Here is a 57,671-nt window from a genome sequence, read left to right as displayed (position 1 = left end):
ATAGTCGAGGATGCACTTGCAGATTCAGCGATAATTTTTATATGTGTTTTAGTTGAAAAAATACCCTTTTCATCATTGGAATGGGTGATTTGTACTTCAACATCATTTTGTAAACTATTAACTTGTTTTGTTAGATTTTTTAATGTGTTATCTAATTCAGCTTCAATTACATTGCCTGTATGCCAAGCTATACCAACATAACCAAGGCCTAATATTGCAATAACGCCAATAGCCAGTGTACTTTTCTTCATGTTTACTCTCTCAATTTTTCTACTTTTAATTATTTTTTAATATAACTTACTTTCATGATTTTTGATTAAAAAATGATGTATCGCCTTTTGTTGATTATTCGAAAAGATCTAAAACCTCACTTTTGTTATAAATTTGACCATTAATATTAGCCTCGTTACTGTCTTTAAGTATATCAATATCGATAAATAAACCTTGTTCTTCACCTTTGCTAAATTTAAATATCGCAGAATCATCGAACATATATACCAAGTTTTTTTGGACCGTTTTTTTCGATTCGTTAAACTGTTCCTCAGTGAGCTCACTATGGTGAGGATCATTATATTGGGCATAGCTGTAGGCAATTACATTAAGGGGGGCATTAACATGCAATGAAAGATTATTAATGCTATCTAAAGGATTATTTTGTTTATAAATATCTTCAAGCTTTGCGATATCAAGTGATCCTTTAATATTGACATCACCATTAACATTACGCCAGTTTAAATTTTTAAGCTCAAATTTACTGTTAATGGGTTGATCATAGTGAGTTTCTTCATCGATAAATTCTTCGCCAAATATCTCTTTATCTAAACCTTGATAATCAATATCTATTTCTGCTTTACCTAAATTTTGTTGTCCATATAAGATTGAATCAACACTGCTAATGAATGAGCCATTAAGAACTCGAGTATCACTTAAATCAGTTTTTTGTTTGATAGATAGTTTGTTTAATATGATGAAGGGGCGTTCATCATCTGATTCAGGAATTAAGGTAAATTTATCAAGATTAGCATTTAAGGTAATATTTTGATTGATGGAATCAATAGTTCCACTTGCCTTTAAATTCTCGATTGAAAAGGTGTCATTATCAGTTTCGGCATAGTCATAATCATCTAGATAATAAAGATAAATATCTCTTAAATTTGTTTTTAAAGAATCTAAATGCAAATTATAACCAATCATAGTTGACTGTTTTTCGCCATCAAGATCAATGTGAAGCTTATCTAACGTAAGATAGTAAACGGTTTTTTGAGTATGAAATTTATCTAAATCTAGTGTTATCGAAGGGATAGCTGAGTCCATATTACTAATAAATGTAAAACTACCTTTGCCTAATTGGTATTCAAATTTAACATTATCTTCAATTTCTCTATAATGACTGATTTCCTTGCTAAAAAGCTTTACAATCATATTTTCACTATAATCCAAACTAATATAGCCGGTAATAAAGGGTTGATTATCACTAGTCTTCCATGCGGAAGGATTGGATTCTTTGCTAGTTTCAAATTCCACCCAAGCCATTTGTGGTGAAAAAATACCTTGCTTTAAAGCGGCAAGTGGGAAAGGGCCATGATGAATAGTGAAATCCTTATCAGCTAGTGTAAATACCTCAGCAAAACTACCATCTTTAGAGGATAAGGTCATATTAATATGGGTTTTGGTTGAAAATAGCTGTTTTTTATCATTAGAATGGCTGATGTTAATTTTGAATATATTTTGGCTATTATTAAATTGCTCAGTAGCTAGTATTAACGATTTATCTAAATCATTTTCAATCACGTTACCAGTATGCCAGGCAATACCAACATAACTTAAACCTAATACAGCAATAACGCCTAAAGCCAGTGTCTTCTTTTTCATTTTTACTCTTTATATTCTGTTATATTTTTTAGCTAGTTTTCTTGATGCTCGGCAAAATCCGCTAATAAATTTTTAATATAATCAATACGATCTACTCGCTGTAAATCAGATTTAAGCAATTTTAATCGATTTGTACCTTCTAGGCGATAATTTTTTGGCGATTTTTGAATCGTTTCGATTAAATAATCTATTGAAATTTTGTTGTTAGAACCAAATTCTATAAAGCCGCCTTTTTCACCATATTCAATTTTTGTAATGCCCAATTTACTTGCTTGATAGCGGATTTTAGTTGTCTTTAATAAAAATAGCACCGGATCGGGTAATTGACCAAAACGATCGCGCATTTCAACTTGTATATCGGTGAGTTCATCTAGGTTTTCAATACTCGCAATTCGTTTATATAGTGATAATCGGGTATTAACGTCTGGGATAAAATCATCCGGAATTAGGGTTGGTAATCGTAATTCAACTTCAGTTTGTTGATTATTAAGTAGTGATTCGAGGGTAGGCTCTTTCCCCTCTTTAAGCGATTTAACCGCATCATCAAGTAATTCAATGTAAAGATTAAAACCTATTGTTTCAATTTGACCACTTTGATCACTACCGAGTAATTCACCGGCACCTCGTATTTCAAGATCATGGGTGGCTAAAGCAAACCCAGCACCTAAATCTTCTAAAGTAGCAATAGCATCAAGGCGTTTTTTAGCATCTTTAGTTAATAATTTTGGATGTGGCGTCAATAAATAAGCGTAAGCTTGGTGATATGAACGCCCAACTCGACCTCGTAATTGATGTAACTGAGCAAGACCAAATTTATCAGCACGATCGATAATAATGGTATTGGCATTGGGAATGTCAATTCCTGTTTCGACAATAGTGGTACACACTAATAAATTGAATCGTTGGTGATGAAAATCATTCATAACTCGCTCAAGATCACGTTCATGCATCTGACCATGACCTATAGCAACACGAGCTTCGGGTAAGAGTTCAGATAGTTTTTCGGCCACTTTTTCAATATCCGAGACATCATTGTGTAGATAATAAATCTGACCTCCACGCAAAATTTCTCGTAGAATTGCTTCACGAATGACTAAATCATCAGATTCTCGAACAAAGGTCTTTACAGCTAATCGACGCGCAGGCGGTGTGGCAATAATTGATAAATCACGCATACCACTCATTGCCATATTTAGGGTACGTGGAATAGGGGTGGCGGTCAAAGTGAGTATATCGATATTGGCTCGCATTGCTTTGATTCGTTCTTTTTGACGAACACCAAAGCGATGTTCTTCATCAACAATTAATAAGCCTAAATCTTTCCATTTTACATCTTCTTGTAATAATTTATGGGTACCGATGACGATATCGATTTTACCTTCAGCAAGTTCTTGAATAATGGCTTGCTGTTGTTTAGCGGTTTTGAATCGAGACAAACTTTCGATACGGATTGGCCAATTGGCAAATCTATCACAAAAACTTTCATAATGTTGCTGGGCCAGTAATGTAGTCGGTACTAATACGGCGGTCTGCTTATGATTGATCACAGCTAAGAATGCGGCACGAATAGCCACTTCAGTTTTACCAAAACCAACATCACCACAGACTAATCGATCCATTGCGTAAGGTGAGCACATATCGCCAATAACCGCACCAATGGCATTTTGTTGGTCGTCGGTTTCTTGATACGGGAAAGCTTGGCAAAACAGCTCATATTGTTCACGATCTTGTTTAAATTCAAAACCGGGTTTACTTTCTCGTTCAGCATAAATATCAAGTAATTCAGCGGCAACATCACGTACTTTTTCGGCTGCCTTTTGTCTTGCCTTACTCCAGGCATCAGTGCCTAACTTGTTTAGTGGGGCATTATCTTCATCACCGCCAGAATAACGGCTAATTAAATTTAGTGATGAAACAGGAATATAGAGCTTAGTATCATTTGCATAGAGCAGTATAAGGTATTCGGCAGTGATACCACCAGTTTCTAATGTCGTTAAACCCGCATAACGACCAACACCATGCTCTAAATGTACCACTGGTTTACCGGGTGTTAATTCGGCTAAGCTACGAATTAAACTATCGGTATTGATTGCCTGTTTGCTCTCTTTTTTTCGACGAATAACCCGACGACCTAATAGTTCGTTTTCAGTGATAAAGGCGAAATTTTGTTGCTCATCGATAAAACCTTGTTCGCTTGCACCTATCATTAAAAAGTAGCGATTTTCGGCATTGGCTAATTGATCCAGTTGTGAGATGGATGTCGGATGTATTCGCATTCGGCCTAAGATTTCTTGCAATGCATCTTTACGGCCTTCCGATTCAACAGAAAAGATAATTTTACCTTGGAAATCTTGAGTGAATTGCTCAAAATGTAAATAAGGTTGTTTTTGCTGAATTTGGATCGCAATCTCTGGCAATAAACTAAACGGTAAATTAATGCTTTTGTTCGAATCACTAATTTCAGAATGTGATACAGTGATTCGAGGGTATTGTTTAAAATGGGCAAAGATTTCATCGGTTTTTGACCAAATTACCGCTGGCGTTAACAATGGTCGCATCGGATCGACTTTGCGACTTTCATAACGTTGCGTAATATCTTGCCAATATTTATTAGCAAATTGTTCAATATTTGCTGTGTTAATGATCAACGTATTGGATAAAAAGTAAGAAAATAACGGAGTAAGTGGCTCGTTAAAAAATAGTGCCTGCCAATATTCGACACCTGTAGGTAAAATATTTTTACTGACTTGTTGATAGATACTTTCAGGATCAAGTCTTACTTCAAATTGCTCTCGCCATTGACTACGAAATAATTCGATGGATGTTTTATCAAATGGAAACTCATGGGCTGGAAGAAGTTGAATTTCATTAATTTCATCGAGTGTTCTCTGACTTTCAACATCAAAAGTGCGAATACTATCAATTTCGTCATCAAAAAAGTCGATACGATATGGCTTCTCACTGCCCATTGGGTAGATATCAAATAGCGCACCGCGAGTAGCATATTCGCCATGCTCCATAACTTGACTGACTGAACGATAACCGGCATTTTCAAGTTGTAACCGCAGATTTTCACGACTTATGGCTAAGCCTTTCTTCATCATAAATACATGCCCACCTAAGTAGTTTTGTGGACACACTTTTTGCATAAGGGTATTAATTGGTAGGATTAAGGCACCCTTAGTTAAATGGCCTAGCTGATAAAGACAAGATAGTCGCTCGGAAACAATATCTTGATGCGGCGAAAAACTATCATAAGGGAGTGTTTCCCAATCGGGAAAAAAAATCGATGGGAAAGTTGAAAATTGTTTCAACTCTTCATGAAGACGAGTTGTTTGTTGCATGTCATCTGTAACAATCACCACTAAACCATCGTGCGCAGCAATGGCCTGTGCACAAAATAGGGATAGGGAAGAACCAACAAGTTGACCGACTTGTTTTACTTCAGCTGATTTTTTAGGAATGATGTTAGAAATATTGTATGTTTTTGACATGTTAGAATAATAGATAATTGCGACAAAGTTAGCCTAAGATTATAACGTAATTATATGGTTGTTTTCTATAACTGTTTAATCCTGTATGATAAGCAGTTAAAATTTAACTGGTTAAACTTAATTGAAAACTTTAGGTACTTTATAACTATTATGTCAAAAATATTTCGTCCATTAGTATTTTATATAGGTTTACGCTATGTATACGGGCAAAAAACCGATGGGTTTGGTCGCTTTGTTTCTTGGCTATCTATGATTGGCATCATGCTCGGTTCTATCGGTTTGATTGTGGTTTTGTCGGTAATGAATGGATTGGAAGATCAGATGCAAAACAGTATCTTAAAGTTTTTCCCCCAAGCGCAAATTACTACAAAAACCGGAAGAATCAATACAACTGTTATTGATTCTAAACAATTTGAAAATATCCCTGGCGTTGAACGAATTACGCCAGTAATTACCAGTGATGTGGTATTACAAAGTCAGCAAAGTATTACGGTTAGTACCTTAATGGGTATCACCGCAGAGGATCATGATCCAATAGAAAATTATGTTTATACAGGTTCAATCGATTCATTACAAGCGGGTAGCTATAATGTGATACTGGGACAGACATTGGCTAATCAACTTGGTGTTTTGGTTGGTGACAAAATTCGCTTAATGGTCACCGATGCTAGCCAGATAACGCCAGTTGGACGCATTCCTTCACAACGTTTATTTACTATAAGTGGTTTATTTTCGGTCAATCATGATATTAACCAAGCGTTAATCTATATCAATCAATCTGATGCCAAAAATTTATTACGGTATCCAGCGAATAATATTAGTGGCTGGCGATTATTTTTAACACATCCACTGGAAATCGCATCAGTAACTAACCGTTCGTTACCCGATGATTTAGTTTTTACTGATTGGCGAGCTAAACGTGGTGAATTGTTTCAAGCAATCAAGATGGAAAAAAATGTAATGGGCTTATTAATTAGTTTGATTGTGATTGTGGCGGCTTTTAACATTATTACTTCATTAAGTTTGTTGGTTATGGAAAAACAAGGGGAAGTCGCGATTTTAAAAACGCAAGGCTTGTCACGTTTTAAAATTATGCTGATTTTTATTATTCAAGGTGCGAGTTCTGGTGTCATTGGTACCTTACTCGGTAGTGCCATAGGGCTGTTACTTGCTTCCTATCTCAATGAATTGATGTCAGTGCTTGGATTATCCTTTGCTGGTATTGAATTACCTAGTTTGGTTGAGCCTTCACAGATAGTATTTATTATTTTCGGATTACTTATGTTATCACTAATTTCCACACTTTATCCTGCGTATCGTGCAGCCAATATTCAACCAGCGGAGGCTTTACGTTATGAATAATTTACAGCCACTTCTTTCAGCTAAAAATCTTTATAAAACCTATAAAGAAGGCAAAATGGTTACTGAAGTACTAAAAAATGTTTCATTTGATATTTATCCGCAATCATTACTCGCTATTATTGGTAGCTCAGGATCAGGAAAAAGTACTTTATTGCATCTATTAGGTGGATTAGACAAACCAACTTCAGGTGAAATTATATTTAAATCACAACAGCTTAATCGGTTATCAGAACAAGAAAAAGCACATTTACGTAATCAAGAAATTGGTTTCGTATATCAGTTTCATCATCTTCTTCCTGACTTTACCGCATTGGAAAATGTGGCGATGCCGTTATTAATTGCCGGTACTTCACCAAATGAGGCTAAAAAACGGGCTATGGCAATGTTAGAGTCGGTGAATTTAGTTAAACGAGCTAATCACCGCCCAGCAGAGTTATCTGGTGGTGAACGTCAACGAGTGGCAATAGGCAGGGCTTTAATTAATAATCCTGCTTTAGTGATGGCCGATGAACCTACTGGTAACTTAGATAAATCGACCGCTGACGCCATTTTTGATCTGTTAATTAAACTTAATCGAGAACATGGCACGGCATTTTTAGTTGTTACCCATGATTTAGTTTTAGCGAATAAACTTGATCAACAATTGATTATGAGTGATGGCCAGTTGTCTACCAGTAATTCTGTGAAATAAAGCTGAACGGATAATTAAATATGAATTTATCATTAATTACAGCCATTAAATTTCGTAAAGGTCGCCGTAAAAGTGGCATGGTTTCGTTGATATCAATTATTTCAACCTTGAGCATTGCTATTGGTATTGCTGCATTGATTATTGGTTTAAGCGCTATGAATGGTTTTGAACGAGAACTCAACGATCGGGTGTTATCAGTAGTACCACATGGTCAAATTTATTCACAATATGGCAACTTAGATAATTGGCAGCATGTTCAAACCGAGTTACAAGAGAACAAAAATATCTTATCGGTGACGCCTTATGTTAGTTTTACCGGATTGATTGAAAATGGTAGTAAGCTTGGTGCTGTTGAAGTACAAGGATTTGATCCAGAACTAGAACAGAAAATCAGTTCATTACCCAACTATGTCCTTAATAATAGATGGCAAGATTTTAAGGCTGACAGCCAGCAAATCATTTTAGGAGCAGGATTAGCTAAATCATTAGCGGTTAATGAAGGGCAGTGGGTTACCTTACTTATTCCTGTATCAAACAATCCTGAGCAACTTAAGCCCCCTCGGCGTGTTCGTTTGCAAGTACACGGTATTTTAGATCTAAGTGGTACGTTAAGTAACAATGTTGCTTTATTGCCATTAGCTGATTCACAACAGTTACTTGCTATTGGTGACAGTGTCACGGGGTTGATGATTAATGTTGATAATGTCTATCAAGCTAGTGCTATTATTGGTCATGCAACATTAAATCTTGAAGAAGATCTTAGTTTTAATAGTTGGGAACATACCTTTGGCTTCATGTATCGTGATATTCAAATGATTAGACAAATTATGTATTTAGCGATGATTGTGGTTATTGGTGTGGCTTGCTTCAATATTGTGTCGACGTTGGTTATTGCGGTAAAAGATAAACAACGTGATATTGCTATCCTTAAAACACTTGGGGCGACTAATCGCTTAATAAAACGTATTTTTATTTGGTATGGTGTACTTTCAGGATTAATCGGTAGTGTGATTGGTGTATTGCTTGGATCTATATTGGCATGGCAGCTTTCTAATATTATGGCAGCGGTTGAATCAATGATGGGACATAAGTTTTTAAACAGTAATATCTATTTTGTTGATTTTTTACCATCAGAAATTCATCTTTTGGATGTCATCATGGTATTTATTACGGCCATGCTGCTAAGTTTGATTGCCAGTTATTATCCAGCGCAAAGAGCTTGTAAAATCGATCCGGCTCGCGTGCTAAGTAGCTATTAATGATAATGAAACATAAACAAGGCGCAATATCTGATTTGCGCCTTATTTTTAATAATATTGATAGCCACTTATCAATTGATAATGCTGATAACCCCAATATAAAAGTAAAGATGACATTATTAATATCGTGATAATTAATAGTGTGCAGATCTGTTTTTGATAGCGGAATTTTTCTAAACAAACACTAATTAGTCCGCCTAAAATAAGGCCAGTGATAGCTCCACCAATATGTGCCATATTATCAATAGAAGGTAGCAATCCTAACCCAAAGGTCAGTAATAAACTGACTACGATTGATTTGATTGGCATCTCTTGTAAGTCAGTACGATTAATTAAACAATACGCAAGTAATGCCGTAATAATTCCTAAAATTGCACCTGATGCGCCACAACTAATGACATTATGATTAATAGTGGCAACATCACTGGCTAAACTACCAAATAATCCTGATAATAGATAAATGCCAATAAAGGCTAATGGTGGTAGCAAGCGTTCTAGAATAATGCCAATACTCCACAATGCTAACATATTCATAGCAAGATGGGTTAAACTAACATGCATAAAAATATTAGTAAATAAGCGCCAATATTGACCTGAGAAAGTTAACTGAGCAACATCAGCCCCCCAATCAATCAGGAATCTATTTTGACTAAATGTTGAGAATCCTCGCTCATCGAGTAGTCGAGAAATAAAAAAACAAGCAATATTAATCAGTATTAAAATACTGGTAATTTTCGCTTGATTATAGAGCGGTTGAACATTTTTTAAGATAGACATATGCTAAGGTTTCCGTTGAAAAAATCACATTAAATTAGATGATTAGTTTAATCAAATCGTTTACCTAAAATAACTAAATCACGTTTGATACCATCAAGTTCAGCAATGTTGGGCAGTAATGCCCATTGTTGATAATGCATTTTTTCGAATAGCTTAATGCTTGGAACATTATGGCCAAAAACATAGCTCAATATAGCGTCAATACCCACTTGTTTGGCAAATGACTCAATTTCTCGTACAGCAGTTTGACCAATTTTTTTGCCTCTAAAATCTTGATGAATATATAAGCTTATCTCAACTGTTTTATCATAAGCTGGACGACCATAAAAAGATGACAAACTGACCCAACCACAAGGTTGATTTTGATATTTGATTAACCAAAGTGGACGTTTTTGCGAATTATGCTGTTCAAACCATGCAATTCGGCTTTCAACCGACACCGGCTGCAAATCGGCCGTTACCTGACGACTGGCAATAGTCGAATTATAAACCTCCACGATAAAAGGTAAATCATCTAAAGTCGCATTAACATAAGTAATCATAGGAATAAAAGAGTTATGGTTAATTGTTCCTCATTGTAATGGCTTTACTATTAGCAAGCAATATTTGTTAAAATAGATCGAAATATGAAAAATTTCAAAATTGTAACAATAAGTTACTCAAAAAAGCTTTTCTGTAATGTTTTTATTATTGCTTAATTTTTTCTTAACAAATGTTTACATAAAAAATTATTGCATATCATTAATTTTATATTAATATTCTATGTACACTTTTTGTGATTTTAGTTTAATGGATTATTAACTTAATAAATATAGTATTTAATACTTATCTTATTGTTTTTATTGTAAATTAAATGTAAATTTCAGCAAGGATTACTGAAAATATGTTAAAATGTAAACTTAATCGGGCATCGGGCATCGGGCATCGGGCATCGGGCATCGGGCATCGGGCATCGGGCATCGGGCATCGGGCATCGGGCATCGGGCATCGGGCATCGGGCATCGGGCATCGGGCATCGGGCATCGGGCATCGGGCATCGGGCATCTAACTTATTATCCTATTCTTTCCAGCATTTTTTAAAATCAAAGTTACTTATTATTTTCTTATATCCAACTATAGTACCTTGTACTTATGGCTTAAGTAGTTTCACTATCAATGTTATACAGGGAAATAGTCCCACGGTAGTTAATAAACAAATAGTCGCGGATAAGTATGGTTTTACTGTAAATAACGTATTTTATAGTGAAACAATTGGTAATATAAAAGAAAAAGAAATTAAAGAGTTTGATGGTGATTTAACATTTTCTCAATTTGTCGTAAAAAAATTTCATTATCAAGAATTAGACAATCAAATTAATTATCAAGATATAGATGGTGATGGTATCGATCCTTTCCAACCATTTTTAATAACTACAACTATTTGGCAATGGTTTGATGCTAATGGTAATAAAATAACGCCTAGTGATAATCAGATAATTGGCTGTGGTAGTGGTTATTCAATGCCATTAATGTTAGAGATCAGTAATCAAATACAGACTTTTTCACAATATGGTATTCCAAGACAAAGTGATTTGGTAACAATAAAAAAAGTATACAAAATCTCAGCAATATCAAAGTTATGCTATGTAAAACCTTATGCTATAGAAAAAAATCCAGAGTATCAATGGTTAAGTTTTGATAGCAATAATAGATTTATAAGATGGAATGATCCTAATTATACGGTTAGAACCCTAGCTGGTGGCGGTTATAATTCAGATTATGTACCTAATTGGGGATTTAAAACTGAGCCAACTTTATCCGGCGGTAAAAAATTTCCTACAACAGGATTTGATGGTGCCAAATTTCAGTTAGTACTAACAGGGGCTGCAAGTGATTATCATTTTACAATTCCAAATAACCCAGGAGGAAAAGTTGAAGTCGATGAGAACGGTTATGTCACTTTAAATGGTAAACCCAGTGGAAATGTAACTGTCCGTGCAACATTAAAGAGAGATTTAACTATAAAACATGATTATACCTTTAATCCTACTAGTGTATGGGCAAATCCAGTTAAAGGTTTTTTTGATTGGTGGGAGCCTGCAATCAAAAAATGTAGTGAGGATAGATTGTTTTCTTATAAAGAATTAACAAATGCACCTGAATACAAACTTAATGGGGGTTTTAATATCGTCAATGGTTATACTCGAGCAATTGGTGAGGGGCTTTTGCCTGAATGGGGGTATACCGTTCAGCAATCTTATCCGGGCTCTAATTGGGAGGATGATAGAGATAGATATTGGACTAAAGATCGTTATTATGGCAGTGATTATGGACAGCATGTCGATGTTAGTATCTCGTCAGGATTAGTTGGAGTAGATGCTGAAGATGTTCATGCACCTAATTTTCTAGTTTGCAAGTAGAGGCCAAAAGTAAGATGGAATCAATGCTTTTTATTATGGTGATTTTACTTAATTAGTCACTTCTTTTGATAGTTATAACGTTAATTATATAATGATAAATGGTATTGAATAAATCATTAAGGCTAAAGTATGAAAAAGAAAGTCACCAAGTCACCGGCGTGATGACGCGATTAGCGTTATCACGCCGAAAAAAACAGAATAAAAAATGAACATTAAAATTAATGACAAATTAGAAATTAGTCAAAGACAAGGTTTTTTAAGCCTAATTGATGAAGGTTCTTTTTTACGAATCTATAATCAATCGGCTTTTATTATTACCCAAATATTGCAACATAATTTTAAAATATCAGCACATACGATTGGAAAATTCCAACAATATCATTTTGTTTATTGTGCCTTTCCAAAACGGAATTTACATTTTCATTTTGAAAATATTCGCAAAACTGCTTGGGGGTATGAATTAACTGGTGAATATGACTTAGTTGATTATGATAATTGGTTTAAGCAGTTTTTTGTTCATACGCATAAAAATTTAAATAGAAATATCACTGCTCAACAATTAGATTCACATTTAACTTCTGGGCATTTGTTTTCAAATGAGCGAAGCGTAGAAATTGAAGGTAAGCCTATATACCTAAATCCTAAACAAATCATGTTTTTAAGAAATTGGCAACGTGGATATAATAACAATATTGTTATAGAAAACTTTATTGAAAGTTTGCAACGCAAATTACGATAAATACCAATTTATTAAAAAATGAAAATTTTGAGGAAAGGGGGTTTTTGCAATCCTAATGAAGCCATTCTATACATTAACCTCGCTTAAAATAATTTATTATCGCCTGATTAACTGCGGTGATTTTTAAATCTTTACGCCAAATCAGATAAATATTTATTTTTAATCTTTTATCTTGATTTGAGATCAATTTTTTATAGGTAACTCCTTCAACTTTAGCTTGTGCCATTGATTGTGGTAGAAGCATCATTGCTTTACCTAATGCAACCTCTAGCAGCATAGATAAATTATCTGCAAGTTCGGCTCGACGAGATAGTGGATGGGCGAGTTTATTGAATACTTGTTCACATTGATCGTAAAAAAAAGGATTTACTTGTTGTTTAAACCAAAATAATGGTAAATCAGTGACATCATCAAGATTTACTTTGTTTTGTTGACAACATGGATGACTTGCCGGTAATACTAATGTTACTGGTTCTTGATAAATGAGTAATGAGTTTTCGCTAAAATCTCTAGTTGGGTAATCGGAGACAATTGCAAAATCAATATTGCCTTTTTGTAGTTCAAGAAGTAGCTCTTTCGAAGTATAGTTATGCTTATATATTTTAGTCTCATCTCTAAATTCTGACAAAAATAATTTAAAGAAAGGAATATAATCAAAAGATAAGGTTTTTGTTGTCCCTACCGTGACCTTTTCAAGAATATTTATCTTAGCTGCTTTAGTGATAGAGCAAAGATCATTTAATAATTGTGTTACTTTTGATTTTAATATTTCCCCTTCTTTGGTTAATACAACGTTGTGTGAGTTTCGCAAAAATAATGTGCTTTGTAACTTGTCTTCTAAATTTCTAATTTGCATTGAAAGAGGGGGTTGACTAATGCCCAGTTTTTCAGCTGCACCAGTAAAACTGAGTTCTTCACAAACAGCAATAAAATATTGTAATTGTTTAATCGTTGGTAATCTTTTGCTATAGATGTCCATAAATTTTACTATCCCTAATAAACTATTTCGCTGAGTTGTAAGCGTTTATGTCATTTATCTATCTAAATTAGATTATTATTATGAATGAGAACTTTGTTTTTTGCATTTGTTTATATGATTTTTTCTGCGATACGAATTTCGTATAACAAAATATGTATTTCTATATTGCTGTATTGTTAGATAACCTCTCTCAAGTTTAATCAATTAGCAATTGGTATTTTGTTCATGGAATCCATCTCTACAGAAGAGCCAATACAGACAAAACCGCGTTTAGTGCTGTCAGCATTATTAATCGTGCTGTTAGTCGGATCGGTTTATATAAGTCAACTTATCTTTCAAGAGATCTCTCAAACTTATGATATCGATATTTTAGCCGCCAGAAATGTATTCAGCTTATCGTGTTTTTTTTATGCTATCTCGTTTTTTATTTATGGCCCTTTATCGGATAAAGTTTCAACCAAGTTGTTAGTTTTGGTTGGCAGTATTGGAACTGTTTGTTGCCTAGAGTTATCTGTGATTGTAGATAGTTTCAATTTATATTTGGTGGTTATGTCATTGATCGGATTTTTTGCTGCAGCGGTTCCGGCAGCATTGTTTGCTTATACAGCTAAAAATACGCCTAATCATAAGTTACCGCAAGCAATGGGTATTATGATTTCAGCTTCAATTATAGGTATTATTTTTAGTCGAAGTTTGGTTGCTATGTTAACTGACTTTTGGTCTTGGCAAGTTGCCTTTGCCATATATGCCGGTTTGATAACGATCGTATGTCTTTTTGTTCCTTTCGCGATAAAACAATCAAGCTATCAATCTTCAACCACCAGTGTACTTGGCACATATTTGACGGCAATTAAAATATTATTTGATAAAACAGTGATAATATTTCTATCTGTTGGTTTTCTACTTTTCTTTGTTTATTTAGGATTATCTTCACTACTCACTTTTTATCTAAAAAGTGCACCTTTTTCTTTATCTGCAACAGTTTTGGGATGGCTTAATTTTGCTGGGCTTAGTGCGATTATTGGCACCATAATTACGAGTAAATTATTACGGGTTATAAATGAACGCTATCTTTTAATCATTTATTTGTTAGTTGTATGTGTAACAGTTGTGACTATTGGCTATAGCTCAAGGTTATATGTTATTGGATTAGGGATTTTTAGTTTGTTTTTATTTGTATTTGGCATTCAACCATTAGTTATTGCCATACTTAATAAAAATGTACCCATTAATTCACGCGGAGCTATTTCATCTTTATATTTACTTTCTTGTTTGGCAGGAGGCAGTATTGGTACCTATTTATTAGGTATCGTTTATCAAAATATGGCTTGGAATGGCGTGATAGCTATTTGTGTCTTATTGACAATTGTTAATCTAGTTTTAGCGTTAGTTGGTATTCAACTTATCAAAAGTAATCATAGAAAATAAAATTGTAGGTATTAATTATTAAGGAGACTCATCATGAAAAAAAGATTGTTACAATTTTCACTATTTATATTTTGTTGTTTTTATGGAGCATTCTGTATGGCTGATTTAACTAAAATTTCTTCAAGCTTTAGTGCACCAACAGGCATTGCGTTTGATAGTAAGGGATTAATGTATGTAACCAATTGGTCAGGTAACTCAGTTACGAGAGTCAAATCAAATGGTGAAACAGAGACTTTTTATTCAGGTATATCTTCACCAGCTGGTATCGTTATTGATGCAGAAGATAATGTTTATGTTTCATCATATGGCGATGATTACATTGTAAAAATTGATAGTAATGGTAAATCAGAAAAAATATCTGATGGTTATCATACTCCTACTGGTATCGCTTTTTCTAATCAAGGTCAATTACTCATTACTAATCGTTCAACTGGTGAGATAGTTTCTCTTGATCTTAAAACTAAGAAAAAAAGCATTATTGCTCGTGGATTGACCACACCAGTTGGTGTAACTCAATTAGCTGATAACAGTTTAGTTGTTTCACAATACAGTGGTCGTTTAACCATGATCAGCCCAAATGGCACTAAAACTGAGCTAGGTTCGGATTTTAATCGCCCAGGTGTTGGTATTGTTACAGTTGCACCAAATGTTGCCGCCGTTATTGATAATGGTGCTGGAATGGTTCGACAAATTGATGTAAAAACTAAAAAAGTATCGACCTTAGTTGGCAATTTATCTGGAGCAGTAGCGTTAGCTTATCATAATGGTAGCTATTATATTGGTACTTGGGGTGACGGTACTGTATATGAATTGAAAGATAAATAAAATTATCTTCAATATTTTAATAAGTTTTACAAAGATATTAGCTAACAATAAATATTAATAGGAGAATTAACTACATAAAATTATAAGGGAATTTCTATATGCGATAGAAAAGTGAAAGAGGTAATTTACAACTAATCGTGATGTTCTATAATAATTCTGTTTATCATTAAAAGAAATCGTATTAGGAATATCAATGAAACAACGAGTAAAAGAACCTTATTATGCTTTCAATCCTAAAGAGGCGCATTTTTTGTTTGAGCGTACAATTAGATTTGAATCACGAGCAGAGCTTTTGGCAAAAATTTCCCGAATAATACATCGTATGTATTTTCCTAAAAAGGCAATAATCACTTTTTTTGCTTTGATTGTTGCCCTTATCCTCGCCATTATAGTAACTTATATAGTTAATTTATTCTCGCCTTCTTTTGCCAACAAAGTTGGAAAGTATTTGACTGTAATTCCATTAATTGACATAGGAATTTTAGTCTATCTTGTAGATCATTATTTAAAAATATATTTAGAAATACGTTCAGTTAAGAAGCTTTATAAAAAAAATCTTGAATGGCCTGTTGAATGTTATTGTGCTTATTTCCAAGAAGGTATCTACATAAAATCGATCGATATGGAAGGTATTTTTTATTGGGACGATTTTATGGCTATGGGGTGTAGCAAGGATGCACTTGTTTTCCATTTTTGTCCAGCAAGAACCCCAAGTGGAAAATTTTTCAAGCAATATTATCCTCGATTAGATAATGTTTATATTTTTATTGATGGTGATGAACAAGTTAGGTCGTTAATAGCTGCTGTAAATAAACATTATAAAGATTTAGTAACGTTTAAATAATCAAAGCGAAGATTTAACTCTCTTTTAGCAAGTTTTTGACCAGTAATATTGAGTTTTGCTGGTCAAAAATAGATGAATTTTACGCGAAAACAAACCAAAAATAATTCCAGCGCTTCCTATCATATTTATCTATTTTAAATCTATCTTTATATTGGTAGGGAACACGATGCAATATCTGATAGGTCACTAAAATCAAGCGGTTTATCCCTATGTGTATAGGGAACACTCTAATTATAACCATTTGTTTTATAATTAAAATACTCAGTCTACAATTTCTACCAATTTTTTTGTTATATTTAACTGTGTGTTTATACAGATATTTTAAGTCTTGATAATCACTCTACCGCGAGTAATATCGCTAATATTTTTTTTGAGTATAGCTAGATTATCTAGTGTGATAGCAATACTGACAGTTACGCCTTCAGCATCAAAATCTTGTTGTTCAATGAGCGCATCCAGTTCTTTTAAACGGTTTTCGATAATTGGCCATTCATTGTAATAGCAGTGAAATTGCAAAGAAATTCTAGCGATAAGTTCAATTAATTCTGCTTGTTGTAAACAATGACTAGCCGAACCACCGTAAGCCCGAATGAGTCCACCTGTACCTAATTTGATACCACCAAAATAACGGGTAACTACCACTACCACCTGATCACAATCTTGACCTTCGATGGCAGATAAAATAGGGCGGCCGGCGGTACTGGTTGGTTCACCATCATCATTAAAGCGATATTGTTGACCAATTTTCCATGCCCAACAATTATGTGTTGCATTTGGATCACTGACGCTGTCGATAAACTCGGCTGCCTGTTGAGCATTAATAATTGGAGCCGCATTGACAATAAAGCGGCTTTTTTTTATCTCTTCGGTTAATTGGCTAGGATTTGTTAATGTATAAGACATACTAATTCTGGTAAAATCGTTTTATTGCAACTCATAATACTCAGCAGAATTGAAATGTCTATCAATTTAGCACAATTAAAACATTCACAACAACAACTAGCCGAACAGGTGAGGCTGGTTGATGAATTTAATCCAGCAATCAAATTAATTGCTGGTACAGATGTTGGTTTTGAGCAAGATGGAACAGTAACTAGAGCTGCGATAGTGACATTGACTTTCCCTGATTTTGATGTGGTTGAGTATCATATTGCTCGATTAGCGACAAGTTTTCCCTATATTCCGGGATATCTATCTTTTCGAGAATACCCAGCATTGTTAAATGCATGGCAACAGCTTAAACATAAACCAGATTTACTATTAGTTGATGGTCAGGGGATAGCGCATCCAAGACGTTTAGGAATTGCTAGTCATCTTGGTTTATTGTTAGATATGCCAACTATAGGTGTCGCAAAAAGCAAATTATGTGGGCAATATCAAGAGCAAGCAAAACAAGCGGGTAATGTAACCCCTTTACTAGATAAACATGAGCAAATTGGTTGGGTATTGCAGAGTAAAAATAATTGTAATCCGTTATTTATTTCAGCAGGACACAAAATTAGTCAAACTAGTGCATTACATTGGGTAAAACAGTGTTTACGAGGTTATCGATTGCCTGAACCAACTCGCTGGGCTGACGCAATTGCATCGAATAAACCATTATTTAGAAAATTTAAGCATGGCAAATAATCAATTACCATTAAAACAAGGTGGATTTACCTTTAGACGTTTTTTTGTTGCTCACGACAAAAGTCCAATGAAGGTGACAACTGATAGTTGTTTATTAGGTGCATGGGTACCAATTAAAGGTGATGTACAACATGTTTTAGATATCGGTACTGGATGTGGCGTAATTGCCTTAATGTTGGCTCAACGTTTAGAACATCAGGCATGTCAAATTGATGCGATTGATATCGATATGCAAGCTATATTGCAATGTCGAGAGAATAGCTTAAATGCAGGCTTTAAAAATATTAAGCCATTAAATATCGATGTTAATCAATTTAGGACTACTGAGCGAAGATGTTATGATTTAATTGTCACTAATCCTCCTTATTTTCAGTCTGCTGTAGAGTGTCGTAGTACAGAACGGCAATTAGCCCGTTATACAGAAAGTCTTAACTATCAGCAACTTATTGATGTAGTAAAACGATTATTAAATCCGCAAGGGTTGTTTGGTTTAGTTTTACCTTATCATCTTACTGAGCAATTTAAGCAATTAACTGTGTTAAATCAGTTATATTTGTGTCATGAACTGCAAGTTAAATATACAGCAAATAAAGACTATTCATTAGTACTGATGGCATTTTCATTTAATCAGCATGCTAGTGTTGAACGTCAATCACTGTGTATGCGAGATGAACAAGGGCGTTATACCCAACAATTTAGACAACTGTTGGCCGACTTTTATCTATTTCGTAAATAACGCCTTAATTATTGATTAATGAGGAATGATATAAAAATAAACAATGGCTATAATGGCAAGTACCACTATAGCTATGGCATAGATTTTATCATGTAAATAGCTAAACGCTGATAGTTGTCTCTGCTTTCTGGCATAAAGATAGAATAGTAGCCCAACACTATATAAAATCATCGATAGTAGTAAATATGATACGCCGCCAGCATAGATTAACCAAAGTCCATATAGCGAGCCAAATGCACCAATGAAAATGAGATATTTTCTAGGTTGATGTATTGCTAATTTAAACATAAACAGTGCTGAAAGTAGATAGGGGATAAGCACCATAGATGTTGATAATTGAATCAGCGTGTTATAACCAGATTCATAAAAATGAGCAAGTATAATTAACAAGCTAATTAAGCTGGTTGTTAACCATAAAGCATTAGCTGGTGTGCTGTTTTTATTAAGTTTACCAAAGCATCTAGGAACAGTATGTTGTTTACCTTGACCGGCTAAAAATAACATTTCTGCAGCTAACATTAACCATGATAATAATCCACCACTTACTGAAACTATCAAACCAATATTAATAAATGTGGCGCCCCAACTACCAACGACATGTTCAATGACTAGTGCCATTGACGGATTTTTCATTTGTGCGAGTTCATGTTGTGGCACAATGCCTAATGAAAGAACGGAAACACAAACTAATAAAAGACTAGTAATGGCAAAACCAAAAAAGGTGGCTCGACTTATACTGATTATATTTTTCGCTCGTGCAGCATAGACAGTAGCACTTTCAATCCCCAAATAAACCCATACAGTATAAAGCATAGTATATTTTACCTGATCAATGATTGAACCTAATTGTGGTGTCCCCCAAAAATCAGTGTTAAAAGTTGAAATTTTAAAGGCTAAAACAACACAAACGATAAATAAACCGATAGGTACAATTTTAGCTAGCGTTACTAGGCAATTAAGTAAAAATGCTTGGTAAATTCCGTTAATGACAAAAAAGTGCATAATCCATAAAAGGATAAGTCCGGCAATAACGGCAGGAATTGTCGTACCATTACCAAAAAATGCAAAACAATCAAAAGAGCCTAATGCACTAAATAAGATAACTAAATAGCTAGTACAAGACATCCAAGCTGATATCCAATAACCCCACGCGGCATTAAAACCGATATAATCCCCAAATCCTTCACGAACATAACCATATAAACCTTCATTAATTTTGTAAAACCGAATAGAAAGATATTGAAATATTCGTGTCAGCATAAACATGCCGAATAATGTTACGGCCCATGCGATAAGTATCGCACCGGCACCGGCACCTTCAGCCATATTTTGTGGTAGGCTAAAAATACCACTACCGACAATACTTCCCACCACCAGTAATGTGAGAGGAAGTATGCCAAGCTTTTTTCTTACTGGTGTATTCATATTGTTTTCTTATTTAGTTTGTTTAATTTTTGTGGTTTTTTAAATTAAAATCGCAATGACATACAGCTTACTCCACCATCGATTTTGCGATATTCTGAAGTATCAACTTCAATGACCTGATAACCGAGTGCTTCAATTTTGGCTTTAGTAATAGGATAACCAGCCGGCATTATCACTCGTTCATTGACCCATATACAGTTAGCGGCATAACTTTCTTGTTCAGGGATTTCAATGATATTGAGATGTTGAAATTCTGGCTTAGTAATAAATTCACCTGCAGCTAATAAGTTATTGTGTTCCAAATAGGCAAGTCCCGTTTTTAAGTGTAATACTTTTTCTAAAGTGACGACCGAACCAGTTAAACCATATTTTTCCAATATTGCAATCATTTGGTTTGCACCTTCTTGATTGGTTCGAGCGGAAAGACCAATGTAAAAGTGATTTTCAACCATCATGATGTCACCCGCTTCTACGGTGCCTGGTGCCTTAATATATTCAACTTTATTTGGATAAAAACGACTAACAGCCTCAGTAATTAGTTCTGTTTCAGCTCGACGAGATTCGGCTCCTGGTCTAGTAATGATTACGCAATGAGGTGTACAAAGGGCAACATCTTCAACAAAAACTGAATCAGGAAATTCTTCACAGGCTGGTAGAATGGTGATATCGACATCGCATTGTTGTAATGCTCGAATGTAGCTGTTATGTTGATCGAGCGCTTTTTGATAGTCAGGTTTGCCTAGATTAGCTGACGTTAAGCCATTAATTAATGATTTCGCCGGTGTTCTAGCAATGATATGACTAAATTTTTTCATCTTATAAATTCCTTGTGATAGTTATGCAATAATTTTGAATAATAATTCATTAAAAAAACAAAATCAAGCTTGTTGATTAGCTTATAGGTTTGTAATATGCATTTTTATGCTATTTTGTTGATCAGAAATATTGAGAGGAATTTATAAATGGTGAGCAACAACAATTAATTGTTTATATTTAAAATAAGCATCGCTAATATGAGATTAGAAGTAGGGCGAATTATCGCCCGATAATATAAAGATTATTCACCAGCAAAATCGACTAACGTATAGCAGTTGATTCCCATAGCGGTTAATTTGGTTTTACCCTGTAAATCAGGTAAATTGATGACAAAAGCGGCATCTTCAGCGATCCCTCCCGCTTTTTGAATTAATTTAGCGGTTGCTGCAACGGTCCCTCCTGTTGCTAGTAAATCGTCAATAATCAATACTCGCTCATTAGGTTTTATGGCATCACAATGCATTTCTAAAGTATCGGTACCATATTCGAGTTGATATTCTTCTCTAAAAACGTGACGCGGTAACTTATTCGGTTTTCTAACAGGTACAAAACCAACACCTAAGGCTAAAGCAAGAGGGGCGGCAAAAATAAAACCACGCGCTTCGGTGCCAACAACTTTATCGATTTTTTTATCTTTATAATGCTCAATTAAAAGATCGATTGATGTTCTGAAGGCGATTGGGTCTTCTAATAAACTGGTAATATCCCGAAATAAAATCCCTTGTTTAGGATAATTAGGTATAGTAATAATACTATTTCTGATAAGTTCAAGTTTTGATTGAGTCATATTAAATGTTCTCTAACTATTCTCTTTAAGAGCAAATAATATTTTATTATATACCTATGCGGTTTTGACTGGCAATAAACAAACAGTTAACACACCGTAAAATCTAGAGATTGGTTAGTTTAAGTACGAATAGAAATATTTTTAAACGATAATTTTATCTCGGTTATGATTTTACTTTTTACAAACTTTTACAATTAAATACATTAATTAGACAGTTTATTTGGCAATTGGTGAATAATTGAATAAACTTTATACAGGAAGGTAAACACTATGAAATTTATTAAAATATTTGCCATGTTGGGGCTTTCTATTTGTAGCTTATTAAGCTATGCAGAACAAAACAGTGGGGTTAAACAAATTCAAGTTCGTTCAGAATTGTCTTCACCAGTTATAATGGAAGGCCATCCAGAAAAAAATTACTTAAAAGTCTCATTATCAGGCCAAAAAATTGATACCAATAAACGCGTTCCTATTAATTTAGCGATTGTTATTGATAAATCAGGTTCAATGGGTGGGGAGCGCATCGAAAAAGCGAGAGAAGCAGCTATTTTTGCGGTTAATTTATTGAACGAAGAAGATACGCTATCTATTGTTGCTTATGATAATGAAGCAAAAGTGATTGTGCCTGCAACCAAAGTAAAAAATAAACAAAAAATTATACAATTAATTAATAAAAATGTTTTTGCCGGTGGAGGAACAGCTTTATTTGCTGGCTTAAGTAAAGGTATTAAGCAAGTTGAAAATCAACTGACAAAAGATAAAGTTAATCGTATTATTTTGCTATCTGATGGTCAGGCTAATGTTGGTCCAAGCTCAGTAAATGAGCTATCTGAATTGGCTATTATTGCCGCGAAAAAGAATATTGCTATTACCACTATGGGGATAGGTTCTGATTATAATGAATTATTAATGTCATCGATCGCAAGTTATAGTGATGGAAATCATGTGTTTGTAAATAATTCTGCCGATCTCGAAAATGTGTTTGTTCACGAATTTACTGATGTAATGTCAACTATTGCTCAAGACGTTGTGATTACTATTCAATTGAAAGATGGTGTTAAACCTGTGCGTTTACTTGGTCGAGATGGCGTGATCAAAGAGAATCAAGTCACGGTTAAAATGAATCAATTGTTTTCCAACCAAGAAAAGTATGTATTGTTAGAAGTGATACCTGATGAAGGTAAAGTGGGTCAAAATAAAACTTTAGCTCAAGTTGATTTGAAGTATGATAATTTATTGGTAAATAAGATTGAACATCAAACGCAATCGGTTAACATTGCGTATACCAATAATCAAAAATTGGTCGAGGATTCAATAATCCAAGATGTCTTAGCAGAGTCAGAAATTCAAAAAGTGACAATTGCGAATGAAAAAGCATTAGAGCTCTATGATCAAGGTATGCAAGAGCAAGCAGAAATGATGCTTATAGAAAATAGCAGTAGACTTGCATCATTTTCAGACATAATCGTATCACCTTCGTCAAAAGCGAGATTAGATGGCCAAATTGAGAAAAATAATATTATGGCTGATGCCGTTAAAAATCAGAATAGAAATGTTTCTCGTAAAATAATAACTCAACAACAGTTTGAGTCAAAAAGTAATGTAATTAAAAAATAGTTATGAAGAAATTAACAACGATTTTATCTTTATTGATATTAATGACATTTATAAGTTATTTAGGTTGGCGAAGCGTTGAACATGAGGTTTTATTAAGAGAAAATAATGAAACCTTACTCGCTAAAAGTCATATGAATAATATCAAATTATCGATTGAATCGTTGTTGAATCAACGTCTATCTTATCTTAATAGTTTGGCATTACAAATTGATAATGACTATGGTAAAGCTGAGGATTTATTAGAAACGGAAACGGATTTTAAGAATATTTTTATCATCAACAAAAATAGGATTTTATTTTTAAGTGATTCTGATGATTCTCAATGGCACAATCTGGTTGAATCAATTGCATTAGATAATTCTGTTTTGATCAATCAACAAGATTATTCAGAACAATCTCAACCAAGCTCTGGTTGGTATCAAATATATAACCACTTAATTTATTGGACAATTCAATCGGATAATATTATTGGTTTTGAATTTTCCAATATAAAGTTTTCATTTGATGTTATCAGTTTATTAGATACATATGATTCTGATGATAATTTTAAATTATCCGATGGCGATAAACAGATATATAGTAATGGTGAAAAATTCGATAATGAAATTTCTCTAAGGCTTAATTATCCCCTACAAAATTGGCATTTAACCTATTATTATTCTTCACCAAACTTAGTTAATTTATATTTATTAGGTTCAGGCGTTATTGGATTATTTTTTATCGTTTTGCTTGGGTTTATTGGTTACGGTTATCGAGAATATACCCGAACACTACGTTTAGCAAAACAACAAGTAAGTTTTGTTGGGCAGGTTTCGCATGAATTTAAAACGCCTTTAACCAATATCTCTCTTTATTCAGAAATGTTATCTGAATATTTAGAAGATGAGCCAGCGCCTGTTCCTGATTATCTGCATATAATTAGTGCAGAAAGTAAACGACTTACGCGATTGGTGCAAAATGTTTTAACTTTTAATAAGCCAAGTCGTTTAAATATAAAACAAGTAAATTTAACCATACTAATTAAACAGATATATCAAACTTTTAAACCTATTTTAGAGGCTAAATCATTACAACTGAACATCACTACTCTTGAAAATGATTGTATAGTTGATACTGATGAAGATAGTGTCATGCAAATTCTCAATAACTTTTTGAGCAATGCCGAAAAATATGCTTTTAATGGTAAACGAATTGATTTATCTTTGACCAGAAAAGGAAAACTGGTCACAATTACTGTTCGTGATTATGGAGATGGTATTGCCAGCCATCTATTAAAACAGATTTTTGAACCATTTTATCGAGTCAATTCATCGATAACTGAAGGCGTTTCGGGTACAGGAATCGGTTTGACGATTGCCAAGCAGTTAGCTAGTCAGATCCACGGAGAGATTAAAGTTTTGAATCATAATCCGGGAATGGCATTTTCACTGATATTAATGGAGTAGTAGAATGAAAATTTTAATTGCTGAAGACGATAAGCACATTCTTAATGGCATGTCAGATTTGTTAGAAAAAGAGGGTTACATTATTATTAAAGCTGTTAATGGTAAAGTTGCGCTGGAACTATTCAATCAATATCAACCCGATTTTATTATTTTAGATATTATGATGCCCGAGCTTGATGGCTATTCTGTTTGCCGTGCAATCCGTAAATTAAATGAAGATGTGCCAATTTTATTTTTATCCGCTAAAGATGAAGAAATCGATCGGGTTATTGGTTTAGAACTAGGTGCTGATGATTATATGAATAAACCTTTTGGTATTCATGAGCTTAGAGCAAGAATTAAGGCTATTGCTAAACGTTATTTAAAATCTAAACATCTAACTCTTTCTAAAGAAGATTATTTTCAATTTGGCGATTTAAATGTATATCCTACCGAATTGTACGCTAAAAGAAATGATCAGATAATTGAATTAACTTTACGAGAAATTAAGATTTTAGAATGTTTATATCAATATAAAAATCAAGTTGTTACTCGAGATATGCTTTTTGATTATGTGTGGGGATATGATTTTCTACCTAATAGTCGAACTCTTGATCAACATATTTCAAAATTAAGAAAACAAATAGAAATTAACCCATCTATACCCACTTTAATAAAAACGGTACATGGAATTGGTTATAGACATTAAATTAGCTATAAAATTCTATTGAGCTGAGTTTTTCAGTATTTTAAGTCATCATCTCAAAAAGAGATGACGTTATATTGAGCAATTAATTTAGGTTAGGTGAGACATGACATAAGGTATCACAGCAATTTTTTTCTATAGCTTTTGTAATATTATTGATTGACTGATAATTATTATTTTCAATAATTATCGATGGTTACGATTTTTATTTTCATGTTCAATTAACCATTTTTTTCTTTCTAATCCACCGCCATAACCAACTAGTTCTCCATTCGATCCTATTACTCGATGACAAGGGACAATAATCGCCACTCTATTATAACCATTGGCATTGGCGACAGCTCGAATTGCTTGTGGATTATTAATTCTTTGTGCTTGCTGTTTATAAGTGGTCAATTCTCCATAGGGAATGTGTTTTAAGCAATCCCAAACGGTTTGTTGAAATAGGGTGCCAGGTGTATGTAAGGCAACGGTAAAGTTTGTTCTTGTTCCTGAAAAATATTCGGCAATTTCAACCTTAGCTTGTTTGATATGTTCATTTTCGCCAAAAATAATCTTCATTTTAAGTAGGCTTTGTAGTTGTTCAAATTCTGTTTCTAACATTCTTCTATCTACAAACTCTAATAAACAAATTCCTTGATTTGTTGCACAAATAAACATAGGACCTAAAGGGGAGGTTAATCTATCGATTAAAATAACGTCTTGCTGTTGGTTTGCTGAAGGTGACTTTTTCATGATTTTTTTATAAGTATAACCAAAACCACTTAAGGAATTGTAACCAGTATCAAAGGCAGTATTAATAACATTTTTTCCTGATTTTAATTCTTGAAAAGCACTGTTAATTCGATACATTCGTTGATAAGCATGAAAAGTAATTCCGTAATGTTTTTTAAACCAACGGCGAAGAGTTTCAGGACTTAGTTTATTTTGTCTGAGCTGATAATCAGTGATCTTTTGTTTCGGATTATTATTAATTAATGCTAGGGCTTTAATTATTTCATCTGGTGCTTGATTAGCATTTTCGGTTGGTTTGCATATTTTGCAAGGTCGATAACCGGCATCAAGCGCTGATTTGAATGAATCGAAAAATTCGACATTAGCAAATTTTGGTTTTCTTGCTCGGCAAGTTGCAATACAAAATACCGAAGTGGTTTTGACTCCGACATAAAAGATCCCAATATAGCTATGATCTCTTTCAAGTAAAGCTCGGTAATAAGTCTCTTTTTGATTAGGGTTAGTTATTAGCATTTTATTCTATCTTGTCTAAATTTCGGTAATTTATGAACTAAGCTTATTAAAAATGCTATTCGTTGCGCAACCGAAAAATTGACAACTATTTTTATTCACTTTCTTCGTAAATTTTTTAGCTGTTTAATAAAAATAAATTGCTAAAATGACCATTATCAATCTAATATTGATACATCACTTGTTATCACTCAAGATTTTTATTATTTAATAGTCATTCCTTCGTTCATTGTTGTTAATATTTTTTGTAAATACTTAATATTTAAATCTGTTTTTATGACCAATTTTAGTACTAATTGCTTCTATTGCCTTAGGCATTTATTATTTTGGAGAGTACTATGCTTAGTTATCTTGATTTCCTTATTATTGCTTTAAAGTTGTTGGTGGTATTTATCTGTATTGTGTTATTTTTAAAAATAACCGGCAAAACTTCATTGTCACAAATGTCGAGCATTGATTTTATTGGAAATATGATTTTAGGTGGCATTGCTGGCGGGATTATCTATAACCCCAAATTAACCATATATGATTTTATTGTCGGTAATCCAATTATATTCATGGATCAGGGTAAATTAAAATTGGACGCTTTCACCTCAATTAATTTAGATCTAGCTAGTTTTGCTGTATTGCTTAGAATGAAAAATGTTTTTACTATTCATGATGTTGAAAAAGCAATTTTGGAACCGAATGGGCAATTATCTATTGTAAAAAAAGGTGACAAAGATATATCGGTTATTGTATTAGAAAATGAACAACCAGTAGATGATGTTTTAAAACAAATTGGTAAAGATGAAAAATGGTTAAAATCAAACTTAGCAAAACAAGGTTATAAGAGTTTCCAAGGGCTTTATTGTGTGGAATATTATGATCATCGACTTTTTGTAATACCTAATGATGCAGTAAAATAAGTTTAAGTTTTTATAGCTAGTAATTGGCCATATAAATTTAAATTATTTATATGGCCAATGATTATTGCTTTAAGAAAATTATTTAATTCGCGTATAGTGTTGATAAGTTTAATGATTTAGCAATAAAGCTTTTTACGGAGCTGGATTTAAGTTCACTCTGTATTGATAACGCATGTTGCTTTGACTCACAACGTGTAAATACACAAGCGCCGGTGCCAGTTAATCTGGTTGGCGCATATCGCGATAACTTTTGAATAAGGTCATCAATTTCAGGGTAACGCTGACGCACTACGGTTTCACAATCATTACTAAAATCATCAACAGAAATGGACATTAGTTGTTCAATACTACGCTTAGGTGTATTTCGTGGTAAATTTGGAGCATTAAATACCGTAACCGTTGAAATTTCTATATTAGGGTAGCTGACTAAATACCAATATTGAGGTATATCAACTTGTTGCAACTGATCACCAATACCTTCTGCAAAAGCAGCATGACCATAAATAAAAATAGGTACATCGGCACCGATTGTGCTACCTATTTCCATCAAGGTAGTTTGCGACAGATTTAAACCCCATAATTGATTTAACGCAACCAACACTGTCGCGGCATTTGACGAAGCGCCACCAAGTCCACCGCCCATGGGGATCATTTTATCTATGGCAATATCTGCACCAAGCTTATTAGTGTTTACATAAGATTTTAAACGCTTAGCGGCTATAATAATTAGATTTTTATCTGCTGGGATATTATCAAATTGCGTTAATAGATTAATTTGCCCATCATCACGAGTCGTAATAGTCAATTTGTCGCAAATATCAATAAATTGAAACAAAGTTTGTAAATCATGATAATTATCTGGACGTCGTCCAGTTATATATAAAAAAAGATTTAATTTAGCTGGTGATAACCATTGAGTCATAATCATTATCTGTTATCTTAATATCCAATTACTAATTTTTAAACGAATTAATTCATCATCATGAGAAAGTTCAATAATAGCAGGTAAATCAATTTTTTTATTTTTATAGGTATAAGTAGCGTAGCTGCTAATCTTTAATGACCATTTATTGTTATTTTGCATAAATGAGGTGGAAGATAATCTGCCTGAGCTGTCAATTTTATCAGCTTGGCTATCATCAGAAAAACCTTTCAACCAATTATGTAACGAATTGAGTGGGATATTAATATTGGATATTTTCTTCATTAATAGTTCCACATTAACATCATGGTAGCGAACGTCGTTGTTATCAATTAATTCGGCGTAATTAGGTTCAGCTTTTAAGGTTAAAATATTTGTGCCAATTGGCGTAGTTAATTTAACGTCATAATAATTTTCAGATTGCTGTGTAATAAGAAAACGGCCATAACTTTTAGTTTTCGTTCCTATATGAGCAATACTACCATTAACTTGAAATGAATTAATTTGTGCAAGAACTTGTTTATGGTTTTGCCATTGCTGTTCTACAGATACATTAGTTTGATATTTTGTTGTTTGGCACGCACTAAGTATAAACGGCAGAATGAATATGAACACATATTTGATTTTAGACATAAATTAACTCTTTAGTTGTGTATGGTCAAAAGTAAGGCGTATTATAGCTGATAATTGGCTGAATAAGAAAAAGTAACTGAAATTAACCTTTATTATTTTTTTTAGGTATAATGAGTTCTTAATAAAAACTTTACAAACTATTACAAAAGAATCAATGCAATGTCTATTACTGTATTAGGTGTCAATCATAAAACAGCACCCGTTTCTTTAAGAGAAAAACTGGCCTTTTCTAATGAGGTTATTGATAAAGCATTATATAGTTTATATCAACATCCTTTAATTGCTGGCTGTGTCATCCTATCAACCTGTAATCGAACCGAAATTTACTTAAGTTATGATCATGAAAGTGATTTTCTGCGGGTAAGACAATCGGTTGAAAATTGGTTAGCACAATATCATGGTATTGATTTGGCTTTATTTAAATCATCATTTTACTGTTATGATGGTCGGCAAGCAGTTGAACATCTTATGTCGGTAGCTTGCGGCATTGATTCATTAATTATTGGTGAACCGCAAATTTTAGGTCAAGTTAAACAAGCATATAGTTTTTCACAGCAAAACAATTGTTTATCAGCGGAATTGGAAAAACTTTTTCAATCCATTTTTCATGTAGCTAAAATTGTGCGTACTGAAACGAATATTGGCGCCAATACTGCATCGGTTGCTTATGCTGCCTGCCTAGTGGCTCGTGATGTTTTTACTGATACGTCTGCATTAAGTGTCATGTTAGTCGGAGCTGGTGAAACAATTGAACTAATTTCACGTTATCTCAAACCTCATGGTTTTAAACATATCATTGTTGCCAATCGAACTCGAGACAAAGCATTAAAATTAGCTTCATTTATTGAGGCTGAAATCATTTCATTACCTGATATAGCTAATCGGCTGAAAGATGTTGATATTGTTATTAGCTCAACTGCTAGCCCATTGCCTATCATTGGCAAGGGGATGGTAGAGCGCACTATGCATGATCGAAATAATAAAAAGATGTTATTTATTGATTTAGCTGTACCTCGAGATGTTGAGTCAGAAATTAGCCAATTGGAAGATGTGCATCTATTTACTGTCGATGATCTACAACAAACGGTACAAAATAATCTTGAGCAACGAGTAATAGCAGCCAATGAAGCCAAGTACATAATTCAAGAACAAGCAGAGCAATATATTGATTGGTTAAAAACACGCCATGCAGTAGAGTATGTTAAACAGTACCGTAATAATGCTCAAACTATCAAACGTCAATTAGAATTAAAAGCATTAAATGCGATTAAACAAGGAGCCAATATTGATGATGTTATTTTTGAATTTTCACATAAATTAACCAATAAATTAATCCATGCACCAACTCAAATACTGCTGGATGCTGCAATGCATGACTGTGATGATTGTTTTAAAGTCTTAAGTAAAGGATTAGGCCTAGAAGATAATTAATCTTTGATTGGATCTACAAAGGATGATGTAGTTATTGGACCAAATTGAATTTTTTGACATACCAAGCCCTTGCCAAAGAGTATGTCAAATGGATAGGCAAGGGTATTGTATAAAATGCTATCGTTCTCGAGACGAAAGATTTAATTGGCTAAATTATTCTAATTATCAAAAACAAGAAGTTTTGCGATTATGTAGACAAAGGGCCATAAGACGTTATTATCAATTCTTGCAGCAGCAACGACAACAAAATAATCAAATTACTTTTTCACAAATCGATTTTAATTTTTGATATTTAAACATCCATTTCCTATAACTTGTAATCTTTCTCAACTCGGAGTAGCATTTTTAAATATATTATTATGGTTTTGTATTAATTACCTTAGCTAATTAATGGGGATAGAAAATATGAAAATGTGTATTGCATGTGGTATGCCCATGACGGCTATTGCTGATTATCCTCTGCATGATATGTCAAAAAACTACTGTAAACATTGTGCTCATAGCGATGGAACAATGAAATCATTTGACGAAAAATGGCACGAGGTAACTCTTAAGTATGCTAATAATCATAATATTGATTATGGTGTTGCCAAAGAGACCGCTTATACAATTTTAAAAAAATTACCAGCCTGGAAACGTAGATGGTAGTAGAATTTTTAGGCAACTAACCGCATTTAGAATAATATCTGTTGCAGATATTGCAAAGCTTAGTATAATTGCCAACGTTTACTTTTTTACACTTCTAATGCCAGTGTGGCGAAATTGGTAGACGCAGCGGATTCAAAATCCGCCGCCCTTAAAAGCGTGTCGGTTCGAGTCCGACCACTGGCACCAAATCAATCAACTTTAACTCTATTTTAAATCCTTTAAAGTATACTAATCTTTGCAAAGAACTATAACATGAAGTGCGAGAACCAATTAAACAAGAAGCTAGCAACAATAGGTTTTATGCTACGATTGAAAAAACTTTTAATCCAATCTTGATCAAGGATTAAAAGAATACACCTTATAAAAGCTCTGCGACTATTAGATAATCGTTATTTCCACATATAAAAGACTCGCCCATTAACCAAATAACTGCTATTAAGTTAATTTATATACTATCGCCATTAAAGAATAACAATGAATAAAATACAGTTAGCGACATTGTTGGTGAATTAATGTAATAATGCATTAATCCTATCAACATAGGAATATTGATAATCGATAACTCACTAAAATTACCAATATATTTAGTAATTCAAAAATTGAACATCATATAACCATCTCCTTACCGGATCACCAGAATTCATACACGCAATTAGCTATTGCTAAGATTAAACAAAAGAAAATACGATAAGAATAAAACGTGAAGAAAGACGAACCGATCATGATGCTTTAAAGAAACAAATGGTAATGTTTTATCTGTAAGGTAAAATTTCAACTGAATCAGTTTTACTATCTGATTCAATACTATCAGTTTTAGGTAACACATCATAGCAGATCCATTCAAACCCAGAGATAATCGATGAGCTGAAGATAATAAAAGCTAGCCCTACACATAGAGAACAAATGGTTATTAATTGAAAATGATATTCTAAAACAAACTCCGTTAATAAAAGGGTGAAATCAGAATTCTTACACTTTGTCAAAAGTCGCTAGGCTTACACTATAACTTTGTCCTTATTGAAAATTTTATTCCTAGGGACTGAATTAATAATTCAATTTGAAAAACAATAATTATTTTTAATTATATGTTTTTTGAGTTTCAGAATTACTCCTATATTCAATATGTTCTTAATAAACAGAGTATTAATTATAGATATTTTATCAGGCACCGCAGTAAAAGATGTTGTGATATTAGTTCACTAACTTTCAACTGAACATTTCTTAAAATATCTAACTATGTTTTAAATTTATTTATCAATCTTTTTCATTATTTAATTAACAGTTTGATGAAATTTAATGTTATCGGAAAGTTATTATTTTTAATTAAATTATATTAAATAGATTTTTTTGATCGTTTTTTTCGATCGTTTTATCGATTTTGATCGGTAAAAACGATATGACGACGATAATCGTTTTAGTGACAATATTAGTATAAGTTTTTTACATAAAAACGCTTAAGTTTCCATATTATGGAAAGTGACATTGATATAGTGTTTGTCATTCGTTATGTACTATTGAAATAGTTATAAATTTTTGAATGGACTTTTAATATGGCAATAAAACATGATCAAGATAGTAGCTCAGGGCAAAAGTTATTACGTATGTACCAAATATTATTTTCAGAAGATAAGTGTCATTATCAGTCTGAATTAAGTAAATTACTAAATTGTTCTGCACAAACAATTATGCGATTAGCTAATGAAATAGAGCAATCAAGTCCTAGCTGTTTTCAAACAGGTCTTGATAGAGGACGGCGATGGTATCGCTTGCAGGCTAAACACCACAATATGTTAGGACTTGATTATCAGGAGCTACACTATCTAAGTTTATGTCAGGAAATTTCTAAAGGTTTTATTCCTGAGGATATTTCTAAACGTTTAGATCAAACTATTTTGAAATTATCAACACTGTTGTTAGAACTTGATTCTGAAAAACTTCCTTATACAAATAAACCTATCGCTTTTTTCAGCAAAGGAAAGATTGATTATTCAACACATGATTCGATTGTTGAGACTTTATTAACTTGCATTAACTCTCAATATTTTTGCCATCTTCACTATTTATCCGATAGAAATCCAAATGGTAAGAATCATTATTTTATACCCAAAAAACTTATTGCGATGAATAACGCTTTATATGTCTATGGTGCCAGCACAAACAATGTCGGTAAAGACATAATCAATACTATGTGTTTAGCCATCCACCGTATCAAAAAATTAGACTTAATTAAACAACAAATTTGTATAGCTATTCCAGATCCTAACCCAAATACTTTTGGTTTACCGTGGCATGAACCTCGTACTTTTACCATACAGTTTAGAAAAGATGTTTCAAACTATATAAAAGAACGGGTATGGGCTGAACAACAAAAAATAGAGGAATTAGACAATGGTGATATTGCATTAACGATTACCACATGTAGTGAACCCGAACTTATGGCATGGATTAGAAGTTTTGGAGAAAAGGCTTCAGTCTCAAGTTTAGTAAATTTATAACGTACCTAAAAATAGTAGTGAAAGATCTTAACACTTGTAATTTATATGAGGAAAACAGCATGGCAATACCGTTAGTAATTATTGGAGCTGCAGCTGCGGCAACAGTGTTTGGTGGAAAAAAAGCATATGATGGGCATAAAACCAAGCAAGAGGCCAACGAAATTCAGGAGAATGCAATTAAAAAATATAATAACAGAAAAGAGCAACTTGATAAAATACAAAATGATACCGATGAAAAATTAAATAATCTTGGTCTTTTGGAACTGAGTATTGGTCAATCAATTGGTGAATTTGAAATATTAGCTAATGAATTATTAGTAAAAATGGAAAAAAGTGGTTATAAAAACCAGAAATTGAGTATTCCATCAAACCAATTGAGTAAAATTAATGATCTTACTATTTCTACGACTGAATTTTTAGCAACCGTAGCTGCTGCAGGCGCCACCGGTGCCGCTGCAAGTTTTGCTGTTTATAGTGGAGTGATGGCATTTGCTGCAGCATCAACAGGGACCCCTATTGCAGCATTGTCAGGTGCCGCTGCCTACAATGCAACAATGGCTGCCATTGGCGGCGGATCGCTTGCTGCAGGTGGTTGGGGAATGGCTGGTGGTGCGATGGTATTAGGTACCGCCGCCGCAGCGCCTATTCTAGCTGTTGCTGGTTGGGCTTATGAAAAACATGCAGATAAAGCATTAGCGAATGCAGAAGAACAAAGCAATGAAGTTAATAAAGCCTTAGAAAAAATGAACTTGGCCGAAGTACGACTTAACAAAATAACCGATTATATTCAACGAATAAATCTATCACTGACTTCCATTAATAATACTTTTATTGAATATTTCGATGCCTTAAAAACAATGCATCAAACTATTATGAAGCGTCATCAAGGCGAAGATATCTCAATTGATGAATCTAAAGAATGTCTTCAGAAAATTGATAACGGCTATGCATTGGCGGCCATTATGACTGAGATTATTACTACTCCGATTTTTAAAATCCAAGTTGATGAAGATGTAACAGCGGTCATTGAAGATAGGCATTTACAATCCGAAACCCATGGAAATGGTGAAAGTGGATTTTGGGATAAAATAGAACCGTTTTTTCTACAATTCAAAAAGGATGAGGAGAGAGAAAGCGTACTTAATGAAACAGTTTTAGATTCAGTTTTAACTGAACAGTCTAAAAAACATAATGAAATTTTATCAAAATAATTATATATCGCCGGATATTTTCCGGCTTTTTTTATAAGGATCGTCCATGTATAAAGCTGAAATAGACTGGAGTCATGAGCTTCATGAAACTGTTGTTAAATCACTAGCGACTTCTTTTGGATTAGATTTTTTATTATTTAAAGATAAAGATGGTGGCGATGTCGATACTATCCATAATGTTAGAAAGGGGATTTACGCGACAGAAAAAGAGAAAGAGAAATATGATAATCGCGGGAAATATGATTCTCATAAATATCATTCACACCGTGATTATATTGCAACAAATAAGCAAGGTAAAATTGCTCATCAACAAGGGGAGTTATATGATGAATATACAGGTAAAACTTTTAATGATTTTGATAAAGTGAATCAAGATCACGTTATATCTGGAAATGAGATCCATCATGATGCAGGTAGAAATTTAGCCGATATGAGAGGGGAAGATTTAGCAAATGCTGAATCAAATCTTTGTTTTACTAATGAAAATATTAATAAAAAAAAGCAAGATAAGTCGATGCAGCAGTTTATTCTGAAACTAAAGAATGAGCATATTGAAAGACAAAAGAAAATAGCTGAACTCAAAAATAAATCTCATTTAACCGAACAAGAGCAAAAAGAATTAAAAAAATTAGAAAATATAGATAGTGCTAATCTAGCAAAGATGAAAGAAATCGATGAAAAAGCGAGGGCAAATTATAATCAAAAGATAAATCGTGAATATTATACCAGTAGTAAATTTTTAAAAAATATCACTAAACAGGCTGCTATTTCAGGTTTTAAAATGGGCATAAGACAAATGCTGGGGCTAATTTTGGCTGAAGTGTGGTTTGAACTAAAGGAATCAATTCCTGCTATATATGAGCGAAATCGTCAATATTTTACCATCAATGATTTTATAAATGATTTAATGAGTACATTTAACAATATATGGCATAGAATTAAAAAGAAGTTCCATACATTTTTTATAGCTTTTAACGATTCGGCAATAGGTGGAGTGTTATCAAGCGTTAGTACCACCGTAATTAATATTTTTTTTACAACACAAAAACAGATCGTAAAGATGCTTCGCGAGATTTGGGGGAATTTAGTACAAGCAATCAAATTAATATTCTTTAACCCTCAATCATTACCTTTAGGTCAATTAATTAAAGAAGTCGGTAAAATTGTTGGTGCAGGAATAGCTGTTTCTTGTGGTGTAATGGTTAACTCAATGTTATCTCACATTTGTTTATTCCCTTTTGGTACAGAAATAGCCGCTTTTTGTAGCACCTTAGTTACGGGTATTATTACATTAGGGGTAACTTATTATCTTGAAAATGGCGAAATTTGTCAGAAGATTTGGTCATTTTTAGATAAATTCTCTGATAACAGTACTAAAAGACTTAATTTTTATCGTGAAGTTAATAAAAAATTAGACTGTTACCTATTAGAACTTTACCAATTAGAATTTAACATTGATACCGAACAACTTGAGCTCTTTTCATTACGTTTATCTTCAGTCAATAATGAACTTGAACGAAGTTTTATACTAAAAGAGGAAATTGATAAACGAAATATTAAATTACCATATGAAATGGGAAATTGTGATTCAATAAAGTCGTGGTTAAATTCACGGTGAGTTTTTTAACACCTTTCCCCTGTGATAAATGTGGTATATGTTGCTGTCACGTAAATTTATCGCTCGAAACCCAATTTTTGGATCGAGGCGATGGTATTTGTCTTGCATATAATCCACATTTAAAATTGTGTCGTATTTATGGCGTACGTCCAGATATTTGTCGGGTAGATGAACAATATAAAAAAAATTATATAAATAAATATACTTGGCAGGAATTTATTGAATTAAATCAAATCGCCTGCCGTATTTTATTATCTAAATAAAAATTTTAAAGAAAAACTCTTCAATCTAAGTTATGACATTCTAACTATATTCTAAATAGGAGTAATATATATTTATCTATTTTTCTAATTATCAGATATCCAGAACTGATAATTAGAAATATTACTCTTTACGAAAGCCAAGAAATAACACTTTTCATAGAAGATTATAGTCAATTTTAACCTCACGGATAAATGGCTACATTGTATTTTATGAATATAAAATTACCTATAATAAATTAGTAATTGGTAAATACTACAGATAACTATACGCGAAGGTGGAAAGCTATTAATAAATTGATTAATAAGTAATAAATGAATAATTCTATTATTGGTTATCTTGCAGAAATCTATTGTGATAACTATAAACTATTTTTTAATGAAATCGTTCACGAATCACCTTAGTTTAAGGCTGCGAGTTTTCATTTTCTATACTTGATATACAATGTCTTGATAACTGGAGATGAAGAATTTCAAAATACCTACCTAGAAGAATAAATTAACCAATCCATTTTTTATAATAGAACTCAAATATTAATTAAATGGTGGTATACACTCCTCAATTATTTTTACAAAATAAACCTTTATAAACCAAATTCAAATAATAAGAATATTTATCTGGCATAATAAATTAGAATTCAAAGAAGATTTTCAAGTTAATATTTATATTTTTAAAATTATAATCTATTGTTTTTATCTTGCTGAATATATCATCGATAAAGATTATTGGACTGATGGTTTAAGTAATTAGAACTTTTAGTAGTTGATGTTTTACATCATAGTTGATGAACCATAATTATATTCTGATAAATATTGTCTCTATATAGCTTATAGAAATCCCGCAATTAAGTGTTTAGGTTATGATGGCATATATTTAAATGCTATAACAATATAACTATTTATTATTATTCAAATAGTTATTTATTACTATAATCAAGTACATCCTAATGATATTTCTCAATATATCTATTTAAATAGAAACTTACACAAGGATGGAAAAATTATGCGCTCTTTCCTGTCTTTTTATAAAAACATTTTTGCCGTGGTTATTGGCGTTGTTTTTCTTTTAATAACTCCTTTATCAGTAGCAAAAATTGATGATAATTCTAATGTGCTAAGAGTTGGCATTGATTTGACCTATGCGCCTTTTGCTTATCTGGAAAATAATCAAGCTGAAGGTTTTGACCCTGATTTTATGCATTTGTTAGCACAAAAGTCTCATAAGATAGCTGAGTTTAATGATACTCGAATTGAAAATATTATTATTGGACTGGAATCAGGCCATTATGATGTTGTAGCTAGTGCTTTATATGTTAATGGTACACGAGCTAAACAAGTTGATTTTATTCCTTATTTACAGACTGGTGGTGTGCTATTAGTTCGACAAGATGATAAATTTAATCCACAAACCTTAGAAGATTTATGTGGTAAGAGTGTATCGTCTATGAAAGGGGCGGCATGGATTGAAACAATGAATCAGATCAGTGAGACATATTGTAAATCTCACCATCTTCAGGCCATTATGGTAAAAGAGTACCCAAGTGCGCCAGAAGCTTCTCAAGCGCTCCTTTCACATGGTGTTGATGTGCAATATGAAGATGCTGCGGTGGCAAATATGGTGATCAAACAACTAAATAACAGTTTGAAAATCACTAGCAAAAATATGATAAATCCTGTTCTGATTGGTTTGGCTGTGCGCAAGAATGATACGGAGTTCAAGCAATATTTGCTCGATCTTATTAAATCGGTACGACAATCTGGCGAATACGATCTATTGTTAAAAAAATATAATTTAGCTTATCCCAATCAAACATTACTACAAGATAACATCGATTTTATTGCTACCGATTTGGCAGGCAATTTAAAACAAATTCAGAATGTTGAACAGAAAGGCTTTAATTGGAGTTATTTTTTTAATGAGTTGATTAATCCTAATTTTGCAAAAGCTAGTTGTACTGTTATTTCTTTAAGTGGTTTGGCGTGGCTAAGTGCTTTAGTTTTTGGACTATTATTAGCGTTGGGTAATCGTTCAAAGCGCTTAGTATTGGTAAAAATAACCGCATTTTATATCTGGTTATTCAGAAGTTTACCATTATTAGTTTTGTTAATTTATATCTATAGTTTACCTAGATTTTGGCAAGCAAGTAGTGTTGTATTATCTAATCCTTTTTGGGCTGGGCTGATTGCATTGATTCTCAGTGAAAGTGCCTATATGGCTGAAATTCATCGTGGGGCGTTACAAGCAATTTCCAAAGATCAAATTGATGCAGGTAGAGCCTTAGGTCTAAGGTACTGGTCAATTCAAGCTAAAATCGTTTTCCCTCAAGCACTGAGAATAGCCTTACCACCACTAACAAATCAATTTGTTACCATTATAAAATTAACATCGTTAGTATCGGTTATTTCATTAACTGAAATTTTATTAGTTGGTCAACAGCTTTATACCCGTAACTTTTTAGTTATTGAAACGCTAACTATTGTTGCGATTTATTATGTGGCTATAGTGACTATAGTAACTTGGCTAATCAAGCGTTTTGAAGTCTCTTTGGATGTTACAAAACGTTCCAACATTGCGACAATTGAAGCAAATGAATTTAAGTCAATTTCTAATAAAGAGAATAATCTTTTATCAACAAGTAAACCAAGTAAGTATGTGTTAGAGTTGCAACATTTGTCTAAAAATTATGGTAATACAAAAGTTCTAAAAGACATTAATTTAGATGTCAATTGGGGGGATGTTATATCGATTATAGGTCCATCAGGTTCAGGCAAAACAACCCTTATTCGAACCATTAATGGTTTATCCGACTTAGATGAAGGAACGATTAAATTTGAAGGAATTCCCTTTATTAATGGCGGACAAATACATGATAAACAATTCTATAATCGTATTGTGCATTTAGGAATGGTATTTCAAAATTATAACTTATTTCCCCATAAGACTGTTTTAGATAATCTACTTTTAGCGCCTGAATATCATGGCAAAGATTTAGCGATAACGAAACAATTAGCTTTAGCTTTATTAGATAAAGTAGGGATGTTAGATCATGCCTATAAATATCCGCATCAGTTATCTGGTGGACAGCAGCAAAGGGTAGCAATTGCTAGGGCTTTGGTTATGGAGCCAAGTATTATGTTGTTTGATGAACCTACATCAGCCCTCGATCCTGAATTGGTTAATGAGGTTTTACAAGTTATTGCAAAACTGGCAACAGAAGGGATGACTATGTTAATTGTTACTCATGAAATGTCTTTTGCATTTAAAGTTTCCAATCGTATCCTCTTTATGGAAGAAGGACAGATTATTCATGATGATGCGCCTAATGTTTTAAAAAATAGTGATGATAAACGTTTACAACAATTTCTTAATCAGAATGAACGTTGATAATAAAAATTTAAACTTAAAAAATAATAGTTAGAATAATTGAGGTATAAGTGATGCAAGAATTTCCCGAAATAGGTATTTTACATCGTCGTAAAATTGAAGCAGAAATAATAAAACCTATATATGAAATATTAACACGCGATTATGGTAAAGAGGTCGCTAAGGCGGTTATTGGCGAAGCGGTTGCCCAAGCAGCAGTTGAATCTGGAAAAGAGTTTGCTGCAAAGGAGCCCAATGGTACTAGCGTTGAAAGTTTTGTAGCCTTACAACATCTGTGGGAACAAGATGATGCTTTAATAATTACTGTCGTTGAAAACAGTCATGAGCGATATGACTATAATGTCCATCGATGTCGATACGCAGAAATGTATCAGCAAATGGGATTAGCTGAAATTGGTTTTTTATTATCCTGCAATCGTGATAGTAAATTTATTGAAGGTTATGCTCCGCAAGTTAAATTAGATCGTCCTCATACTATTATGATGGGTGATGGTATTTGTGATTTTCGTTACTGCCTAAGGGGCAAAAATAATGAGTAGTTTACAACCCCAAATTAATATCGCCCGCCTTGAAAAATTGCTTGATGATTTTGCTCAAATAGGCAAGACTAAAAATGGCGGTGTGACACGTTTAACATTAACGAGTTTAGATAAACAAGCACGTGATTTACTTATTCAAATTAGTCAATCTGCTGGTTTTAAAGTTCAAGTCGATGCGATAGGTAATATTTTTATACGTCGAGAAGGCCTTAAAGATTTACCAGTAGTGATGACCGGTTCACATGGTGATAGTCAACCAAAGGGTGGCCGGTATGATGGGATCTATGGCGTATTAGCTGGTTTAGAAGTTTTACTAACGTTAAATGATTATAATATTCAAACTAATCACCCTATAGAATTAGTGATGTGGACTAATGAAGAAGGTTCACGTTTTGCGCCAGCCATGATGGGATCAGCTGTTTTTACTGGCAAGCTGGATCTTGATCAAGCTTATGCGATAAAAGATCAAGATGGTATTACGGTTAAACAAGCATTAGAAGATATTGGTTATTTGGGTAATGCTAAAATAGCCAATCAATCAATTAAAGCCATTATTGAGGCTCATATTGAACAAGGTCCTATACTTGAACAACAAAATCAAACAATTGGTATTGTTAAAGGTGCGTTTGCCCAGCGTTGGTATGAAGTCACATTGACGGGTTTAGCTGCCCATGCAGGAACAACGCCAGTCAATATGCGCCAAGATGCGGTGGTGGGATTATCTGAATCTGTGACTGCTTTAAACCGACTGGCATTACATCCAGACAGCAAAGATATTAGGTTAACCGTGGGTATGATAACTGTCAGCCCAAATTCTCGTAATGTAGTTGCGGATCATTGTTTTTTTACTATAGATCTACGACATTATGATTCTGAATTATTGGCAAACTTTGAAACGCTTATCTATGCTCAATTATCTGAAATTGCTGAGAAATTAAATTTAAAACTGGAAATAAAAAAAGTGCTTAGCATGCCATCTATCCATTTTGATCTAAACTGCATAACGTCAGTTAGAAAGGCGGCAATAAAAAATAATTATTCGGCAATTGAAATGGTTTCTGGTGCAGGTCATGATGCTTGTCATTTGAGTAGCATTGCGCCGACTTCAATGATATTTATTCCTTGTATCAAAGGGATAAGTCATAATGAAGCTGAATCGATAACTACTTCCTGGTGCAAAGCCGGAGCAGATGTTTTATTGGATACTTTATTAGAATTATCGCAATAAACGATATTATTTTCCTCTAATAAAGACATAATTTGATTATTTAAATTAAATCCATTGTTTACAAGATTAAAGGATTAAAAATGAAAAAAATAATTTATTTTGTTTTGGCTATTTTCATTATTGGATGTGCTCCTAAAGATTCTGTTCGTATGGTTCCACCCAAAGAGTATGATAGATACAACACAGGTATAAAAATCAAATATTGTGTGTTTAATACAGATAAAAATCAATGTAACGAATATATAGGTAAAAATGCTCTCTATATTTTTGTTGGCAAAAAAAATGATTATAGGCAATATTATACATATTTTAATGACATACTTTTAACTTATCCTAAAATTGAAGCTGCCCAAATTGACGATGTAATAAAAGAACTTGTCAATTTTTTAAAATGGGCAAATTTACCTGCACAAGAGCGTTCTTTAAAACAAAAAGAATATGAAGATAATATAAAATTAGGCGTATTAGGTAGAAAATATTTAATAAATAATAATATTCCTTATATATCTCAGACCCTTATTGATAACGGTATTTTTGGCTTATTTAAGTCTGAAAGACGTTATTTAGTCGATGAAGTTACAACTAAAAAAATATTAGTTCAATTACTAATTTGGAAAAAATTTATTCAAAAAACGAATATTTCCTTAGATAATAAAAAATAATCTCAATTAATTATTTTAAGTGAATAAATGAATTAATATATTTTCATAAGGTCGTATACTCGACCTTATAAGAAGTAATAAAGTTTTCGTACTTCGATATTCAGTATTTCAATGCTTTTAATATCAGTTTAAATACAATTGAACTTTTCTCGCATTTACGTTCGAATGACTAATCTAACAAAGATATAATCCATTACAATTAGATTAGTTTTTCCATTTTCAGTCAAACAATTGATAAAAAACTAGAAATGTTTGTGCAATGTTAGATGTTTCTTTCACTTTTTATTTATAAAAATTTTTTTAAGATCCCTTAATTTAATTAATTGTTTTTTTAAATCAATCAACCAAGTAATAGGAGTAAATAATGGCTAAAAATGTTAAGAACAGAAAACTAACTATCTTTATTTCAACGCTATATTGCTCTTTGATTTTTTCTTCATCGTTATTTGCTTTCCAAAAAGGTTCAACTGAGGATTTTCTAGGCCATGAAGTAGGGATTACTTATCACACTGCCGAGCAAGCGGTGAGTAGTAAAGAGTATTTACCTGTTTATCCAGAAGAAGGGACACCTGAATTTGAAGCAGATAAAATAGCTTATTTACATGGTTATAACCTTAAAGGTACAGAGCGTTGGCAACAAGCGATACAGGATGCTGATTTGCATATTGCGAATGTGGCTAAAATATTTTCTCAATCGCTCGGTATCACAATTTCGCCAGAGACTACGCCTACTTTATATAAAATGTTTGGCGATCTATTAGTCGATTCAGCAGACAATGCGACTAAAACTGCCAAAGAATTTTACATGAGAAAACGTCCATTTGTCTATTTTGGTAATCATTCTTGTCAACCGATTGAGGAAGAAGATCGATTACGTCAAAATGGATCTTTCCCATCAGGTCATACAGCTTATGGTTGGACATTAGCATTAGTTTTAGCTCAAATTGCTCCTTCACATGCCGAAACAATAATAAAACGTGGTTATGAGTTTGGTCAAAGTAGAGTGATTTGCGGTGCTCATTGGCAGACAGATGTTAACGCTGGTCGTATAGTCGGTGCTGTAGAATACTCAAAATTACAAACTATTGCAAAATTTCAAGAAGACCTTCGCAAAGCTAGCGAAGAAATTAATCAACAATATAGTTTATTAAAATAAGTAGTCTATCTCCCCTGAGTGAATAAAGAATCTAGTTTATAATAGGCTTAGGGGAGCACTATTATGAATTTTTAAAGTTATCTAACTCTATATTTTTCAATAAAATAATGGAACTATATATTTATACTAGTTAAGATAATCATTCTAGCTATATTTGATTTGCAATTAGTATTTAAAATGAAAAAAATAAATTTATTATTATCTGTATTTGGTTTTTTATTGCCCTTGACTGTCATGGCAGTAGAAGTTAATGATGTAACTGGAATGACACCAGTTCAAGTTGCTGCAGTTGTGCAACCAGAATCTACTCAACAAGTTGTTGATATAGTTAAAAAGGCTAGCGGGCCAATTAGTATTGCTGGTGGTAAATATAGTATGGGAGGACAAACCGCAATTCAGGGTGCCGTACAAATAGATACTCGCAAATTAAATCATGTCATTGATTTTAAACCTGAACAAAAGTTGCTAACTATCGAGACCGGTGCCACATGGCATCAAGTCCAAGCGCTTATAGACCCTTATGATTTATCTGTAAAAATAATGCAAAGTTATGCTAATTTTAGTATTGGTGGATCATTAAGTGTTAATGTTCATGGCCGTTATATAGGTGAAGGACCTATAATTCTTTCGGTAAAACAATTTAAAATTGTGTTAGCTGATGGCAAAGTAGTAATAGCTAGTCCTGAGCAAAATCAAGATATATTCTATGGTGCTATTGGGGGTTATGGTGGCTTAGGTATAATCACCGAAGTGACTTTACAACTTGCAGATAATGTTAAAGTCAAACGTTTTAGTAAAGCTATGCCAATTAACAACTATTATCAATATTTTACCCAACATATTCGTTCTGATAAAAAATCGATATTCCATAATGCGATAATTTATCCACCAGATTATAAAAGAGTGAGATCCGTTACTTATAAACAGACTGAAGAACCATTAACGATTTTGCAACGATTAAGATCTGATGATAAAAAATCGCATAATCTGGAAAAGCCAATCAAAATTGTATCTTCCTCGACTACTGGTAAAAATTTACGTAAATTATTTGATGATTTTTATTACATAAAAAAACCAGTAATGTGGCGTAATTATGAGGCTAGTTATGATGTCTCGTATTTACAACCGATAGCGACTAAAAATAAAAGCTTTGTTTTGCAAGAATATTTTATACCGGTTGAACAATTTGATCACTTTTATCCAAAATTAGTCACTATTTTGAAAAAATATAAAGTTAATGTTATTAATATTTCTATTCGTCATGCCAACCAAGATAGTGGTTCATTACTGGCTTGGGCAAAATCGGAAGTATTTGCTTTTGTGGTCTATTATCAGCAAGACACTGATGAATTGAGCAAACAACATGTTGGTAATTGGACAAGGGAATTAATAGATGCTGTTTTGGAAAATCAAGGAAGTTACTATCTACCTTATCAATTACATGCGACAACAGAACAATTTCAAAGAGCATATCCACAGGCTGAGCAATTTTTTAAACTTAAAGCTCGTTTAGATCCACACAATAAATTCAGTAATATGTTATTGAAACGCTACCATATTCAAACCGTTCAATAACATAGTGCCAGCAAGATAATTAGTTATTTTTTGTTAAATAACTAATTATTTAAGCTGATATTAGATAATATCAATAAAGTTCAATACATTGTTTAATATTAGAAAAGATTTTATTTTTAAACTTATGTGAGCTTCATTTTAATGTACTATATAACGAGTATTAGACATAAAAATTGTTTGTAGATTTAAATATTAATTTTTCATGTCATTTTTTATCAACCATTTGAAACTAAACTAGTTTTTTAATGCTTCTAATACTAGTCTAAATACATTTGAATGCCCCTTACGACTTGGATAATAAATATAAAAAGGTTCATATGTAATTGAATATTCAGGTAATAATTCTATAAGTTGTCCTGATGCTAATTCATTTTTTACATCTGGATAACCAATCCAACTAATACCTAAGCCATCAAGAGTAGCTTGTTTTCTTAAATGATTATTGATTGTGAAGTGAGAAATAGGGTGATATTGAATAATATTGCCTTTATCGGAAAACTCCCATATCGATTCCATTCCATATTGGGTTGAAACTTTTTTGCCAATTAATAAATGTTGATCTAAATCATTTATCTGTTTTGGTTTTGTTCTCTGACGCAAATAATCAGGACTAGCCACTAAAGCCATTCGCAAAGGTTCTGATATTTTTACTGCTACCATCTCTTTTGCCAAATCATTTCCGATTCGGCAGCCCATATCGAAACCTTGTTTGACAATATCGACTAAGTTATTGTCACATTGAATTTCAATTTTAATTTGTGGATAGCGTAGTGAAAATTGACTTAATTTAGGGTATATAAAATTTTCAATAGCAATATTCGATGCATTAATTCTAATGGTACCCGATGGAGTATCAAGGTAATCCCCAAGAGCGGCAACTTCTTCATTGATTTGTCGATATAAAGGAGCTATTTGTTTATAAAGTTGTTCACCAGCCTCTGTCAATGATAGGCTTCGAGTCGTGCGATTAAATAGCCGTAAACTCAGACGTGTTTCTAAGTTTCGCATGCTATGACTGAGTGCTGATGACGAAACACCTAAAGATTTAGCTGCACCAACAAAGCTTTTTGCTTTAGCTATAGTAATAAAATAGTTTAGTTCATTATAGTTATACATCGGATATAAATAGAAAATTAATGAATTTAATTCATTATACTATAAATGAATAATACGTTTATCTCAATAAAAGTTAACGATAAAATAATCATAATTAAAATTGAATTTTTAACAATTTATTAAATTATTCAATATATTATTAGCTATTTAGGAGAGAGAGTATGGATTATATAAAATTAGGTAATTCAGATATTGAAGTCTCACGATTTTGTTTAGGATGTATGAGTTTTGGCGATCCAACTAGTAAAATGCATGATTGGACACTTAATCCAGAACAAAGCGAAACAATTATTAAACATGCCTTAGATCTAGGAATTAATTTTATTGATACAGCAAATACATACTCTAGTGGTACCAGCGAAGAATATGTAGGAAGAGCGATTAAACGAAATATAGCTCGAGACAAAGTAATTCTGGCTACTAAAGTCTTTTTTAATGAAGGGCATTTATCTAAAACAGCAATTGAACGAGAAATTGATGGATCCCTGAGACGATTAGGTACTGATTATGTTGATTTATATATTATCCATCGTTTTGATTACAGTACACCAATTGAGGAAACCATGGCTGCGTTACATCATTTAGTTCAGAGTGGTAAAGTACGAGCATTAGGTGCTTCTGCGATGTATGGTTATCAATTTTATAATATGCAATTAGTCGCCAAACAAAATGGTTGGACGCCGTTTGTTTCGATGCAGAATCACTATAATTTATTATATCGTGAAGATGAAAGAGAATTAATTCCCATCTGTAAGCAATTCAATGTTTCATTAACCCCTTATAGCCCTTTAGCTGCAGGGAGACTCACCCGATTAGAATGGCAGACCAATACACTACGTAGTAAAACTGATAAAACGGCGGTTGCTAAATACGATAGTACCCAACAAATCGACATGAATATAGTGAAAAGAGTTAATGAAATTGCGCAAAAATATGCTGTAACCATGACTCAAGTTGCTCTTGCATGGCAATTTGCCAAAGGCGTTGCTTCACCAATCATTGGGGCAACCAAAACGCAATATTTGGATGATTCGGTAGGGGCATTAAAGGTTTCATTAACTAAAGAAGATATTGCTTATCTTGAAGAACTTTACTTGCCTCATCGTATTGTCGGCGCGCTTTAATTGGTTGCAATGCACAAGATTAAATTTACTGACAAATATTATTGGGATATTTGTCAGTAACTGTTACTAAATTTTTCCTAAATTTAAATATTTTTGCATCTCCTCTTTCGGTACCATTCCGCCGCCAGTTGCCCATACTAAATGAGTTGCATTTTGTAGTTGCTGATGGGTAAATTGCATACGTTCTAAATATTTCGAATTGTTAGTTACAATGACGGGACCTTGCATACCTGCTAGAGCAGAAGGTTCAAGTTGCATGTTTTCGGTTTTATCCAGTAATACTAACAAATCATACATATCCTGATCAGACAGGGTGTAATATCCATCTAAGAGACGTTGCATCGCTCGTCCAACAAATCCAGAAGGCCGACCCACAGCCAAACCATCTGCGGCAGTAATATTATCAATGCCGATCTCTTGTACCGAAATTTTGTCATGTAAACCAGTATAAACCCCTAGTAACATACACGGTGAATGGATCGGTTCAGCAAAAATACAATGTACATTATCACCGAATGCCATTTTTAAACCAAAAGCAACACCGCCAGGGCCACCACCTACACCACATGGTAAATAGACAAAAAGAGGATGATCTTTATCAACTTTAATTCCCAACTCATTGAATTGTTGTTTCGTGCGTTCACCTGCGACTGAATAGCCTAAAAATAGGGTAGTAGAATTTTCATCGTCGATGAAGAAACATTTTGGATCAGATTCTGCTGCTTTACGGCCTTGTTCAACGGCAACACCATAGTCTTGTTCATATTCAATAACATTAACACCATGATCTTGTAATTTCTTTTTTTTCCATTCTCGGGCATCTGCCGACATATGTACGCTAACTTGAAACCCGAGTTTAGCGCTCATTATGCCAATTGATAAACCAAGGTTACCTGTTGAACCTACCGCGATACGATATTGACTAAAAAACTGTTTAAACTTATCAGAATAGAATTTGCTGTAATCATCATGTTCTGATAATAATCCATTTTCAATAGCTAGTTTTTCAGCATAAGTTAAGACTTCATAAATACCGCCGCGAGCTTTAATTGAGCCAGAAATAGGTAAATGACTATCTTTTTTCAAATAAAGTTGACCGGCGATAGCAACATTATATCTGGCTTCAAGGGCCTGTTTCATATTAGTAATTTCAACTAACTGTGATTCAATAATACCCTTGGTTGTTGCTGTTTCAGGGAAAGCTAATGCTAAGTAAGGTGCAAAACGATTTAAGCGTTCACTCGCTTTTTTTATATCAATTTGATCAAGTCCAACATAAGGAAGGCCTATTGCTAAAGTTGTGGTATCAGGATTAAACCAACTGCATGGTTGAAGCTGAATTAACTTTTTTACTAACGGTTTATCGGCTATAAGTGTTTGTATCTCTATTTGATTCATATCACTCCTTGAAAGATATCTAAATAAAATTAGATAATAAAAAAGTAACCATTAATGCCACTACTGAAGCAATGAATGTTGCAGAGGTGTAGTATTTCAGCATTTCAGTCATTGTCGCACCACAATATTGCTTAACAAGCCAAAATAACGAATCAGTAACTATGGTACAACCAATAGCACCCGAACCTATAGCCAGTGTAATGATTTCCGGACTGATATCAGGATAAAGGATTAGCATCGGTGATACGATTGCTGTGGCGCCCATCATAGCAACCGTTGCTGAACCTACTGCCGCATGCAAAATTATTGCTACTAGCCATGCCAATAAAATTGGATGCATATCTAAGAGAGATAAAATACTTGCTAAACTATCACTCAAGCCACTCGCTTTTAAAATACCATTAAATGCACCACCAGCGGCGATAATTAACAAAATATTGCCAATTGTTGAAAAACAATCTTCAGTTTTATTGAGTAAGTCGGCCATTTTCATTTCACGTCTTAGACCTAGCATATAATAGGCAACAAATGTAGCAATAAACATAGCGGTAATAGGATTACCGGTAAATTCTAAAACAGTATAAATTGACGTGTTTTTATCCATGTTTAACTCCGTAATTGTTTTAATCAGCATGAGAAAAATGGGTAATAAAATTATAAGTAATGTTGCAGCTAATGAAGGTAATTCTTCTGCAGTTCTTATTTTTAAATCGGAAAATTGTTCCGGTACAGCTTTAAATGGAATTCTATTTTTGATCATTCTTAAAAAAATAGAACCTCCGGCTAATGATGCGATTATTCCAATAATTAATCCATATAAAATTACACTACCAATATCAACGCCTAAAGCATTAGTGACATACAGTGCAGCTGGATGAGGTGGAACAATACAATGAACCGTCATAAGTGCAGTACATAATGGAATTGCTAACATTAACAATGATGTTTTGGTTTTTTTAGCAATTGAAAAGGCTAATGGTATCAAGAGTACAACGCCGACCTCAACAAATAATGTTATACCGCAAATCATGCCAATCAATACCATAATAACATCTGGTGATAACCAGCGGCATTTTTGTAAAGTAATACCAATGCGTTCAGCTGCACCTGATATTTCTATCATTTTACTCAGAATGGTACCTAAACCAATTACTGCAGCTAAAAAACCGAGTGTACCACCAATACCATCTTCAATAGAAGCAATCATATTTAATGGCTTCATTTTCATCAATACACCAACATAAAAGCTGGATAATAATAAAGCTAAAAATGGATGAAGTTTAAATTTGATTATACTTATTACAATTAATAAAATACTTGAAATTAAAACACCTAACTCCCAAATCTGTGAATCCATAATGTTTTCCCATTTCAATGAAAGTAAAAATCAGCGCGTATTAGATTTTATGGGGAGATAACTGACAAATGATAATTAATCATCTTCACATGAGTAATACTCGGTTGAATAAGCATTATGCTGTAAGAAAGTAGTAGTTATTAATTTAATTAATTGTATTTGATTTGTCATTTTTAGTTAAATGTTAAAAAAATTAGGTAAGTAAGGATGTGCAATGTTGGATGATGATCGTTTTATTACCACTAATCGATTGGTATCAGGATATCAATTAGCAAAATTTCACACTTTTGAAGCTGCTGCACGTTATTGTTCTTTTATGCGTGCAGCCGAAGAGTTATGTATTACCCCAAGTGCCGTTAGTCATCAAATTAATAAACTTGAAGAAGAATTAAATTTTAAGTTATTTAACCGGTTTCATCGCCGGATTGAGTTAACTCAAAATGGTAAGAATTTATTTAATATTTTAAAAAAATCTTTGGCGATACTAAATAGAGAAATATTTGAAATAAAGAGTCAAGAATTGATGGGACAACTAACCATTTATTCGCGTCCTTCCTTTGCAAAAGAATGGCTTGTACCGAAAATATCTGAATTTAATAAAAAACATCCTTATATTACCTTGAATATTTTAACCGGCAATGGGGTAGTCAATTTTAATCGGCACTGTGTTGATTTAGCAATTTATTATGATGATTTGCAACATGAAGATTTGGATGTTTATCACATAATGAATGAAACAATTATGCCGATATGTAGTCCTACATATGCTGAACACTATCAACTTAATGAATGTGTTGAAAATCTAAAACATTGTCTAATATTACACGACAATCAAGCTTGGCGATATGATTCTAACTTCGATGAATGGCAATCTTGGGGCAAGCACTTTAATATTGATATTGATTTTGAAGATTTGCCGACGATGTTATTTGATCGATCCGATTTAGCTATCGTCGCTGCAATTAATCATTCGGGTATTGCCATGGGAAGAAAAAACATAATTAACAAATATATTGCTTCAGGCGAGTTAATCACACCATTTCCAAATATGGCTTTAACATGTAAACAGCGTTACTATGTAGTATCTGCTACTAGGCACCGCAATCCAAAAGTGAAGGCTTTTGTTAGATGGTTAAAAGAAAATCTGTCTGAGCAGCCGGTTGAAAATGTTATCTAAAAATTAGTGAAAAATAAAGAGTAATTGTATATATCTATTATGAATATAGATATAATTTTTTCGTATTATCCCAATAGTTAATCACTATCTATAATGTTATCTCTAAATAATAGAATTAGTTGTTCAATTAGATTAACTTACTGATTGAAATAGGGAGTGATAATGAAAAAATATATTTACTTAATTCTACTGTTGGGTTTGACTCTGATTGGCTGTGACAATAAGTCAGAATCAGCCAAAGAAAGTCAGCAAGACAAAAAAGAGATCATTGTTGGTTTACCGCCAAGTATGCATAACATCATGATGGAGAAAATCGTTAAGCCAGCTTTAGAACAAAAGGGTTATAAAGTTAAATTGGTAAATTTCAGCTCTCTTAGAGACTCAAATACCGCTTTAGTTGAAGGAAGTATTGATCTTAATGCAGCACAGCATCAAGCTTATCTTGATGTATATAATAAAGAAACTAAAAGTAATCTTGTTTCTTTAGTCCATATTCCTTCGATTTCTGCTGCGCTATTTTCTCAACTGCATCATTCGGTTGATGAAATAGCAAATGACCAAACAATTGTTATTCCTAATGATCCTTCAAATAAAGCCAGATCACTATTATTTTTGCAAAGCTTAAATTGGATTACTTTAAAACCTGAAAGCAAATCAGGGACATTAGATTTAAATGACATTGCTGACAATAGATATAATTTGAAATTTAAATCGATATTATCGGAATTAATTCCTCGAACTCTTGGTGAAGTTGATTATGCGATAATGCCTGGCGGTGTCGCATGGTTAAGTAAAGTTCCAGCTGATAATGTTTTAGTACAAGAAAAGTTAACACCTAATCTAGAATTAATGGTGGTTGTAAAAAAAGAAAATTTGAACAGTAAATGGGCTCAAGAGATAAAACAACTTTACCAATCAGATGTACTTAAAAAATTCATTAGTGAAGATTCTGATGCGAAAGGTCGTTTTATCTGGCCACAACAATAAGCAAACAATTATCTATAAACTATTCTAGTAATAAATTAGGATAGTTTATGTTGTTGTACATAACATTGCATATTTATAAATAATTAAAATAAATTTATTGTGTAGGTTGTTATAGCATCAAAGGTTTGATTTGATTTTAGTATTTCTTAATAAAGAGTTTTAGATTTTGATGATTTACTCTTAAATTCGTTGTGTTAATATTTACGAACTTCGATGTGAAAATTATATAAAAAAGTAGTTAAATGTGATGAAAAAAATAAAATATTCTTTTATATTAGCTTGTAGCATAACGCTTTGTAGCTGCTTTAATGGTCCAACCTCACAAGTTCGTTTAATTGATAATCCTACTGCCAATGAAATTAAGTTAGTTATTGATGGTAAAGATGTTGTCATTCCAGCTAATTCAAATATCAAGTATACTTTTGAATATGGTAAACATAATCTAGCTTATAATAATGAGTCAATTGACTTTGTTGTAAAACCTGTAAAATTCAATGGTCGAGGCTTTATTAATCCAACCCAAAGCAACTATATGTTACACACTTTTATCTATGCAACTGACAACACCAGTGATGAAACGTATGACAAATTATTTGAGAAATCACTTAATAAAGTTGATGTTATCTTAGATGGTGAGCAAGTAGAGATTGATCTTCCTGTGAAAGTGGTTAACGATTTCTTTATTGAAGATCGAGATAATAGATGGGATTACTCTATTGATGAAAATATTCCTGACGAAATTACTGAAAATCTTAATAAAAATCAATCTTATCAATCTCGTAAAATTAAAATGTATCGTGAAAGCGAATATTTGAAGTTTTTACAAGAAGATTGGTTAGAAGAGGAAGATGAGGTTAGTTTTCCTAATAAACCTAAAAAATTGTCTGAAATTAATCAGTATGTATTTCCGAAACTTGATTTGGAAAGTATTACATGTAATGAAGGTAAAAAATATTTACAAGACACATTAGATAAGTGGCAACAACTTTTTAATTTAACAGGAAGTGATTTTGCAAGTAAGTATGAAGGATTAGGGGGATATGATGGTATGCATGCCTTACTTGGTTCTAAAAAACTTTGTCCTAACGAAAAAGATCCTGAACAAACTTATTCCAAAGCTATTAGGCTGTTAAACGACGCTTTAACTAAAGGTCGTGATATATACTTTTTTGTAATCAAATAAATCTGAAAATCTTTTAAAGATCAAATTATAAAAAATAAAAGGCACTAAATCTTATAATTAGGTTTAGTGCCTTTTGATTTTTCTGTTAACAACATTATTTTTTTTATGTTAAAATTTGTACTCTTATAATATAAATAAAACAAATGGATGTTATGAAAAGTTTAAAGTATTCTTTTATATTAGCTTGCAGTATAACACTTTGTAGCTGCTTTAATGGTCCAACTTCACAAGTTCGTTTAATTGATAATCCTACTGCCAATGAAATTAAGTTAGTTATTGATGGTAAAGATGTTGTCATTCCCGCTAACTCAAACATTAAGTATACTTTTGAATATGGTAAACATAATTTAGCTTATAATAATGAGTCGATTGAGTTTTTTGTAAAACCTGTAAAATTCAATGGTCGAGGCTTTATTAATCCAACCCAAAGCAATTATATGTTACACACTTTTATCTATGCAACTGACAACACCAGTGATGAAACATACGACAAATTATATGAGAAATCGCTTAATAAAGTTGAAGTGATCTTAGATGGTGAGCAAGTAGAGGTTGAGCTTCCTGTAAAAGTGGTTAATAATTTCTTTATTGAAGATCGAGATAATAGATGGGATTACTCTATTGATGAAAATATTCCCGACGAAATTACTGAAAATATTAATAAAAATCAATCTTATCAATCTCGTAAAATTAAAATGTATCGTGAAAGTGAATATTTGAAGTTTTTAAAAGAAGATGGTATAGAAGATGAAATTAGTTTTCCTAATAAACCTAAAAAATTGTCTGAAATTAATCAGTATCTATTTCCGAAACTTGATTTAGAAAGCATAACATGTGATGAAGGTAAAAAATATTTACAGGACACATTAGATAAATGGCAACAACTTTTCACTTTAACGGGTAGTGACGTTGCAAGTAAGTATGAAGGATTTGGGGGATATGATGGTATGCATGCCTTACTTGGTTCTAAAAAACTTTGTCCTAACGAAAAAGATCCTGAACAAACTTATTCCAAAGCTATTAGGCCGTTAGACGACGCTTTAACTAAAGGACGTGATATATACTTTTTTGTAATCAAATAAATCTGAAAATATTTTAAAGATCAAATTATAAAAAATAAAAGGCACTAAATCTTATAATTAGGTTTAGTGCCTTTTAATTTTTCTATTAACAACATCATTTTTTTTATGTTAAGATTTGTACTCTTGTAATATAAACTAAATAAATGGATGTTATGAAAAGATTTAAATATTCTTTGCTTTTGGTATGTAGCCTTTCTTTGGTTGGTTGCTTTGAATCAAGCACTACAGGAAAATCTGTAAAACGTTTGATTGATAACCCAACAGACAAGGAAATAAAAGTAGCAATTGATGGTAATGAGTTAGCTATTCCCGCTAAATCAAGCGTTAAATATGAATTTGAATATGGTAAACATCAGTTGACTTATAATGGCCAATCATTAAACTTTTTAGCTAAACCCTCAACATTTAATAACACTGGATTTATCAATCCAACTCAATCCAATTATTATATGTATCGAACATATTATACGAATAGTCAAGAAAATTACGAAAGTAGAATTAAAGATCATCTTAAAACGTTCGAAGTGACTATCAATGGTGAACCTCATGAGATAGAACTTCCTATTAAAATTATTAATGATGTATTTATTGAAAGAAATGACGATAGATATGAGAATGCATGGGATTATGGCATAAATGATAAGTTACCAGATGAAATAAGAAGTAAAGGTATTACTAAAAAGGATAAATTGTTTCGTGAAGCTGATTTTATTGATTATCTAGCTGAATCTGAAGAAGATCTTAAGACAATACAATTTCCAAACCAACCAAAGAAATATGCTGATTTAACTAAATATATTGTTCCCAATATTAATTTAGATAAAATTAAATGTGATGAGGGGCGAGAATTTGTAAAACAACATTTAGCTGATTGGAATAACCTTTTCACCTTAAAAGGAGATGATTTGACTAAATTATATAATCAAATAAAATCCGATGAAACTTTCAGAACAAAACACGATATCATGAGAAGATGTGTTGGAGATATAAATCCAGAACACACATATATGTATGCTACTAGAGAAATTGAATCGGCATTAGAGGATAGTGATGAATTAAATCTTATTATTATTGAATGATTATTTAATTATTGATTGATAATATATTATATGTGGCACCTAATTGAACAATTAGGTGCTTTTTTCTTGGTAAGTAAAAAATATTATTTAGATAAATATTTTCAGGATTGACAGCAGTTAATTAGCACAATTTGTAAATAATTTTATTGATATAACTCACATAAATTATAAAAAAACTTTTGGTTAAAGTTAAATCGATATAGTATTAATGTGATATTAATAATAGAAAGGAATATCTTATGAATAAAACTAAGTTGAAAATTGTCGCATTGATTAGTGGAATTATTCTTAGTACCTCTAGCGCTTTTGCCTCACTTGATGATGCTAAACAACTAAAAATCATTAGTTATAACGTCTATAATGGTATGAAGTTAGATGAGAGTGAAGGGAAACAGAAATATATTGATTGGGCCAAAGCACAAGATGCCGATATTATTGCTTGGCAAGAAATGAATTTTTTTACTCGTGAAAAACTTGAAAAATTTGCAGCTAGTTATGGTCATAAATATGCGGTTCTTTTAAAAGAATCACCAGAAGATGCTGCTTTTTTCCCTGTAGCTATTACTTCAAAGTATCCAATAATTAATGTTAACAAAGTCGTTGATAATTTGTGGCATGGGGCACTCTATGCAGACATTGGAAATTATCATTTTGTAATTACGCATATGAATCCATTTTGGACGGCTAAACGAATTGATGAGATTAATTTAATTATCGATTCAATCAAATATAGTCGTGATCCTAAAGGGAAATGGATAATTGCCGGAGATTTGAACTCGTTTTCACCGGCAGATAAATCTGACTATGATAAAAGTACCCTTTTAGAGGATATTAAAGAAAAGCAAAAGAAAAGGCCAATTTTAGAAAATCTGGTTGATGGTAAACTAAGTTATACTGTACAACAAAATCTTCTGGATGCTGGTTTTATTGATGCATTAAAAATTAAGCATAAAGAATTTGTTGCAACTGCACCAACTAAAGTATTTTATGATCAAGCATCAGTTCCATTACGCTATGATTATATTTATGTTTCACCACCACTTAAAAATAATGTCATTGATGTTCAAGTTATAAAAGATGATTTTACGGACAAATATTCTGATCATTATCCTGTTCAAATGATCATAAAAAATAATTAATATTAATCGAACTTATTTATATAAAATATATTGATAGATTAAACGGGCAAAAGCCCGTTTTTTTATTGTGTTTATCTATTTTAAAAGACTAGAAAAATAATCGTTACTTTTAATCCCAATAAAATTAAAAAATCATTTTCTAGCAACAAATACTGCCCGCATTGGCGCAGGATAACCTTCTACTGTTTTGGATAAATCGTTCGGATCTAAAAATTCCGCTAATGAATCTGATTCCATCCATTCTGTTTTGCGTTGTTCATCCAAACTGGTTTTGGATATATCAACCATTTTTATATCTTTAAAA

51 protein-coding genes, 1 tRNA gene and 1 pseudogene (2 of these 53 only partly in view) are annotated in these 57,671 nt (G+C 32.7%); 35 read left to right on the top strand and 18 right to left on the bottom strand.

The features are described from left to right. The 3 genes from RAM17_RS07655 to mfd all read right to left on the bottom strand — a co-directional run. Positions 1 to 251: the beginning of a YdgA family protein gene (locus RAM17_RS07655; protein WP_110447782.1), read on the bottom strand. Its footprint begins 1,135 nt before the window's first position; the window shows 251 of its 1,386 coding nt (coding positions 1-251); its start codon is at positions 249 to 251; the stop codon falls past the left edge of the window. Positions 252 to 345: 94 nt separating this feature from the next. Further along, positions 346 to 1,872 carry a DUF945 family protein gene (locus RAM17_RS07650; protein ID WP_110447783.1) on the bottom strand — a complete coding sequence of 509 codons (1,527 nt, stop codon included), beginning with the start codon at positions 1,870 to 1,872 and terminating at the stop codon, positions 346 to 348. Between the two features lie 32 nt (positions 1,873 to 1,904). Then, positions 1,905 to 5,366, bottom strand: a complete 3,462-nt coding sequence (mfd, locus tag RAM17_RS07645; protein ID WP_110447784.1) for a transcription-repair coupling factor — start codon at positions 5,364 to 5,366, stop codon at positions 1,905 to 1,907. 159 nt (positions 5,367 to 5,525) lie between these two features. Here mfd and lolC point away from each other — a divergent pair, with 159 nt between their 5' ends. From lolC to lolE, 3 genes are read left to right on the top strand one after another with little or no spacing between them, the layout of a single operon-like run. After that, a complete protein-coding gene (gene lolC, locus RAM17_RS07640; RefSeq protein WP_110448055.1) occupies positions 5,526 to 6,728 on the top strand; it encodes a lipoprotein-releasing ABC transporter permease subunit LolC in 1,203 nt (400 codons plus the stop codon). Further along, positions 6,721 to 7,419, top strand: a complete 699-nt coding sequence (lolD, locus tag RAM17_RS07635; RefSeq protein WP_110447785.1) for a lipoprotein-releasing ABC transporter ATP-binding protein LolD — start codon at positions 6,721 to 6,723, stop codon at positions 7,417 to 7,419. The genes lolC and lolD overlap by 8 nt, the downstream gene beginning before the upstream one ends. A 20-nt stretch (positions 7,420 to 7,439) precedes the next feature. Beyond that, positions 7,440 to 8,678 (top strand): lipoprotein-releasing ABC transporter permease subunit LolE, encoded by a 1,239-nt coding sequence (gene lolE / locus RAM17_RS07630; protein ID WP_110447786.1) that lies wholly within the window; start codon positions 7,440 to 7,442, stop codon positions 8,676 to 8,678. A gap of 48 nt (positions 8,679 to 8,726) precedes the next feature. Here the strand turns inward: lolE and RAM17_RS07625 are convergent, their stop codons facing one another. Together RAM17_RS07625 and RAM17_RS07620 are read right to left on the bottom strand one after the other, a co-directional pair. Then, complete coding sequence (locus RAM17_RS07625; protein WP_110447787.1) at positions 8,727 to 9,455, bottom strand: rhomboid family intramembrane serine protease; 729 nt, start codon at positions 9,453 to 9,455, stop codon at positions 8,727 to 8,729. Between the two features lie 47 nt (positions 9,456 to 9,502). Beyond that, entirely contained in the window at positions 9,503 to 9,997 is a 495-nt protein-coding gene (locus tag RAM17_RS07620; RefSeq protein WP_110447788.1) for a GNAT family N-acetyltransferase, read from the bottom strand. Between the two features lie 957 nt (positions 9,998 to 10,954). Between RAM17_RS07620 and RAM17_RS07615 the strand changes: the two genes are divergently transcribed. Then, positions 10,955 to 11,854 carry a hypothetical protein gene (locus RAM17_RS07615; RefSeq protein ID WP_110447790.1) on the top strand — a complete coding sequence of 300 codons (900 nt, stop codon included), beginning with the start codon at positions 10,955 to 10,957 and terminating at the stop codon, positions 11,852 to 11,854. A gap of 205 nt (positions 11,855 to 12,059) precedes the next feature. Beyond that, positions 12,060 to 12,593, top strand: a complete 534-nt coding sequence (locus RAM17_RS07610; RefSeq protein ID WP_110447791.1) for a hypothetical protein — start codon at positions 12,060 to 12,062, stop codon at positions 12,591 to 12,593. 73 nt (positions 12,594 to 12,666) lie between these two features. Here RAM17_RS07610 and RAM17_RS07605 read toward each other — a convergent pair whose 3' ends face one another. Next, on the bottom strand, positions 12,667 to 13,572 hold the full coding sequence (locus RAM17_RS07605) for a LysR family transcriptional regulator (RefSeq protein ID WP_110447792.1): 906 nt from the start codon (positions 13,570 to 13,572) through the stop codon (positions 12,667 to 12,669). A gap of 225 nt (positions 13,573 to 13,797) precedes the next feature. Here RAM17_RS07605 and RAM17_RS07600 point away from each other — a divergent pair, with 225 nt between their 5' ends. The 3 genes from RAM17_RS07600 (at position 13,798) to RAM17_RS07590 (ending at position 16,669) form a co-directional block, all read left to right on the top strand. Then, the gene (locus RAM17_RS07600; RefSeq protein WP_110447793.1) at positions 13,798 to 15,000 is read left to right on the top strand and encodes an MFS transporter; all 1,203 of its coding nucleotides are present in this window, start codon (positions 13,798 to 13,800) and stop codon (positions 14,998 to 15,000) included. A 33-nt stretch (positions 15,001 to 15,033) separates the two neighbouring features. Then, the gene (locus tag RAM17_RS07595; RefSeq protein WP_110447794.1) at positions 15,034 to 15,825 is read left to right on the top strand and encodes a Vgb family protein; all 792 of its coding nucleotides are present in this window, start codon (positions 15,034 to 15,036) and stop codon (positions 15,823 to 15,825) included. A gap of 193 nt (positions 15,826 to 16,018) precedes the next feature. Continuing rightward, entirely contained in the window at positions 16,019 to 16,669 is a 651-nt protein-coding gene (locus RAM17_RS07590; RefSeq protein ID WP_110447795.1) for a hypothetical protein, read from the top strand. Positions 16,670 to 16,990: 321 nt separating this feature from the next. On the opposite strand, the gene RAM17_RS07585 is transcribed toward RAM17_RS07590, so the two are convergent. Next, positions 16,991 to 17,572 (bottom strand): IMPACT family protein, encoded by a 582-nt coding sequence (locus RAM17_RS07585; protein ID WP_110447796.1) that lies wholly within the window; start codon positions 17,570 to 17,572, stop codon positions 16,991 to 16,993. 60 nt (positions 17,573 to 17,632) lie between these two features. On the opposite strand from RAM17_RS07585, the gene nfi reads away from it, so the two are divergent. Continuing rightward, positions 17,633 to 18,298: a deoxyribonuclease V gene (nfi, locus tag RAM17_RS07580; protein ID WP_198221108.1), complete on the top strand. Its 666-nt coding sequence runs from the start codon at positions 17,633 to 17,635 to the stop codon at positions 18,296 to 18,298. Next, on the top strand, positions 18,288 to 19,034 hold the full coding sequence (locus RAM17_RS07575; RefSeq protein ID WP_110447798.1) for a tRNA1(Val) (adenine(37)-N6)-methyltransferase: 747 nt from the start codon (positions 18,288 to 18,290) through the stop codon (positions 19,032 to 19,034). Before nfi ends, RAM17_RS07575 begins: the two co-directional genes overlap by 11 nt. Before the next feature lie 15 nt (positions 19,035 to 19,049). Here the strand turns inward: RAM17_RS07575 and RAM17_RS07570 are convergent, their stop codons facing one another. The 3 genes from RAM17_RS07570 to apt all read right to left on the bottom strand — a co-directional run bounded on the left by RAM17_RS07570 (position 19,050) and on the right by apt (position 22,062). Continuing rightward, positions 19,050 to 20,459, bottom strand: coding sequence for a basic amino acid/polyamine antiporter (locus RAM17_RS07570; protein WP_110447799.1), 1,410 nt, complete (start codon positions 20,457 to 20,459; stop codon positions 19,050 to 19,052). 44 nt (positions 20,460 to 20,503) lie between these two features. Continuing rightward, positions 20,504 to 21,274 (bottom strand): dimethylargininase, encoded by a 771-nt coding sequence (gene ddaH / locus RAM17_RS07565; protein ID WP_110447800.1) that lies wholly within the window; start codon positions 21,272 to 21,274, stop codon positions 20,504 to 20,506. Between the two features lie 242 nt (positions 21,275 to 21,516). Then, positions 21,517 to 22,062 carry an adenine phosphoribosyltransferase gene (apt, locus tag RAM17_RS07560; protein WP_110447801.1) on the bottom strand — a complete coding sequence of 182 codons (546 nt, stop codon included), beginning with the start codon at positions 22,060 to 22,062 and terminating at the stop codon, positions 21,517 to 21,519. A gap of 270 nt (positions 22,063 to 22,332) precedes the next feature. Between apt and RAM17_RS07555 the strand changes: the two genes are divergently transcribed. Genes RAM17_RS07555 through RAM17_RS07545 form a run of 3 tightly spaced genes read left to right on the top strand, consistent with a single transcriptional unit; the run spans position 22,333 to position 25,812 of the window. Continuing rightward, positions 22,333 to 23,679 carry a vWA domain-containing protein gene (locus RAM17_RS07555; RefSeq protein WP_110447802.1) on the top strand — a complete coding sequence of 449 codons (1,347 nt, stop codon included), beginning with the start codon at positions 22,333 to 22,335 and terminating at the stop codon, positions 23,677 to 23,679. Between the two features lie 2 nt (positions 23,680 to 23,681). Beyond that, the gene (locus RAM17_RS07550; RefSeq protein WP_146208321.1) at positions 23,682 to 25,124 is read left to right on the top strand and encodes a sensor histidine kinase; all 1,443 of its coding nucleotides are present in this window, start codon (positions 23,682 to 23,684) and stop codon (positions 25,122 to 25,124) included. Positions 25,125 to 25,128: 4 nt separating this feature from the next. After that, on the top strand, positions 25,129 to 25,812 hold the full coding sequence (locus RAM17_RS07545) for a response regulator transcription factor (protein ID WP_110447803.1): 684 nt from the start codon (positions 25,129 to 25,131) through the stop codon (positions 25,810 to 25,812). Between the two features lie 183 nt (positions 25,813 to 25,995). Here the strand turns inward: RAM17_RS07545 and RAM17_RS07540 are convergent, their stop codons facing one another. Further along, entirely contained in the window at positions 25,996 to 27,057 is a 1,062-nt protein-coding gene (locus RAM17_RS07540) for a bifunctional transcriptional activator/DNA repair enzyme AdaA (RefSeq protein WP_110447804.1), read from the bottom strand. A gap of 335 nt (positions 27,058 to 27,392) precedes the next feature. On the opposite strand from RAM17_RS07540, the gene RAM17_RS07535 reads away from it, so the two are divergent. After that, positions 27,393 to 27,962: a DUF421 domain-containing protein gene (locus tag RAM17_RS07535; RefSeq protein ID WP_110447805.1), complete on the top strand. Its 570-nt coding sequence runs from the start codon at positions 27,393 to 27,395 to the stop codon at positions 27,960 to 27,962. Positions 27,963 to 28,044: 82 nt separating this feature from the next. On the opposite strand, the gene ispE is transcribed toward RAM17_RS07535, so the two are convergent. Both ispE and lolB read right to left on the bottom strand, forming a co-directional pair. Beyond that, positions 28,045 to 28,887: a 4-(cytidine 5'-diphospho)-2-C-methyl-D-erythritol kinase gene (gene ispE / locus RAM17_RS07530; protein ID WP_372339527.1), complete on the bottom strand. Its 843-nt coding sequence runs from the start codon at positions 28,885 to 28,887 to the stop codon at positions 28,045 to 28,047. 9 nt (positions 28,888 to 28,896) lie between these two features. Continuing rightward, positions 28,897 to 29,517, bottom strand: a complete 621-nt coding sequence (lolB, locus tag RAM17_RS07525) for a lipoprotein insertase outer membrane protein LolB (RefSeq protein ID WP_110447807.1) — start codon at positions 29,515 to 29,517, stop codon at positions 28,897 to 28,899. A gap of 159 nt (positions 29,518 to 29,676) precedes the next feature. Between lolB and hemA the strand changes: the two genes are divergently transcribed. The 4 genes from hemA (at position 29,677) to RAM17_RS07510 (ending at position 31,782) form a co-directional block, all read left to right on the top strand. Beyond that, entirely contained in the window at positions 29,677 to 30,948 is a 1,272-nt protein-coding gene (gene hemA, locus RAM17_RS07520) for a glutamyl-tRNA reductase (RefSeq protein ID WP_110447808.1), read from the top strand. A gap of 88 nt (positions 30,949 to 31,036) precedes the next feature. Further along, positions 31,037 to 31,237, top strand: coding sequence for a DUF1289 domain-containing protein (locus RAM17_RS12560; protein WP_198199975.1), 201 nt, complete (start codon positions 31,037 to 31,039; stop codon positions 31,235 to 31,237). A gap of 116 nt (positions 31,238 to 31,353) precedes the next feature. After that, positions 31,354 to 31,596 carry a zinc ribbon domain-containing protein gene (locus RAM17_RS07515; RefSeq protein ID WP_110447810.1) on the top strand — a complete coding sequence of 81 codons (243 nt, stop codon included), beginning with the start codon at positions 31,354 to 31,356 and terminating at the stop codon, positions 31,594 to 31,596. Positions 31,597 to 31,695: 99 nt separating this feature from the next. Beyond that, a tRNA-Leu gene (locus RAM17_RS07510) sits at positions 31,696 to 31,782 on the top strand. A gap of 566 nt (positions 31,783 to 32,348) precedes the next feature. Here the strand turns inward: RAM17_RS07510 and RAM17_RS07505 are convergent. Then, a complete protein-coding gene (locus RAM17_RS07505; RefSeq protein ID WP_146208322.1) occupies positions 32,349 to 32,579 on the bottom strand; it encodes a hypothetical protein in 231 nt (76 codons plus the stop codon). Between the two features lie 567 nt (positions 32,580 to 33,146). Here RAM17_RS07505 and RAM17_RS07500 point away from each other — a divergent pair. The 10 genes and pseudogenes from RAM17_RS07500 (at position 33,147) to RAM17_RS07460 (ending at position 45,725) form a co-directional block, all read left to right on the top strand. Then, positions 33,147 to 34,091, top strand: a complete 945-nt coding sequence (locus RAM17_RS07500; protein ID WP_110447811.1) for a WYL domain-containing protein — start codon at positions 33,147 to 33,149, stop codon at positions 34,089 to 34,091. Positions 34,092 to 34,150: 59 nt separating this feature from the next. Continuing rightward, positions 34,151 to 35,302, top strand: a complete 1,152-nt coding sequence (locus tag RAM17_RS07495) for a chemotaxis protein (protein WP_110447812.1) — start codon at positions 34,151 to 34,153, stop codon at positions 35,300 to 35,302. Between the two features lie 46 nt (positions 35,303 to 35,348). Continuing rightward, complete coding sequence (locus tag RAM17_RS07490) at positions 35,349 to 36,920, top strand: cobalamin adenosyltransferase (protein WP_110447813.1); 1,572 nt, start codon at positions 35,349 to 35,351, stop codon at positions 36,918 to 36,920. Between the two features lie 1,263 nt (positions 36,921 to 38,183). After that, a pseudogene (locus tag RAM17_RS12555) lies at positions 38,184 to 38,912 on the top strand (ABC transporter substrate-binding protein); the annotation flags it as partial. 138 nt (positions 38,913 to 39,050) lie between these two features. Next, positions 39,051 to 40,565: an amino acid ABC transporter permease/ATP-binding protein gene (locus RAM17_RS12550; RefSeq protein WP_372339526.1), complete on the top strand. Its 1,515-nt coding sequence runs from the start codon at positions 39,051 to 39,053 to the stop codon at positions 40,563 to 40,565. 53 nt (positions 40,566 to 40,618) lie between these two features. Then, positions 40,619 to 41,104: an L-2-amino-thiazoline-4-carboxylic acid hydrolase gene (locus RAM17_RS07480; RefSeq protein ID WP_086363667.1), complete on the top strand. Its 486-nt coding sequence runs from the start codon at positions 40,619 to 40,621 to the stop codon at positions 41,102 to 41,104. After that, the gene (locus RAM17_RS07475) at positions 41,097 to 42,332 is read left to right on the top strand and encodes a M20 family metallo-hydrolase (RefSeq protein ID WP_110447816.1); all 1,236 of its coding nucleotides are present in this window, start codon (positions 41,097 to 41,099) and stop codon (positions 42,330 to 42,332) included. Before RAM17_RS07480 ends, RAM17_RS07475 begins: the two co-directional genes overlap by 8 nt. Before the next feature lie 80 nt (positions 42,333 to 42,412). Then, on the top strand, positions 42,413 to 42,994 hold the full coding sequence (locus RAM17_RS07470; protein WP_110447817.1) for a hypothetical protein: 582 nt from the start codon (positions 42,413 to 42,415) through the stop codon (positions 42,992 to 42,994). 364 nt (positions 42,995 to 43,358) lie between these two features. Further along, positions 43,359 to 44,150: an acid phosphatase gene (locus tag RAM17_RS07465; protein ID WP_181414662.1), complete on the top strand. Its 792-nt coding sequence runs from the start codon at positions 43,359 to 43,361 to the stop codon at positions 44,148 to 44,150. A gap of 177 nt (positions 44,151 to 44,327) precedes the next feature. Further along, positions 44,328 to 45,725: an FAD-binding oxidoreductase gene (locus RAM17_RS07460; protein ID WP_110447818.1), complete on the top strand. Its 1,398-nt coding sequence runs from the start codon at positions 44,328 to 44,330 to the stop codon at positions 45,723 to 45,725. Between the two features lie 234 nt (positions 45,726 to 45,959). On the opposite strand, the gene RAM17_RS07455 is transcribed toward RAM17_RS07460, so the two are convergent. Continuing rightward, a complete protein-coding gene (locus tag RAM17_RS07455) occupies positions 45,960 to 46,841 on the bottom strand; it encodes a LysR family transcriptional regulator (protein WP_110447819.1) in 882 nt (293 codons plus the stop codon). A 161-nt stretch (positions 46,842 to 47,002) separates the two neighbouring features. Here RAM17_RS07455 and RAM17_RS07450 point away from each other — a divergent pair, with 161 nt between their 5' ends. Beyond that, the gene (locus RAM17_RS07450; protein ID WP_110447820.1) at positions 47,003 to 47,965 is read left to right on the top strand and encodes an aldo/keto reductase; all 963 of its coding nucleotides are present in this window, start codon (positions 47,003 to 47,005) and stop codon (positions 47,963 to 47,965) included. A 66-nt stretch (positions 47,966 to 48,031) separates the two neighbouring features. Here the strand turns inward: RAM17_RS07450 and dsdA are convergent, their stop codons facing one another. Both dsdA and dsdX read right to left on the bottom strand, forming a co-directional pair. Continuing rightward, positions 48,032 to 49,363, bottom strand: a complete 1,332-nt coding sequence (dsdA, locus tag RAM17_RS07445; RefSeq protein WP_110447821.1) for a D-serine ammonia-lyase — start codon at positions 49,361 to 49,363, stop codon at positions 48,032 to 48,034. Between the two features lie 19 nt (positions 49,364 to 49,382). Further along, positions 49,383 to 50,720 carry a D-serine transporter DsdX gene (dsdX, locus tag RAM17_RS07440; RefSeq protein WP_110447822.1) on the bottom strand — a complete coding sequence of 446 codons (1,338 nt, stop codon included), beginning with the start codon at positions 50,718 to 50,720 and terminating at the stop codon, positions 49,383 to 49,385. Between the two features lie 214 nt (positions 50,721 to 50,934). On the opposite strand from dsdX, the gene dsdC reads away from it, so the two are divergent. From dsdC to RAM17_RS07410, 6 genes are all read left to right on the top strand, one after another. Then, positions 50,935 to 51,897 (top strand): DNA-binding transcriptional regulator DsdC, encoded by a 963-nt coding sequence (dsdC, locus tag RAM17_RS07435; RefSeq protein ID WP_110447823.1) that lies wholly within the window; start codon positions 50,935 to 50,937, stop codon positions 51,895 to 51,897. Positions 51,898 to 52,059: 162 nt separating this feature from the next. Further along, complete coding sequence (locus tag RAM17_RS07430; protein ID WP_110447824.1) at positions 52,060 to 52,884, top strand: MetQ/NlpA family ABC transporter substrate-binding protein; 825 nt, start codon at positions 52,060 to 52,062, stop codon at positions 52,882 to 52,884. Between the two features lie 247 nt (positions 52,885 to 53,131). Beyond that, on the top strand, positions 53,132 to 54,067 hold the full coding sequence (locus tag RAM17_RS07425; RefSeq protein WP_110447825.1) for a hypothetical protein: 936 nt from the start codon (positions 53,132 to 53,134) through the stop codon (positions 54,065 to 54,067). Positions 54,068 to 54,219: 152 nt separating this feature from the next. Further along, positions 54,220 to 55,149 carry a hypothetical protein gene (locus RAM17_RS07420; RefSeq protein WP_110447826.1) on the top strand — a complete coding sequence of 310 codons (930 nt, stop codon included), beginning with the start codon at positions 54,220 to 54,222 and terminating at the stop codon, positions 55,147 to 55,149. 152 nt (positions 55,150 to 55,301) lie between these two features. After that, positions 55,302 to 56,228, top strand: coding sequence for a hypothetical protein (locus RAM17_RS07415; protein ID WP_306239732.1), 927 nt, complete (start codon positions 55,302 to 55,304; stop codon positions 56,226 to 56,228). Between the two features lie 239 nt (positions 56,229 to 56,467). Then, entirely contained in the window at positions 56,468 to 57,367 is a 900-nt protein-coding gene (locus RAM17_RS07410; RefSeq protein ID WP_110447828.1) for an endonuclease/exonuclease/phosphatase family protein, read from the top strand. A gap of 132 nt (positions 57,368 to 57,499) precedes the next feature. Here RAM17_RS07410 and cmoB read toward each other — a convergent pair whose 3' ends face one another. Continuing rightward, positions 57,500 to 57,671: the 3' end of a tRNA 5-methoxyuridine(34)/uridine 5-oxyacetic acid(34) synthase CmoB gene (cmoB, locus tag RAM17_RS07405; RefSeq protein WP_110447829.1), read on the bottom strand. The gene runs 797 nt beyond the window's last position; 172 of the gene's 969 nt are visible here — the last part of the coding sequence; the start codon falls outside the window, past its right edge — the gene reads right to left on this strand; it ends in the stop codon at positions 57,500 to 57,502.

The organism is Gilliamella apis, from assembly GCF_030758615.1.
Lineage (GTDB): Bacteria > Pseudomonadota > Gammaproteobacteria > Enterobacterales > Orbaceae > Gilliamella > Gilliamella apis_A.
Note: the sequence above shows the minus strand (reverse complement) of the source record. Positions and strands in the feature narration are given on the sequence as shown.

Excerpts from the sequence above, each read along its gene's own strand:
- RAM17_RS07460 (WP_110447818.1), top strand. The coding sequence starts at position 44,328 with ATGAAAAAAATAAATTTATTATTATCTGTATTTGGTTTTTTATTGCCC.
- RAM17_RS07450 (WP_110447820.1), top strand. The coding sequence starts at position 47,003 with ATGGATTATATAAAATTAGGTAATTCAGATATTGAAGTCTCACGATTT.
- mfd (WP_110447784.1), bottom strand. The coding sequence starts at position 5,366 with ATGTCAAAAACATACAATATTTCTAACATCATTCCTAAAAAATCAGCT.
- lolB (WP_110447807.1), bottom strand. The coding sequence starts at position 29,517 with ATGTCTAAAATCAAATATGTGTTCATATTCATTCTGCCGTTTATACTT.
- dsdA (WP_110447821.1), bottom strand. The coding sequence starts at position 49,363 with ATGAATCAAATAGAGATACAAACACTTATAGCCGATAAACCGTTAGTA.
- RAM17_RS12560 (WP_198199975.1), top strand. The coding sequence starts at position 31,037 with ATGGATAGGCAAGGGTATTGTATAAAATGCTATCGTTCTCGAGACGAA.
- apt (WP_110447801.1), bottom strand. The coding sequence starts at position 22,062 with ATGACTCAATCAAAACTTGAACTTATCAGAAATAGTATTATTACTATA.
- RAM17_RS07455 (WP_110447819.1), bottom strand. The coding sequence starts at position 46,841 with ATGTATAACTATAATGAACTAAACTATTTTATTACTATAGCTAAAGCA.
- RAM17_RS07415 (WP_306239732.1), top strand. The coding sequence starts at position 55,302 with ATGAAAAGATTTAAATATTCTTTGCTTTTGGTATGTAGCCTTTCTTTG.
- lolD (WP_110447785.1), top strand. The coding sequence starts at position 6,721 with ATGAATAATTTACAGCCACTTCTTTCAGCTAAAAATCTTTATAAAACC.
- RAM17_RS07535 (WP_110447805.1), top strand. The coding sequence starts at position 27,393 with ATGCTTAGTTATCTTGATTTCCTTATTATTGCTTTAAAGTTGTTGGTG.
- RAM17_RS07555 (WP_110447802.1), top strand. The coding sequence starts at position 22,333 with ATGAAATTTATTAAAATATTTGCCATGTTGGGGCTTTCTATTTGTAGC.
- RAM17_RS07550 (WP_146208321.1), top strand. The coding sequence starts at position 23,682 with ATGAAGAAATTAACAACGATTTTATCTTTATTGATATTAATGACATTT.
- RAM17_RS07540 (WP_110447804.1), bottom strand. The coding sequence starts at position 27,057 with ATGCTAATAACTAACCCTAATCAAAAAGAGACTTATTACCGAGCTTTA.
- RAM17_RS07500 (WP_110447811.1), top strand. The coding sequence starts at position 33,147 with ATGGCAATAAAACATGATCAAGATAGTAGCTCAGGGCAAAAGTTATTA.
- RAM17_RS07590 (WP_110447795.1), top strand. The coding sequence starts at position 16,019 with ATGAAACAACGAGTAAAAGAACCTTATTATGCTTTCAATCCTAAAGAG.
- RAM17_RS07430 (WP_110447824.1), top strand. The coding sequence starts at position 52,060 with ATGAAAAAATATATTTACTTAATTCTACTGTTGGGTTTGACTCTGATT.
- RAM17_RS07595 (WP_110447794.1), top strand. The coding sequence starts at position 15,034 with ATGAAAAAAAGATTGTTACAATTTTCACTATTTATATTTTGTTGTTTT.
- RAM17_RS07410 (WP_110447828.1), top strand. The coding sequence starts at position 56,468 with ATGAATAAAACTAAGTTGAAAATTGTCGCATTGATTAGTGGAATTATT.
- RAM17_RS07585 (WP_110447796.1), bottom strand. The coding sequence starts at position 17,572 with ATGTCTTATACATTAACAAATCCTAGCCAATTAACCGAAGAGATAAAA.
- RAM17_RS07490 (WP_110447813.1), top strand. The coding sequence starts at position 35,349 with ATGTATAAAGCTGAAATAGACTGGAGTCATGAGCTTCATGAAACTGTT.
- RAM17_RS07625 (WP_110447787.1), bottom strand. The coding sequence starts at position 9,455 with ATGTCTATCTTAAAAAATGTTCAACCGCTCTATAATCAAGCGAAAATT.
- RAM17_RS07620 (WP_110447788.1), bottom strand. The coding sequence starts at position 9,997 with ATGATTACTTATGTTAATGCGACTTTAGATGATTTACCTTTTATCGTG.
- RAM17_RS07575 (WP_110447798.1), top strand. The coding sequence starts at position 18,288 with ATGGCAAATAATCAATTACCATTAAAACAAGGTGGATTTACCTTTAGA.
- RAM17_RS07420 (WP_110447826.1), top strand. The coding sequence starts at position 54,220 with ATGAAAAGTTTAAAGTATTCTTTTATATTAGCTTGCAGTATAACACTT.
- hemA (WP_110447808.1), top strand. The coding sequence starts at position 29,677 with ATGTCTATTACTGTATTAGGTGTCAATCATAAAACAGCACCCGTTTCT.
- RAM17_RS07465 (WP_181414662.1), top strand. The coding sequence starts at position 43,359 with ATGGCTAAAAATGTTAAGAACAGAAAACTAACTATCTTTATTTCAACG.
- RAM17_RS07425 (WP_110447825.1), top strand. The coding sequence starts at position 53,132 with ATGAAAAAAATAAAATATTCTTTTATATTAGCTTGTAGCATAACGCTT.
- lolE (WP_110447786.1), top strand. The coding sequence starts at position 7,440 with ATGAATTTATCATTAATTACAGCCATTAAATTTCGTAAAGGTCGCCGT.
- RAM17_RS07545 (WP_110447803.1), top strand. The coding sequence starts at position 25,129 with ATGAAAATTTTAATTGCTGAAGACGATAAGCACATTCTTAATGGCATG.
- RAM17_RS07495 (WP_110447812.1), top strand. The coding sequence starts at position 34,151 with ATGGCAATACCGTTAGTAATTATTGGAGCTGCAGCTGCGGCAACAGTG.
- RAM17_RS07615 (WP_110447790.1), top strand. The coding sequence starts at position 10,955 with ATGCCATTAATGTTAGAGATCAGTAATCAAATACAGACTTTTTCACAA.
- RAM17_RS07475 (WP_110447816.1), top strand. The coding sequence starts at position 41,097 with ATGAGTAGTTTACAACCCCAAATTAATATCGCCCGCCTTGAAAAATTG.
- RAM17_RS07650 (WP_110447783.1), bottom strand. The coding sequence starts at position 1,872 with ATGAAAAAGAAGACACTGGCTTTAGGCGTTATTGCTGTATTAGGTTTA.
- dsdC (WP_110447823.1), top strand. The coding sequence starts at position 50,935 with ATGTTGGATGATGATCGTTTTATTACCACTAATCGATTGGTATCAGGA.
- RAM17_RS07470 (WP_110447817.1), top strand. The coding sequence starts at position 42,413 with ATGAAAAAAATAATTTATTTTGTTTTGGCTATTTTCATTATTGGATGT.
- RAM17_RS07480 (WP_086363667.1), top strand. The coding sequence starts at position 40,619 with ATGCAAGAATTTCCCGAAATAGGTATTTTACATCGTCGTAAAATTGAA.
- RAM17_RS07515 (WP_110447810.1), top strand. The coding sequence starts at position 31,354 with ATGAAAATGTGTATTGCATGTGGTATGCCCATGACGGCTATTGCTGAT.
- dsdX (WP_110447822.1), bottom strand. The coding sequence starts at position 50,720 with ATGGATTCACAGATTTGGGAGTTAGGTGTTTTAATTTCAAGTATTTTA.
- RAM17_RS07600 (WP_110447793.1), top strand. The coding sequence starts at position 13,798 with ATGGAATCCATCTCTACAGAAGAGCCAATACAGACAAAACCGCGTTTA.
- RAM17_RS07605 (WP_110447792.1), bottom strand. The coding sequence starts at position 13,572 with ATGGACATCTATAGCAAAAGATTACCAACGATTAAACAATTACAATAT.
- RAM17_RS07570 (WP_110447799.1), bottom strand. The coding sequence starts at position 20,459 with ATGAATACACCAGTAAGAAAAAAGCTTGGCATACTTCCTCTCACATTA.
- RAM17_RS07610 (WP_110447791.1), top strand. The coding sequence starts at position 12,060 with ATGAACATTAAAATTAATGACAAATTAGAAATTAGTCAAAGACAAGGT.
- ddaH (WP_110447800.1), bottom strand. The coding sequence starts at position 21,274 with ATGAAAAAATTTAGTCATATCATTGCTAGAACACCGGCGAAATCATTA.